The organism is Streptomyces sp. NPDC048523 (assembly GCF_043199815.1).
Taxonomy (GTDB): Bacteria; Actinomycetota; Actinomycetes; order Streptomycetales; family Streptomycetaceae; genus Streptomyces.
Genome location: NZ_JBICWQ010000008.1, coordinates 1 through 57,671 on the forward strand (window position 1 = coordinate 1; position 57,671 = coordinate 57,671).

Below are 57,671 nucleotides of genomic sequence, written 5' to 3' on the forward strand. Positions count from 1 at the left end.
CGCCGGCTGTGCCTGGCCGACTTCTTCCGCCCCGAGGAGTCGGGACAGACCGACGTGGTCGGCCTCCAGGTCGTCACCGTCGGCTCCCGCATCGGTGAGCAGACCGCCAGGCTCTTCGAGGCCAACGCCTACCGCGACTACCTCGAACTGCACGGCCTGTCCGTCCAGCTGGCCGAGGCACTCGCCGAGTACTGGCACGCACGCGTGCGTTCGGAACTCGGCTTCGCGGGCGAGGACCCCAGCGACGTCGAGGACATGTTCGCGCTGAAGTACCGGGGCGCCCGCTTCTCTCTCGGCTACGGCGCCTGCCCCAACCTGGAGGACCGGGCCAAGATCGCCGACCTGCTGCGCCCCGAGCGCATCGGCGTCCAGCTGAGCGAGGAGTTCCAGCTGCACCCCGAGCAGTCCACCGACGCGATCGTCATCCACCACCCGGAGGCGAAGTACTTCAACGCCCGCTGAGCCGCCGAGATCCGGATCACCGAGCACACTGATCGGATAAGTCGTACACTGGTCGGTCCACCGCAGGCCGGTTCCTTTCGTGGGAACCGGCCTGCTCGTCCCCCCAAGGAGGTACGTGGATGACCAGTACGGTCCCCGCGCCGATCACCCGTACGGCAGACGGCTCCGCCCTCCAGGCCGTCCTCCTCGACATGGACGGCACCCTGGTGGACACCGAGGGCTTCTGGTGGGACGTCGAGGTGGAGGTCTTCGCCCGCCTCGGCCACACCCTCGACGACTCCTGGCGCCATGTCGTGGTCGGCGGCCCCATGACCCGCAGCGCCGGTTTCCTGATCGAGGCCACCGGCGCCGACATCACCCTTCCCGAGCTCAGCGTCCTGCTCAACCAGGGCTTCGAGGAACGGATCGGCCACGCCCTGCCCCTGATGCCCGGCGCCACCCGGCTGCTGGCCGAACTGTCCGCGCACCGGATCCCGACCGCCCTGGTCTCCGCCTCGCACCGGCGCATCATCGACCGGGTCCTCGACGCCCTCGGTCACCGGCACTTCGCCCTCACGGTCGCCGGCGACGAGGTGCCGCGCACCAAGCCGCACCCGGACCCGTATCTGTTCGCCGCCGCCGGTCTCGACGCGGACCCCGCCCGATGCGCGGTCGTCGAGGACACCGCGACCGGTGTCGCCGCCGCCGAGGCGGCCGGCTGCCAGGTCGTGGCCGTGCCCTCCGTGGCCCCCATCCTCCCGGCCCCCGGACGCACGGTCGTCGGCTCGCTCGAAGACGTCGACCTGGCATTTCTGCGCGGCCTGATCACCCTTCGATGACGGAAATGCCTCGGGTGTTCACCCAGCGTGCAGCACGGATAGCCCGGTAATTCCCCAGAGTCCTGCCGCAGGAATTCGCAGCGCCCCGGAGGCCCGAATTCCAGCCTGCCACACCCCCCTACGGGTGTGAGGTTCCCCACTCGACGGGCCCTCGACAGGCGATCGAGGCTGTGCCGGACACCCCCCATCGAGGGGCGCGGACGCGCCCATGTGTCCCGATTGGTGAAACCCTGCACCAATCCTTCCCCTGGCGGGCTTTCGGTGCGTCCACACCCGGTTTCACTCTGTGATGGACGCTCAACTCCGGTGGCTGCGAACCCTCCTGCAGGTGCGGACTAATCTCCTGGTGAGAACATCGCCCTAACCCCGTGATCCGCCGCGCCAACCCCTGCATGCCGGGTACACGGACTGAACAGCTGTGGAGAAACCCGAGCATGAACCGCAAGACTTTGGTGCTGCCGGCCGTCATCGGTCTGCTCGCGCCGGTGCTCGCCGCCTGCGGCGGCTCCGACAGCGGCAGCGGCGGGGACGACGCGATCGGCGTCGGCACCACGGACCGGTTCACCGCCACGAAGGAAGCTCCCGCCCCGCTCGACCCCGCCTACGCCTACGACGTCGGCACCTGGAACGTCCTGCGCCAGACCGTGCAGACCCTGATGATCCAGCCCAAGGGCGAGGGCGACCCCGTGCCCGAGGCCGCCCAGTCCTGCGGCTTCAGCGACAGCGGCAACGAACGCTACGTCTGCACCCTGCGCGACGGCCTGAAGTTCGCGAACGGCGACTCCATCACCGCGGCCGATGTGAAGTACTCCATCGACCGCGCCCGCGGCATCAAGGCCGACTCCGGCGTCTTCGCCCTGCTGTCCACCATCGACACCGTCGAGACCAAGGGCGACCGCGAGGTCATCTTCCACCTCAAGACCGCGGACGCCACCTTCCCGTACAAGCTGTCGACCCCGGTCGCCGGCATCGTCAACCCCGACGACTACGCGAAGAGCAAGCTCCGCGACGGCTTCGACGTCGACGGCTCCGGCCCCTACACCATGAAGGCCGACGTCAAGAACGACGAGCTCGTCGACGCCGTGTTCACCAAGAACCCCCACTACAAGGGGGCGTTGACGGTGAACAACGACAAGGTCGTCCTGCGTTCCTACGCGGACGCCGACGCCATGGGCACCGCCCTCGAAAAGGGCGACATCGACCTCATCACCCGCACCATGTCGCCCCAGCAGATCCAGAAGCTGTCGAACGAGTCCGGCGGCGACGTCGACCTCGTCGAGATGGCCGGCCTGGAGATCCGCTACCTCGCCTTCAACACCAAGGCCCCGGTCGTGAAGTCCCGCGCCGTGCGCCAGGCGATGGCCCAGCTCATCAACCGCAGCGAACTCGTCTCCAAGGTCTACGGCACCCAGGCCGAGCCGCTCTTCTCGCTGGTCCCGGCCAGCATCACCGGCCACTCCAACTCCTTCTTCAACAAGTACGGCGACCCGAGCGTCACCAAGGCCAAGTCCCTGCTGACCCAGGCCGGCGTCACCACCCCGGTGAAGCTGACCCTCCACTACACGACGGACCACTACGGTCCGGGCACCAAGGAGGAGTTCGAGGACCTCCAGAAGCAGCTCAACGCCAGCGGGCTCTTCGACGTCGGCATCAAGGGCGCACCCTGGTCCACCTTCCGCCCGGCGGAGCAGAAGGGCGAGTACGACGTCTACGGCATGGGCTGGTTCCCGGACTTCCCCGACGCCGACAACTACCTCGCCCCCTTCCTCGACAAGGACAACTTCCTCGGCTCGCCCTACGCCAACAGCGAGATCCGCAACACCCTCATCCCGGACTCCCGTCGCGAGGCCGACCGTCTCGCCGCGTCCGGAAGCCTGACCGAGATCCAGGACATCGTCGCCAAGGACGTCCCCGTGCTGCCGCTGTGGCAGGGCAAGCAGTACGTCGCCGCGCGCGACGACGTCACGGGCACCGCCTACGCGCTCAACTCCTCGTCGACGCTGCAGCTGTGGGAACTCGGCAAGGGCGTGAGCGGCTGACCGGCCGACGCCTCCTTCACCCGGGCCCAGGCGGACGGTGCCCGGGATTCCACAAGAATCGACGACAAGGCACTCGCACGTGAACAAGCGCATCCAGTGGCAGGTCCTGCCGATCGTGGCGGGGCTCGCCTCCGGTCTGCTGACCGGCTGCGGCACGGAGTCGGGGGACTCCGGTTCCGGCGGCTCCTCCGTGGTCATGGGGATGTCCGACGACGTCCTCGCCACCGACCCTGCCTCCGGCTACGACCCCGGCTCCTGGCTGTTGTTCAACAACGTCTTCCAGTCTCTGCTCAGCTTCCCCAAGGGCGGCACGGAGCCGGAGCCGGACGCGGCCAAGAGCTGCGAGTTCACGGACACCAGGACCCAGGTGTACGAGTGCACCCTCAGGTCCGGCCTCAAGTTCAGCAACGGTGACCCGCTCACCTCCGAGGACGTCAAGTTCTCCTTCGACCGGATGCTGAAGATCAACGACGACGCCGGTCCCGCGATCATGTTCCCGATGCTCGACAAGGTCGAGACTCCGGACGAGGAGACCGTCGTCTTCAGGCTGAACACCCCCGACGCGACCTTCCCGAGCAAGATCGCCTCCGGTGCCGGCTCCATCGTCGACCACACGCAGTACGACGCCGACGGCCTGCGCAAGGACAGCAAGGCGGTCGGCTCCGGCCCCTACCAGCTCGACTCGTTCGACGACGACCAGGCCGTGTTCTCCGTCAACGAGAACTACAAGGGCACCGCCGAGCCCCAGAACTCCGGCGTCACGCTGAAGTTCTTCCACGGCGACCAGGCAGCCCTGAAGACCGCCCTGACCGACAAGAAGGTCGACCTCGCCTACCGCGGTCTGAGCGCCGGCGACATCACCGACATCGAGAACGCCTCGCCCGACTCCGGCGTCGAGGTCGTCGAGGGCACCAGCGCCGAGGTCCAGCACCTCGTCTTCAACATGGACGACCCGGTCACGGGAAAGCTCGGCGTCCGCAAGGCGATCGCCTACCTCCTCGACCGCGAAGCCCTCATCCACGACGTCTACCAGGGCACCGCGACCGCGCTCTACTCGATCATCCCGGCCGGTATCGCGGGCCACAACACGGCCTTCTTCGACACCTACGGCGCCCAGCCCTCCCGGTCCAAGGCCGCGGCCGCCCTCGCCGGCGAGGGCATCACCGGCAAGGTGAAGCTGACTCTGTGGTCGACCCCGTCGCGCTACGGCCCCGCCACCGACCAGGAACTCAAGACGATCGCCCAGCAGCTCAACGCCAGCGGCCTGTTCGACGCCGACGTGAAGTCCGTGGCCTTCGACCAGTACGAGAAGGACATCGCGGCCGGCAAGTACGGCGTGTACGTCAAGGGCTGGGTGCCCGACTACCCCGACGCCGACAACTTCACGGCCCCCTTCTTCGGCAAGGGCAACGTGCTGGACAACAACTACAGCAACAACAAGATCACCGGCTCGCTCATCCCCGAGACCGCCGCCCAGCCGGACCGTGCCGCGACGGACGACCCCTTCGGCACGCTCCAGAACCTCGTCGCCGAGGACGTCCCCGTCCTGCCGGTCTGGCAGGCCAAGCAGTACGCCGTCGTGCGCGACAACGTCTACGGCCTGGAGTACTGCCTCGACGCCTCCACGGTGTTCCGCTTCTGGGAGCTCAGCAAGGGCTGACCGGGCGGCGCGCGCTGCTCCCCGGCGGCGCGCGCTGATCCGGTGGCCGCACATACGAAGAGGGCGCCCCCAGCCAGGCGGGGGCGCCCTCTTCGCTGTTCAGCCGATCGGTCTACTGCGCGCCGGGACGCACCAGACCGCTCTCGTACGCGTACACCGCGGCCTGCACGCGGTCCCGCAGCCCCAGCTTGGTCAGCACATGACCCACATGTGTCTTCACGGTGGTCTCGCTGACGAACAGATCCGCGGCGATCTCCGCGTTGGACAGCCCGCGCGCCACCAGCTTCAGCACCTCGACCTCGCGCTCGGTGAGCGTGTGCAGCGTGTCCGGCACCGGCTCGTCACCGGACGGCAGATGCGTGGCGTACTTGTCGAGCAGCCGGCGCGTGATGCTCGGCGCGAGCATCGCCTCACCCGCGGCCACCACCCGGATCGCCTGCACGAGCTCGTTGGCCGGGGCGTCCTTGAGCAGGAAGCCGCTGGCCCCCGCCCGCAGCGCCTCCACCACGTACTCGTCGAGGTCGAAGGTGGTCAGCACCAGCACCTTGGCCGGGCCGTCCCGCCCGGGACCGGTGATCTGCCGAGTCGCCTCCACACCGTCCATCCGCGGCATACGGATGTCCATCAGGACCACGTCGGGCTGCAGCGCCCGCACCTGGTCGATGGCCTGAAGGCCGTCTCCGGCCTCGCCCACGACCGCGAGATCCTGCTCGGCCTCCAGAATCATCCGGAACCCGGTACGCAGCAGCGGCTGGTCGTCGACGAGTAGGACGCGGATGGCCACGTGAGTCTCCTTCGCTAGTCCGGCCCCATTCTGCCCTGCTCGCCGGTCGCGGACGTCACCGGTAGCGGGTAGGGCGGGGGAGTGCCGCCGAACTCCGGGCAGTGCGCCTGGTGGTCGCACCAGCCGCACAACTTGGTCGGCCGCGGTCGCCAGTCGCCCGTCTGCGTGGCCTGCCGGATCGCCTCCCACAGCGCCAGCAGCTTGCGCTCGACACGCTCCAGGTCGGCGAGTACCGGGTCGTACGTCAGGACGTCACCGCTGCCGAGATAGACGAGCTGGAGGCGGCGCGGGATCACGTTCTTCAGCCGCCACACCACCAGGGCGTAGAACTTCATCTGGAACAGCGCGCCCTCGGCGTACTCGGGCCGGGGCGCCTTGCCGGTCTTGTAGTCGACGATCCGCACCTCGCCGGTCGGCGCCACGTCGACCCGGTCGATGATCCCGCGCAGCCGCAGCCCCGAGTCCAGCTCCGCCTCGACGAACAACTCCCGCTCGGCGGGCTCCAGACGCGTCGGGTCCTCCAGCGTGAACCACCGATCGACCAGCTGCTCCGCCTCGGCGAGCCATGTCGCGAGCCGCTCGCCCTCCGGATCGTCGGCGAACAGCTCCACCACCTCCGGCCGGCTCTCCCGGAGCCGGTCCCACTGACTGGGGATCAGCGACTTGGCCGCGGGCGCGGTCCGCTCCCCGGCCGGGGCGTCGAAGAGCCGCTCCAGCACCGAGTGCACCAGGGTCCCCCGGGTCGCCGCCGCGCTCGGCTTCTCCGGCAGCCGGTCGATCACCCGGAACCGGTACAGCAACGGACACTGCATGAAGTCATTGGCACGAGAAGGGGACAGGGAGGCGGGCGCGACCGGCATCACACCGACGGACCGGCCCACCACACCGACGTCCGTCCCAAGGGCCACCCCCGCAACCGGCGCTACCCCACCATCGCGTCCGGCCACGACCACCGCCGGCACGGCCCCGGCCCCCGCCGCGACCGGCCCCCCGCCCGTAGCGGGTCCGGGGAAGGCCGGTTCCCCGCCGACCTCGGACCGTGCGGCAGCCGGTTCCCCGCTTGCCGCAGGTTCGGCGGCGGCCGGTTCCGCGCCCGTCCCGGGCCGTGCCGTGGCCTGTTCTTCGGTCGTCCCGGCCTCCGCCGTGACCGCTGCCACCGGCGTCTCCGCCGTGACCGCCGCGTGCGGCGTTCCCGGGTCATGGACGGCGGCCTCGGCCTCGCCCTCCGTGCTCGTCTCCATGACCACAGACCATACGGCCCGCCACTGACAGTGACCCACTCGCCGCCGTGACCGCTGCGGCCCCCGAGGAAACACGGGGGTGCCGGGGCCGGGCGCGTCGTGACCGCCGCATACCATCGACCCGAGACCTTCCGCACGGCAGGCGCGGAAGACGCTTCGAACGAGGGGACATCGTGGACGAGAGCGGCGGGAGCGGGCAGCCGCGGTCCGGCACGGACCGGCCGGCCAAGCCCCACGCAGGGCCCACGGCCCAGACCACCGACCCCACGACCCCCGACCCGCACGAGAACCAGACCCCGTCCACCAGCGCCCCCACCGAGGGCGCAACCGACGGCACCGCTCACCGGCCGGCCGCGGACGACGATGCCGTCCAGGCCCCGCCCACCCCCGCGCCCACCGACGTCGCGGCCTCCGGGAGCGAGACCGGCACCGGGGACGGTGAGCACCCGCCCGCCCCCGACGCGACGCACCAGGCACCCGCCGACCTGCGCAAACCCGAAGCGCCCCGCGAACCCGACACCACCGACGACCACCGCACCCTCGCCCACTCCGGCGCCCCCAAGAGCCCCCCGCCCCCGTCCCCCCAGCCGCGCGGCGGACTCCTGATGGGCCGCCCCTTCGGTGTGCCCGTCTACGTCGCCCCCAGCTGGTTCCTCGTCGCCGCGCTCATCACCTGGGTGTTCGGCGGCCAACTGGACCGCGTGCTGCCGGAACTCGGCGCCGCCCGCTACCTCGTCTCCCTCTTCTTCGCGGTCGCCTTCTACGCCTCCGTCCTGGTCCACGAACTGGCCCACACCGTCGCGGCCCTGCGCTTCAAGCTCCCCGTCCGCCGCATCCAGCTCCAGTTCTTCGGCGGCGTCTCCGAGATCGAGAAGGAGGCCGAGACCCCCGGCCGGGAGTTCGTGCTCGCCTTCGTCGGCCCGCTGCTCTCCCTGATCCTCGCCGGCCTCTTCTACCTCGCCATGCAGCCCGTCGAACCCGGCACCGTCCCTGGCGTCCTGCTCGCCGGCCTGATGGTCTCCAACCTCATCGTGGCCGCCTTCAACCTCCTGCCCGGCCTCCCCCTCGACGGCGGCCGCATGCTCCGCGCCGTCGTCTGGAAGATCACCGGAAGGCCCATGACCGGCACCGTCGCCGCCGCCTGGGTCGGCCGCGCCCTCGCCGTCTGCGTCCTCATCGGCCTCCCGCTGCTCACCCAGTCCGGAGCCCTCGGCTCCTCCGCCGAGGACAACGTCGGCATGGACACCGTCATGGACGCCCTGCTCGCCGCGATCCTCGCCGCGATCATCTGGACCGGCGCCGGCAACAGCCTGCGCATGGCCCGCCTGCGCGAACACCTCCCCGACCTGCGCGCCCGCACCCTCACCCGCCGCGCGGTCCCCGTCGAGACCCACACGCCCCTCTCCGAGGCCCTGCGCCGCGCCAACGACGCCGGCGCCCGCGCCCTGGTCGTCGTCGACGCCGACGGCACCCCCCTCTCCCTCGTCCGCGAGGCCGCCATCGTCGGCGTACCGGAACACCGCCGCCCCTGGGTCGCCGTCAGCGGCCTCGCCCAGGACCTCACCGACGGCATGCGCGTCTCCGCCGAACTCGCCGGGGAGGACCTGCTGGACACCCTCCGCGCGACCCCCGCCACCGAATACCTCGTCGTCGAGGACACCGGCGAGATCTACGGCGTCCTGTCCGCGGCCGACGTGGAACGCGCCTTCGTGAAGGCCATGGCCAGACCCTCCTAGTGGTCGGCGGCCCCTCCGGGGACCGGTAGGCTGTTCACATGTCCGAACCGACCGGTGCCGCCCGCAGGCGCGGGCCCTTCAAGGTCGGGGACCAGGTTCAGCTGACCGACCCCAAGGGCCGCCACTACACGTTCACGCTCGAAGAGGGAAAGAACTTCCACACCCACAAGGGTTCCTTCCCGCACGACGAGCTGATCGGCGCACCCGAGGGCAGCGTTGTCCGCACCACCGGTAACGTCGCCTACCTCGCGCTGCGCCCCCTGCTCCCCGACTACGTCCTGTCCATGCCCCGCGGCGCCGCCGTGGTCTACCCCAAGGACGCGGGGCAGATCCTCGCCTTCGCCGACATCTTCCCCGGCGCCCGCGTCGTGGAGGCCGGTGTCGGCTCCGGCTCGCTCAGCAGCTTCCTGCTGCGCGCCATCGGCGACCAGGGCATGCTGCACAGCTACGAGCGCCGCGAGGACTTCGCCGACATCGCCCGGCAGAACGTGGAGCGCTACTTCGGCGGCCCGCACCCCGCCTGGCAGCTCACCGTCGGCGACCTCCAGGACAACCTCTCCGACGCCGACGTGGACCGCGTCATCCTCGACATGCTCGCCCCCTGGGAATGCCTGGAGGCCGTCTCCAAGGCACTCGTGCCCGGCGGCATCCTGTGCTGCTACGTGGCCACCACCACCCAGCTCGCCCGGACCGTCGAGTCCATCCGCGAGATCGGCTCCTTCAACGAGCCGACCTCCTGGGAGACGATGATCCGCAACTGGCACGTCGAAGGCCTGGCCGTGCGCCCGGACCACCGCATGATCGGCCACACCGGCTTCCTCCTCACCGCCCGCCGCCTCGCCGACGGCGTCGAGCCCCCCATGCGCCGCCGCCGCCCCGCAAAGGGCGCCTACGGCGAGGACTACACCGGCCCCAACGCCGACGGAGGCTCCGGCCGCTAAGGCGGCCCCGTGCCGCATTCAACGTACAGGCGTCGGGGAGGAGTTCCCGCAGACCAGCAGAACTCCACTCCGGCGTCTTCGTGTTGAGGGAGCGGCAGAAACCGCCACAGAGCAACCAGGACACGTACCCACCCCGCCGTTCCCCAGGCCTGTGACGTGTGGCACCATGCTGGCCACCCCCCCACCGGCACAGCCCTCACAGGAGACGCTCCTAGTGCAGCAATCCGCCGTCCCGGAACTGGCACACACGCACACCCGCCCGATCCACTGGGTCGCCACCGCCACCGCCGTGGCGGCAGTCGTGGCCCTCTCCTCGGTCCTGCAGCCCAACCCCGCCACCGCGGCACAGGCGGCCGGCCCCGAGGCCAGACCCGCCCCGGTGGTCACGACGGCGCCCGACCCCGCGGACGTCCACTTCCCGATCGACTGCGGCCCGGTCAAGGCAAAAGTGCAGAAACGGGTCTCCGGAGACCTCGACGGCGACGGACGGCCGGAAACAGTCGTCGTGGTGCACTGCGACGCCCCCATGGGCACCCCGCCCGACGCCGTCTACGTCATCACACACGCGAAGGACACCGGTGAACCCCGGGTCGTCGCCACGCTGCTGAGCCCGAAGACCCGCAACACCGTCACCGACTTCACACTGAGCGACGGCGCCGTCCTCGCGACCCTGCTCGGCTACTCCACGTCCGACGTACCCAGTTGCTGCCCGGACGTGACGGACAAGGCGAAATGGCAGTGGAAGGACGGGGCATTCATCCGCTCGACCCCCGCGGGCACGCACACCGTCTGACCGAAGCGATCACATCTGTGAGAAATCAGACAGCCGTCACGCAGGGTGGCTTTCCGGTCGCTCTGCGTCCGGTCCATAGATCTCGACGCTGTCCGAAACCCGACGTACATGGATGCACGCGCCCGGACACTCCTTCGCCGAGTCGACCACATCGGTGAGAAGCGGCAGCGGTACGGGCGTTGTGGCGCCCTTGTCCTGCAGCAGCTCGTCGTCCGAGCCCTTCACATAGGCCAGACCGTCGATGTCCAGCTCGAACACCTCCGGCGCGTACTGGACGCAGATGCCGTCACCGGTACAGAGGTCCTGATCGATCCAGACCTCCAGGGTCTCGCCGCCGGCCCCGACCTCCTGCTGCACTCTCATCTCTCCTGCCGTTTATGCGTCCGGCTGAACGGGAATCCGGCCAGCTCTGACGGGTGTTGAACACTTCGACCCTACCTTCGGCAGCTTTCCAATCTTGTTCGGTGGGTATTCCCCTGGCGTGAGGGAGAGCGCAAGGGTGAAGATCGGACACACCTCGACAGTCTTTGTGATCTAGGGGTTTCAATCGACACCCACCCAGGTAGGGTCTGGAAGCGTCCAGCTCCCCTTGGAGGAGGTGAGGACCGTGGCAGCCCACGACGACGACATGAACCGCGGCATCCGCCCGGGACGAGGGTCCGACGACCCGTCCGGGCAGATTGCCTACCTTGAGCAGGAGATCGCCGTCCTGCGACGCAAGCTCGCCGACTCTCCGCGACACACGAGGATTCTCGAAGAGCGGATCGTCGAGCTGCAGACCAACTTGGCCGGCGTGTCCGCCCAGAACGAGCGACTCGCCAACACACTCCGTGAGGCCCGCGACCAGATCGTGGCCCTCAAGGAGGAGGTCGACCGGCTCGCACAGCCCCCGGCCGGCTTCGGTGTCTTCCTCGAAGCGAACGAGGACGGCACCGCCGACATCTTCACCGGCGGCCGCAAACTGCGGGTGAACGTCAGCCCCAGCGTCGAACTCGAAGAGCTCCGGCGCGGCCAGGAAGTGATGCTCAACGAAGCTCTCAACGTGGTCGAGGCCATGGAGTACGAGAGCGTCGGCGACATCGTCACCCTCAAGGAGATCCTCGAGGACGGCCAGCGCGCCCTCGTGCAGGGGCACACCGACGAGGAACGGGTGGTCCGGCTCGCCGAGCCACTGATGGACGTCACCATCCGCCCCGGCGACGCCCTGCTCCTCGAACCCCGCTCCGGCTACGTCTACGAGGTCGTGCCCAAGAGCGAGGTCGAGGAACTCGTCCTCGAAGAAGTCCCCGACATCGGCTACGAACAGATCGGCGGACTCGGCGGCCAGATCGAGGCCATCCGAGACGCCGTCGAGCTCCCCTACCTCTACCCGGACCTGTTCAAGGAGCACGAACTGCGCCCGCCCAAGGGCGTCCTGCTCTACGGGCCCCCCGGATGCGGAAAGACGCTCATCGCCAAGGCCGTCGCCAACTCGCTGGCCAAAAAGGTCGCCGAAGTCACCGGCCAGGCCACCGGCAAGAGCTTCTTCCTCAACATCAAGGGCCCCGAGCTCCTCAACAAGTACGTCGGCGAGACCGAGCGGCAGATCCGCCTCGTCTTCCAGCGTGCTCGCGAGAAGGCCAGCGAGGGCACCCCCGTCATCGTCTTCTTCGACGAGATGGAATCCCTCTTCCGCACCCGCGGCTCCGGTGTCAGCTCGGACGTGGAGAACACCATCGTTCCCCAGCTGCTCGCCGAGATCGACGGCGTGGAAGGCCTGCAGAACGTGGTCGTCATCGGCGCCTCCAACCGTGAGGACATGATCGACCCCGCCATCCTGCGCCCCGGCCGCCTGGACGTGAAGATCAAGATCGAGCGTCCCGACGCCGAGGCCGCCAAGGACATCTTCGCCAAGTACCTCACCGAGCGCCTCCCGCTGCACTCCGACGACGTCGGCGAGCACGGCGGCAGCAAGGCCACCACCGTCCAGAGCATGATCCAGACGGCCGTGGAACACATGTACGCGGAATCCGAGGAAAACCGCTTCCTGGAAGTCACCTACGCCAACGGCGACAAGGAAGTCCTCTACTTCAAGGACTTCAACTCCGGCGCCATGATCGAGAACATCGTGGGCCGCGCCAAGAAGATGGCGATCAAGGACTTCCTCGATCACAACGCCAAGGGTCTCCGCGTCTCCCACCTCCTCCAGGCCTGCGTGGACGAGTTCAAGGAGAACGAAGACCTGCCCAACACCACCAACCCGGACGACTGGGCCCGCATCTCCGGCAAGAAGGGCGAGCGGATCGTCTACATCCGCACGCTCATCACCGGCAAGCAGGGCGCCGACACCGGACGCTCCATCGACACGGTGGCCAACACCGGTCAGTACCTGTAAGGACAGGGCGGCTGCGGGTGCCCTCACCGGGGTACCCGCAGCCGACTGTTTTTCAGGCAACTAACCGGACCAAAGGCGAGCAAGGCAATGACGCAAATGATCTCCCCACCAGCGCAGAGGCGTTCTAGGCTCTTCGGTACCGCCGAGTCGCGCAGTGCGGGGACGGGCACCGCACACGCACCGGAGCGCCAGCGGTACTTGAGCGCCGCCCCCGACCGAGGGCGCCGCCGGGCAAGGAGGGCCGCATGACCGTACGGCGAGTAATGGGCATCGAGACGGAGTACGGGATCTCCGTCCCCGGCCACCCCAACGCCAATGCCATGCTCACCTCATCCCAGATCGTCAACGCCTACGCGGCGGCGATGCACCGGGCCCGCCGGGCCCGCTGGGACTTCGAGGAGGAGAATCCGCTGCGGGACGCGCGGGGCTTCGACCTCGCCCGCGAAGCCGCCGACTCCAGCCAGCTCACCGACGAGGACATCGGCCTCGCCAACGTCATCCTCACCAACGGCGCACGGCTCTACGTCGACCACGCACACCCCGAATACAGCAGCCCCGAGGTCACCAACCCCTGGGACGCCGTCCTGTGGGACAAAGCCGGCGAGCGGATCATGGCCGAGGCCGCCGAGCGTGCCGCCCAGCTCCCGGGCGCACAACCGATCCACCTCTACAAGAACAACACCGACAACAAGGGCGCCTCCTACGGCACGCACGAGAACTACCTGATGAAGCGGGAAACCCCCTTCTCGGACATCGTGCGCCACCTCACGCCCTTCTTCGTCTCCCGCCAGGTCTTCGCAGGCGCCGGCCGCGTCGGCATCGGCCAGGACGGCCACGAACACGGCTTCCAGCTCAGCCAGCGCGCGGACTACTTCGAGGTCGAAGTAGGCCTCGAGACGACCTTGAAGCGCCCCATCATCAACACCCGCGACGAGCCCCACGCCGACGCCGAGAAATACCGCCGCCTCCACGTGATCATCGGCGACGCGAACCTCTCGGAGATCTCGACCTACCTGAAGCTCGGCACCACGGCCCTCGTCCTGTCGATGATCGAGGACGGCTTCATCGCGGTGGACCTGGCCGTGGACCAGCCGGTCCGCACCCTCCACCAGGTCTCCCACGACCCGACGCTCCAGCGCCTGGTCACCCTGCGCAGCGGCCGCACGCTCACCGCGGTCCAGCTCCAGATGGAGTACTACGAGCTGTCCCGCAAGTACGTCGAAGAACGCTTCGGCTCCGACGCGGACGACCAGACCAAGGACATCCTGGCCCGCTGGGAGGACACCCTCAACCGCCTGGAGAACAACCCCATGAGCCTCGCCGGCGAGCTCGACTGGGTCGCCAAGCGAGAACTCATGGAGGGCTACCGGCGCCGCGACGACCTCGACTGGGACGCCGCGAAACTCCACCTCCTGGACCTCCAGTACGCCGACGTACGCGCCGACAAGGGCCTCTACAACCGGCTCGCGGCCCGCGGCCGCATCAAGCGCCTCCTGGACGAGAACGAGGTCGAGCGAGCCCGTACCAAGCCCCCTGAGGACACCCGCGCGTACTTCCGCGGCCGCTGCCTGGAGCAGTACGCCGACGACGTCGCCGCGGCCTCCTGGGACTCCGTGATCTTCGACCTCCCGGGCCGGGACTCGCTCCAGCGGGTCCCAACCCTCGAACCGCTTCGCGGAACGCGAAATCACGTCAAGGAGCTCCTGGACCGCTGTCGCACGGCAGAAGACCTGGTCAGGGTCCTGTCGGGCAACTGAACCGATACCCGGGCCGGGTCGTCCCGCAGGGTGGAAAACCCGGCCAGAGGGAATCATCGAGATGGCCCCCGTACGTTGTAGGAACTACGGGGCCGATGTCAGACCCTGCTTGTAGGGTCTGATCAAGAACGTCGAACCGAGCGGGGTGAGGGGTTATGGCGACCAAGGACACCGGCGGCGGACAGCAGAAGGCCACGCGCAACACCGAGGAGGTCGAGGAGCAGACTGCGGAGACGCAGGGTTCCGAGGACCTGAAGGAGCGCCAGGAGAAGCTGAGCGACGACGTCGACTCGGTTCTGGACGAAATCGATGATGTGCTCGAAGAGAATGCGGAGGACTTCGTGAGGTCATTTGTCCAGAAGGGTGGGGAGTAGCGGTAAATGTCCGAATTGGGTGCCGAGAAGCGATGCTCGGCATGCAAGCGGACTCTCCCTACCAGCGCGTTCGCGGCTAACAGGTCGAAGCTCGACAGGCTTCAGGACCGTTGCCGCGAATGCGGGGCAGATGCCTACCGCCGTGGTCGGGAGGCTCAGGGCAAGAAGGTCCGTCGAGTGGATGTGCCCGAAGGGTACAAACACTGCCTGGGGTGCGACGAAGTCAAACAGTGGAGTGAGTGGCACAGGAACGCGTCGGCCTCAGACGGCTTGTCGACGCGCTGCAAGACGTGCCGAGCTGTCGCCGGGCGTGAGCGGCACCTGAAGCGCCACTACGGCCTCACCGAAGCCGAGCGTGACGAGATGGTCGCCTCTCAGATGGGGCTCTGCGTGATCTGTCTGAAGGCTCCGGCCGTGCATGTGGATCACTGCCACAAGACGGGTAGGGTCCGAGGCGTACTGTGCTTCAACTGTAATTCGGCCATCGGCAAGTTGGGAGATGATCCCGACGCCGTCCGTCGGGCCGCCGCTTACCTGGAAGGAAACGCGTGGAAGCCAACACTCGTAGCACCGGGCGTCTACCAGCTGCCTTCCTGACGCCTGGGTCGTCGTCCTTCATGGACTTCCTGTCCGAGCACCAGCCGGAGATGCTGCCGGGCAACCGGCAGCTGCCGCCCATGCAGGGTGTGATCGAGGCGCCGCACGGCACCACGATCGTGGCGGTCACCTTCCCCGGTGGTGTCGTGCTCGCCGGTGACCGGCGCGCCACGATGGGCAACGTCATCGCCCAGCGGGACATCGAGAAGGTGTTCCCGGCCGACGAGTACTCGGCCGTCGGGATCGCCGGCACCGCCGGTCTCGCCGTGGAGATGGTGAAGCTGTTCCAGTTGGAGCTGGAGCACTTCGAGAAGGTCGAGGGCGCCCAGCTGTCGCTGGAGGGCAAGGCGAACCGGCTGTCCACCATGATCCGTTCCAACCTCGGCATGGCGATGCAGGGGCTGGCCGTGGTGCCGCTGTTCGCGGGGTACGACGTGGACCGGGAGAGGGGGCGGATCTTCTCCTACGACGTCACCGGCGGCCGTTCCGAGGAGCACAACTTCGCCGCCACCGGCTCGGGCTCGATCTTCGCGCGCGGTGCCATGAAGAAGTTCTTCCACGACTCCCTGAGCGAGGCCGAGGCCACGATGCTCGTGGTGCAGGCCCTGTACGACGCGGCCGACGACGACTCGGCGACCGGTGGTCCCGATGTCGCCCGCCGGATCTACCCGATCGTCACCGTGATCACCGAGGACGGCTTCCGCCGGCTCACCGACGACGAGTCCTCCGAGATCGCTCGTTCGATTCTCGAGCGGCGGCTGGAGCAGCCCGACGGCCCGCGGGCCGCGCTGCTGTAGGCGCCACCCGTCTTGTTCAAGGTGATCGCAGTGACTTCCACAGAAAGGGACGGATAACCGGTGTCGACGCCGTTCTATGTCTCCCCCCAGCAGGCGATGGCCGACCGGGCGGAGTACGCCCGCAAGGGCATCGCCCGTGGTCGCAGCCTGGTCGTGCTGCAGTATGCCGACGGCATCGTGTTCGTCGGCGAGAATCCGTCCCGTGCGCTGCACAAGTTCAGCGAGATCTATGACCGGATCGGCTTCGCGGCCGCCGGCAAGTACAACGAGTACGAGAACCTGCGGATCGGTGGTGTGCGGTATGCCGATCTTCGTGGTTACACCTATGACCGTGACGATGTGACCGCTCGTGGTCTGGCCAACGTCTATGCCCAGACGTTGGGCACGATCTTCTCGTCGGCCGGTGAGAAGCCGTACGAGGTGGAGCTGGTCGTGGCGGAGGTCGGTGAGACTCCGGACGGTGACCAGATCTACCGGCTGCCGCACGACGGTTCCATCGTGGACGAGCACGGCTCGGTGGCGGTGGGCGGCAACGCGGAGACGATCAGCAGTTATCTGGATCAGCGTCACCAGGACGGTATGAGTCTGGCGGAGGCGCTGAAGCTTGCCGTGCAGGCGTTGTCCCGTGACACGAACGGCAGTGAGCGGGAGATTCCGGCGGAGCGGCTGGAGGTCGCGGTGCTGGACCGTACGCGTCCGCAGAAGCGCAAGTTCAAGCGCATTGTCGGGCGTCAGCTGGGCCGGTTGCTGGAGGCCGGTGGCGCGTCCACCGAGGCGGAGAGTTCGGACGAGGCGGAGGGTGCCGAGGACGAGTAGTCCCGGCGGGCTCCACCCGACGATCACCCTTTCTGTGCCCCGGCCGATCACTCGGCCGGGGCGCAGGGCGTTCAGGGGGTGCTGGGGGTGCTGGGGGGCGCTGTGGAGCCTCGTACGACCAGTTCGACGGGGATGTCGCCACCGGGTGGTGTACGGCCTTCCAGGACGGCCAGGAGGGCTTCCATGCCGCGTTCGCCGAACAGTTCGGCGTCCAGTCGCACGGTCGTGAGTTCGGGGTCGATGGCGGTGGCGAGGGCGAGGTCGTCGAGGCCGGTGACGGAGATGTCGTCGGGGACGCGCAGTCCGAGTCGGCGTACGGCCTTGTAGGCGCCGGCGGCGAGTTTGTCGTCGTCGCAGACCAGGGCGGTGGGCCGGGGGCCGGGTGCGGCGAGGGCGGCCTCGGCGGCGGTCAGGGCGTCGTCGATGGAGATGGGGGCGTGGGCGGTGCGGAGGGTGGTGCCGGGGACCGTGTCGAGTCGGGCGGCCAGTTCGCGGGCTCGGATTTCGAAGGTCCAGGAGGGGATGTCGGCGGCGAGGTGCAGGAAGCGGCGGTGGCCGAGGTCCAGGAGGTGGGTGGCGACCTGGCGGATGCCGTCGGCGATGTCGAGGTTGACGGTGGCGGCGCCGAGGCTGCCGGAGGGGTCGCTGTCGAGCATGACGAGGGGGAGCTGGTCGCCGCGGATGGCGGTGAGGGCGTCGGCGGCCATGGAGGAGGCGATGACGCCGTCGAGGGCGGCCTGGGAGGAGGCGAAGGGGTCGCGGGCGGGGCCGATGCCTTCGGGGGAGGGGTAGAGGACGACGCCGAAGCCGTGGTCGGCGGCGACGCGTGCGGCGCCGGTGTAGACGCCGGCGAAGAACTCGGTCGTGAGGGCGGGGACGACGAGGAGGACCGTGCGGGTGTGGCCGAGGCGGAGGTTGCGGGCGGCGAGGTTGGGGCGGTAGCCGAGGTCGCGGGCGGCTTCCCGGACGCGTTCGGCGGTGGTCTCGGAGACCCGGCCGCGCCATTTGTCGCCGAGGACGAGGGAGACGGCGGCCTGGGACACTCCGGCCGCGTGTGCGACGTCGCGGCTGGTCGGTCGCGTGCTGCTGCGTGCCACCGTGGGTCCGCTCCTTCGTCTGGACGTCCGAACAGCGCACATGGTACGTATGGGAGTCGACGTTATACGTATGACTTGGAGGCGGGACATGGCCGCGGGATACCTGGAGATCCTCAGGGCGAGGCACGCGGCGCGCCTGCTGACGGGGACGCTGGTGGGCCGGCTGCCGAACGCCACCGCGGCGATCGCGATCGTGCTGTTCGTCCGGGCGCAGGGCGGTACGTACAGCCTCGCCGGGGCTCTCGCGGCCGTGTACGGGGTCGCCAACGCCGTGGGGCAGCCGGTGCTCGGGCGGCTGGTCGATCTGCACGGCCAGCCTCGTGTGCAGCTTCCGTCCGCCGTGCTGTCGGCCCTCGCGATGGCCGTGTTCGCCTTCACCGGCACCGATCCGCTCCCGCTCGCCTATGTGGCCGTGGCGGCCGCGGGGCTCTTCACGCCGCCGCTGGAGGGCGGGCTGCGGGCGCTGTGGCCGAGCGTGCTGCGCCGGGAGGACCAGGTGCACACGGCGTACGCCATGGACGCGGTGGCGCAGGAAGTCATGTTCACCGTGGGGCCGTTGCTGGTGACGCTGTGCGTGTCGCTGTGGTCGGCGCAGGTGGCGCTGGTGGTGCTGAACGTCATCGGGGTCCTCGGGGCGCTCTCGGTCGTGGTGTCGCCGCCCTCGCGCGCGTGGCGCTCCGGTCCGCGTGAGGCGCACTGGCTCGGCGCGTTGCGCTCGCCCGGACTCTTGGTGCTGCTCGGCGCGTTCCTGTTCGTGGGGATCGCGCTCGGGTCCATCACGGTCGCCTCCGTGCCGTACGCGGACGAGCACGGCGGGGATGCGGTGTACGGCTGGCTGATGGCCGGGATCGGTCTGGGGGCCCTGGTGGGCGGCACGGTGTACGGGGCGCGGCAGTGGGCCGGTGAGCCCGCGCGGCGACTGCGGGTCCTGGTGGGCCTGCTGGCGGTGTGTTACCTGCCGCTGACGCTGATGCCGGGGGCGGTCGCCATGACGCTGCTGATGGTCCTGGCGGGGGTGTTCCTGGCGCCTGTGATCGCGTGCGCGTTCGTCCTGGTCGACCGGCACGCGCCGGCCGGGACGGTGACCGAGGCCTTCTCCTGGATCGTGACGACGTTCACCGTGGGCGCCTCGGTCGGAACGGGGCTGGCGGGCCCGGTCGTCGAGGGTGGCGGGGCCCTGTGGGGCTTCGCCGTGCCGGGGGTCGCGGGGGGTGTGTCGCTGCTGGTTCTGCTGGTCACGGGAGGCGTCCTCGCGGCTCCCGTGGGAGGGGCGGTGGTTGCGTCTTCATCGGAAAATGATCCAAACCGTGCTGCCGAACCCCGTTTCAGCTCGGGGGATCGGGCGTAATGTTCACTCATGGACCGCCGCATTTTCGGGCTGGAGAACGAGTACGGCGTCACGTGTACGTTCAGGGGACAGCGACGCCTGTCTCCCGACGAGGTGGCGCGGTACCTCTTCCGCCGTGTCGTGTCATGGGGCCGCAGCAGCAATGTCTTTCTGCGAAACGGCGCACGCCTCTATCTCGACGTGGGCTCACATCCGGAATACGCGACACCCGAATGTGACAACGTGACCGAACTGGTCACCCACGACAAAGCGGGCGAGCGCATTCTCGAAGGACTCCTGGTGGACGCCGAACGACGCCTGCACGAGGAAGGAATCGCGGGCGACGTCTACCTCTTCAAGAACAACACGGACTCGGCCGGCAACTCCTACGGCTGTCACGAGAACTATCTCGTGGCCCGCCACGGGGAGTTCTCCCGGCTCGCGGACATTCTCATTCCGTTCCTGGTCACCAGGCAGCTTCTCTGTGGTGCCGGCAAGGTGCTGCAGACCCCGCGGGGCGCGGTGTACTGCGTCAGCCAGCGGGCCGAGCACATCTGGGAGGGCGTCTCCTCGGCGACGACCCGTTCCCGGCCGATCATCAACACCCGCGACGAACCGCACGCCGACGCCGAGCGCTACCGCCGCCTGCACGTGATCGTGGGCGACTCGAACATGTCCGAGACGACCATGCTGCTGAAGGTCGGTGCGACCGACCTGGTGCTGCGCATGATCGAGGCGGGCACCGTGATGCGTGATCTGACCCTGGAGAACCCGATCCGGGCGATCCGCGAGGTCAGCCATGACATCACCGGCCGGCGCAAGGTGCGTCTGGCCAGTGGCCGGGAGGCCTCCGCGCTGGAGGTGCAGCGCGAGTACTACGACAAGGCCGTGGACTTCGTCGAGCGGCGCGGGATCCGCACCGGCACGGTCGACCAGGTCCTGGAGCTGTGGGGCCGCACGCTGGACGCGATCGAGGCGGAGGACCTCGACCGGATCGGCACCGAGATCGACTGGGTCATGAAGTACAAGCTCATCGAGCGGTACCGGGCCAAGCACAACATGACCATGTCCCACCCGCGGGTCGCGCAGATAGACCTCGCGTATCACGACATCCACCGCCGTCGTGGGCTGTACTACCTTCTGGAGAGGAAGGGGCAAGCCGCCCGTATCTGCAACGACTTGAAGATCTTCGAGGGCAAGTCCGTTCCCCCGCAGACCACTCGGGCCCGGCTGCGCGGCGACTTCATCCGCAGGGCCCAGGAACAGCGCCGGGACTTCACCGTCGACTGGGTCCACCTCAAGCTCAATGACCAGGCGCAGCGCACGGTGTTGTGCAAGGACCCGTTCCGATCGGTCGACGACCGGGTGGAGAAACTGATCGCCGGAATGTGAGCAAAGCGTTCCGCATCACTGCCGGAACGCAACACGGGCGCCGTACGTTTCCCGTACGGCGCCCTTCTCACGCCGTAGAGTTGCGCGCACGCCATCAACAAGATCGACCGATTACGAGGCTCTCACCGTGCGCCGACGCTCCCTTCTCATTGCCGTTCCCGCAGGACTGGCCACACTCGCCGCATGCGGTGACGACAAGTCCGACTCGAGCAAGGCGAGCGACAGCACGTCACCCTCGCCGTCGTCCTCGGCCTCCCCGCCACCGGCGCCGAAGATCGTCGACGGTCCGCTGCCGGCGGTCACGGCGGGCGCGAAGTTCGGTGAGAAGCCGACGGTCGCCAAGGGCACCGGCGATCCGTCGAAGGATCTCGCGGTCAAGACGCTCATCGCGGGCGGCGGCACCACCATCGCCGAGGGCGACTACATCCAGGCCCACTACCTGGGCCAGATCTGGAACACCGCCAAGGTCTTCGACAACTCCTACGACCGCAAGACGGCGCTGGTCATCCAGCTCGCGCAGAACAGCATCATCGACGGCTGGCGGTACGCCCTGGCGGGCAAGAAGGCCGGCAGCCGGGTCGAGTTCTCGGTCCCGCCGACCTGGGGGTACGGCAAGCAGGGCAACGCGCAGGCGGGCATCAAGGGCACCGACACGCTGGTGTTCGTCGTCGATGTGCAGGCCGCCTTCAACGGGAAGAGCTCCGCCAAGGGCACGAAGGTCGCGCAGGGTGACGCCGCTCTGCCCAAGGTCGGCACCAACACCGACGGCAAGGCGCCGTCGATCGAGATCCCCAAGGCGGACGCGCCGACCAAGCTGGTGGCGGAGTACGTCATCGAGGGCGACGGCGACAAGGTGACGGCCGAGAACTCGCTGCTCGTCCAGTACAAGGGCGTGGTGTGGGACACCGGCAAGGAGTTCGACTCGACGTACAAGCGGGGGCAGCTGGCGTCGTTCTCGCTGCAGCAGGTCGTCAAGGGCTGGGCGCAGGGGCTGACCGGCAAGAAGGTGGGCAGCCGGGTGCTGATCTCCATTCCGCCGAAGCTGGGTTACGGCGACAACCCGCCCGCCGGCAGCGGGATCGAGAAGGACTCCACGCTGGTCTTCACCGTGGACATCCTCGCCAAGATGTGACGCACGGGGGACATGCGCACAGGTCCCTGCGACAGGGATGTAAGACTGGTCCCTGTTGCCTTTCCGTGAACAAGCAGGAGCGAGTGACGTGAGCATCGACAAGCCCGAGATCGACTTCCCCGGCGGCGAGCCCCCGGCGGACCTGGAGATCAAGGACATCTGGGAGGGCGACGGCGAGGTTGCGCAGGCCGGCCAGACCGTCACCGTCCACTACGTGGGCGTGGCCTTCAGCACCGGTGAGGAGTTCGACGCCAGCTGGAACCGTGGTCAGCCGTTCCGCTTCCCGCTGGGTGGCGGCCGGGTCATCAAGGGCTGGGACCAGGGCGTGCAGGGCATGAAGGTCGGCGGCCGTCGCCAGCTGACCATCCCGGCCCACCTGGCCTACGGCAACCAGAGCCCCACCCCGGCGATCAAGCCCGGTGAGACCCTGATCTTCGTGGTCGACCTGCTCGGCGTCTGATCGTCGTACGACGTCCGACCGGACCTGATCGACCAGGGCCCATGCCCGTCCGGGCATGGGCCCTCGGCTTTTGCCTTGCTCCTTCGGGGCGGTACGGTCATCGTCCGTAAGCACCATAGGGAGGCGAAGGGCGTCGATGGCCATTGCCAAGGCCGAGCGGCTGATGAACCTGGCGCTGTGTCTGCTCGGGACGCGACGGCCGCTGAGCAAGCGTGAGCTCAGGGAGTCCATCGAGGCCTACCTGGAAGCCAATTCCGACGACTCCTTCAACCGGATGTTCGAGCGCGACAAGGATGATCTGCGCGAACTCGGGCTCGTGATCGAGACCGTTGAGAACCTGGACGGCGAAGTCGGCTATCTCGCCCGCCGGGACAGCAACCGGCTGCCGCCCATCACCCTCGACGCCGAGGAGGCCGCCGCCCTGGGCCTGGCCGCCAAGGTGTGGCAGCAGGCCCGGCTCGCCGGCGCGGCCAGCGGCGCGCTGCAGAAACTGCGCGCGGCGGGGCTGCCCGAGGACGTCGACCCGTACGAGTCGCACGGTGCCCTGGAGCCGCGCATCCCGGTGCACGAGGCCTCCTTCGAACCGCTGATGCTCGCCTGCCGCGACCGCCGCCCGGTCCTCTTCGACTACCGCAAGGCCACCGCCGCCCGCCCCGAGCCGCGCCATGTCGAGCCGTGGGCGCTGGAGTGCTGGCGCGGCCACTGGTACCTGGCCGGATTCGACCGGGACCGGGGTGCCGAGCGGGTGTTCCGGCTCTCCCGGATCACCGGCAAGGTCCGCTCGCGCGGCACCCGGTTCACGGCCCCGGTGCCCGACGTCGTCACCGTCCGCGAGACCGTGGCGAGCTGGGCGGGGGAGACCGCCGACCGCAGCGCGCGGATCCGGCTGCGCACGGGCGCCGGGTACCCCCTGCGGGCGAAGGCCACCTCGGTGCGGGAACTGGGCGACGGCTGGGACGAGTTGGAGATCCCGTACGGCCACGGCCTGGACGCCTGGCTGGTGGAGTTCGGTCCCGACGTGGTGGTCCTGGAGCCCGCCGAGTTGCGGGCCGACGTGGTGGACCGGCTGCGCGCCGTGGCCAAGGGCTGAGGGGGAACGGAAGAGAACTGTGGCAGGCAAACCGGTCAGGCCCACGAACGCCATCGACCAGACCCGGCGGATGCTCTCGCTGGTGACCTATCTGAAGGAGCGTCCCGGAGCGCGGGTCGAGGACGTGGCCCGCGCCTTCGGGATCACCGAGGACGAGCTGGTCTCCGACCTCGATGTGCTGCCCATGTGCGGCACCAGCTTCCGCGGCGGCGATCTGCTCGACATCGACACCGACGGCGAGCGGATCTGGTGGCACAATCCCGCCGCCCTCGGCGAGGAGACGGCCGAGCCGCTGCGGCTCGCCGCCGACGAGGCGACCGCGCTGCTGGTGGCCGCCCGCGCGGTCTCCACGCTGCCCGGTCTCCGGGAGAGCGACCGGCAGGCACTGCTGCGGGCCACCGCCAAGGTGGAGACGGCGGCCGGTGAGACCGCCGGTGCCAGCGCGCGTCTTTCGGTGACCTTCGAGTCGGAGGGCGGGGTCTTCGCGGACGTCGACCGGGCCATCTCCGAGCGCCGGCGCCTGTGGATCCGCTACTACTCGCCCGCCCGGGACGAGCTCACCGAGCGGGAGATCGACCCGATCCGCCTGGTCAGCGTCGGACACACCTATGTCGAGGCCTGGTGCCGCCGCTCCGAGGCGCGGCGTACCTTCCGGCTCGACCGGGTCGCCGAGATCAAGATCCTCGACGAGCCGTCCGCGCCGCCCGAGGTCGAACTCAGGGACCTGTCGGAGGGGCTCGTGCAGCCCGCGGCCGAGGACCCCGAGGTGGTCGTCGAGGTCGGCCCCGGCGGACGCTGGGTCGCCGAGTACTACCCGCACGACAGCGCCGATGAGCTTTCCGACGGCGGGCTGCGTATTACCCTCCGCACCCCGGACCCGGCATCCCTGCGCAGACTGGCGCTCCGGCTCGGCCGTGACGGCCGGATCGTCTCGCCGCGTGACCTCGCCGACAGCGCCCGTGAGGCGGCCCGCGAGGCCCTGGCGGCCTACGACGGGGTCGAGGCGGGCAGGACCCCGGGGGCGCGGGTGCACGACGGTGGGTACGACAGGCAGGAGCAGGGGCTTTGAGCGAGTCGGCGACGTCTGGTGCGGGCATGACGGTGGCTGCCGCCTTCGCGGGGATGAGAAGCGCGGCGCCGGCGACCTTCAGGGCGAGCTGCCCGGACTGCCGGGAGCGGTTCGAGCTGGCCGCCGCCGCCCTGCGCCTCGCCATCGGAGCGACCAGCCGCGCCACGTTCTACTCCTTCACCTGCCCCGAGTGCGGCGCGGCCGTCCGCAAGCCCGCCGGTGAGCGGATTGTCGAGCTGCTGACCGGCGGCGGGGTCCGCACGCTGCGGCTGCACTCCACCCTCTAGGCTCGGTGCCATGTTCTGGCCGATGTTCGCGGTAGCTGTGGGGTTCGTGGGTCTCGCCGTTCTCGGTGTGCTCGCCGTCCGGGTCTTCGTGGAGGCGCAGCGTCTGGGGCGCCAGGTCACCGACTCGGCGCGGCGCATCAACCGGGCCGCGGAGGATCTGGAGCGGGCGGCGGTGAGCACGGCCCGTTCTGTGGACTCACGGTGAGTGCTGCTGAGAGTCGGGTGTGAGTCGCGCGCCGGATGCGTTTTGGGCCACTTCGCCCTGTCACCGGGGCGGGGTCGCCAGGTACGCTGCTGGTCGCGGTCCGGATAACGAGGCTCGGCCGCGAACCGGGAGTACGCACAGGGATTGCCAGGCGTTCACCCCTGGGCGTTACGATCGCTGCCAGCACGGCTGATCGGACACATGTCCGACCGGTCGGACAGCACCCCACAAGCCGCCTCGGTGAGAAGGTAAAGACTTATGTTCGGAAGGCTCGGCGCCCCCGAGATCATTCTCATCCTCGTCGTCATCATCCTGCTGTTCGGCGCGAAGAAGCTTCCCGACATGGCGCGCTCGCTCGGCAAGTCCGCTCGCATTCTCAAGAGCGAGGCCAAGGCGATGAAGGAAGAGGGCGGCAGCACGGCCACTCCGGCCGGTCCGCCCACCACCGACGAGCAGAGCCCGTCCCAGCGCACCATCCAGGCCGCCCCCGGCGACGTGACCAGCTCGCGCCCGGTCAGCGAGCCGACGGACACGACCAAGCGCTGACGCGGGGCCGGTGACCTCCGGCCCGCCCGCACGAGATGGGAACGTGGGTTGCTGAAGTCTGCCCGCAAAGAGGAGAGGGATCCCGAGGGGCGGATGCCTCTCGCGGATCACCTTCGTGAGCTCCGCAACCGGCTCGCGAAGGCCCTGCTGGCCATCGTCCTCGTGACGATCGTCGCTGCCTTCTTCTACAACGACATCATCAACTTCCTGACGAAGCCGATCCTCGACTCGATCGGTTGTCAGCAGAGCTTCGCGGAGCTCGCCAAGTCGTCCTCGGCCGACGCGACTCACAAGTGCGCCCGGATCACCATCAACGGCCTGCTCGCGCCCTTCACGCTGGCCCTCCAGGTCTCGTTGACGGCGGGTGTCGTCCTGGCCTCGCCGATCTGGCTGTACCAGCTGTGGGCGTTCATCGCCCCGGGTCTGCACCGGCACGAGAAGAAGTACGCGTACGCGTTCGTCTTCACCGGCGCCCCCCTGTTCATGGGCGGTGCCTACTTCGCGTACTCGGTGCTTCCCACCACCGCGAAGGTGCTGATCGACTTCACGCCGAGCGGCAGCATCGACAACCTGCTGCCCCTCGACGACCTGCTGCAGCTCGTCACGCGCATGGTGATCGTCTTCGGTCTCTCCTTCGAACTGCCGCTGCTGCTGGTCTTCCTCAACCTCACCGGCATGATCACCGGCAAGCGGATGCTCGGCTGGTGGCGGGGCATGATCATGGGCATCACCGTGTTCGCCGCCGTGGCGACGCCGAGCACGGACCCGCTGAGCATGCTCGCGCTGGCCGGCCCGATCTGGGTGCTGTACTTCTTCGCGGTGGCCTTCTCCCTGGTCAATGACAGGCGTCGGCGCCGCCGGGAGGCCGCGGGCCCCGACGACGACGAGGCCTCCGACCTGGATCTCACTCCCGAGGACATCGGCGAGATCGAGACCGTCGCCGCGAGCCGGGCACTGCCCGAGCCCTCCGGCACGGACCGGGTCAACGGTTATGACGACGTGACCTGACGACCGGGAAGCGGCTCGTAAGGTCACTTCCGTGACCAGCGAGATCACCCTCTTCGTCAACCCCACCGCGGGCCGCGGCCGGGGCGCCCACGCGGCGCAGCCGGCCGCTTCCGCGTTGCGGGCGGCAGGCTTCGCCGTGCGGACCGTGCTCGGCGAGGACGCCGCCGACGCCCTCGCACGCGCGCGTGCCGCCGTCACGGACGGCACCGGCGCCCTGATCGCCGTCGGCGGCGACGGCATGGCCAACCTCGCCCTGCAGGCCGTGGCCGGCACCGCCACCCCCTTCGGGCTGGTCGCCGTCGGCACCGGCAACGACTTCGCCCGCGCACTGGGGCTGCCGGTGCGCGATCCCGCCGCCGCGGGCCGGCTGATCGCCGGGGCACTCAAGGAGGGCCGCCTCCACGACATCGACCTCGGCCAGGTCGGTGACCACTGGTTCGCCACCGTCCTCGCCTCCGGCTTCGACTCCCGCGTCAACGACCGCGGCAACCGCATGAGATGGCCCGCGGGCCGCCTCAAGTACGACCTCGCGATGCTCGCCGAACTGGCCGCCTTCCGGCCCGTGCCGTACCGGATCACGCTCGACGACGGCCGGGTCCGCGAGGTCGAGGCGACGCTGGTGGCCGTCGGCAACGGATCGTCGTACGGCGGCGGCATGCGGATCTGCCCGGGCGCGGACCTCACCGACGGGCTGTTCGACCTCACCGTGGTCGGCGACTGCAGCCGCAGGACCCTGCTGCGGGTCTTCCCGAGCGTGTACCGGGGCACCCACGTCGACCATCCCAAGGTCACCGTGGTGCGGGCCGCGCAGGTGGAGATCGCCGCCGAGGGCGTCACGGGGTACGCCGACGGCGAGCCGCTCGGGCCCCTGCCGCTGACGGCGCGCTGCATCCGTGGAGCGGTGTCCGTGGTGGGCCCTTGAACTGCGTGAAGGGCAGGTTTCGCGGGCTCCGATCCGGATAATGATCGTCCTGTTGTCAGTGGTGCCGGGTACGCTCGAAAGCACGATGACAGAGGACCTCTCACCGGCCGAGCGGTACGCGGCAGCCCGCCTGCGGGCAGCCGAGCAGGCCACCGCGCTCGCGGGCTTCCGCGAGATGTACGACTTCGGTCTCGACCCCTTCCAGATCGAGGCCTGCAAGGCTCTCGAAGCCGGGAAGGGCGTGCTGGTGGCCGCCCCCACCGGCTCCGGCAAGACGATCGTCGGCGAGTTCGCCGTCCACCTCGCCCTCCAGCAGGGCAAGAAGTGTTTCTACACAACCCCCATCAAGGCGCTGTCCAACCAGAAGTACGCCGACCTGAGCCGCCGTTACGGCGCCGACAAGGTCGGTCTGCTCACCGGCGACAACAGCGTCAACTCCGACGCCCCCGTGGTCGTGATGACCACCGAGGTCCTGCGGAACATGCTGTACGCGGGCTCGCAGACCCTCCTGGGCCTCGGCTATGTGGTCATGGACGAGGTGCACTACCTCTCCGACCGCTTCCGGGGCGCCGTATGGGAAGAGGTGATCATCCACCTCCCCGAGTCGGTGACCCTGGTGTCGCTGTCGGCGACCGTGTCCAATGCCGAGGAGTTCGGCGACTGGCTCGACACCGTCCGCGGCGACACCCAGGTGATCGTCTCCGAGCACCGGCCCGTGCCGCTGTTCCAGCACGTGCTCGCCGGGCGGCGGATGTACGACCTGTTCGAGGAGGGCGAGGGCAACAAGAAGGCCGTCAACCCCGATCTCGCGCGACTGGCCCGCATGGAGGCCCAGCGGCCGTCGTACCAGGACCGCCGACGCGGCCGGGCGATGCGCGAGGCCGACCGGGAACGCGAGCGGCGGCAGCGGTCGAAGGTGTGGACGCCGAGCCGGCCCGAGGTCATCGAGCGCCTCGACGCCGAGGGACTGCTGCCCGCCATCACGTTCATCTTCAGCCGCGCCGCGTGCGAGGCGGCCGTACAGCAGTGCCTGTACGCGGGGCTGCGACTGAACGACGACGAGGCGCGGGGCAGGGTGCGCGCCCTCGTCGAGGAGCGCACCGCGTCCATTCCGCACGAGGACCTGCACGTCCTCGGGTACTACGAGTGGCTGGAGGGCCTGGAGCGCGGTATCGCGGCCCACCACGCGGGCATGCTGCCGACCTTCAAGGAGGTCGTCGAGGAGCTGTTCGTCCGGGGCCTGGTCAAGGCCGTGTTCGCGACCGAGACGCTCGCGCTGGGCATCAACATGCCCGCGCGTTCCGTGGTGCTGGAGAAGCTCGTCAAGTGGAACGGCGAGCAGCACGCCGACATCACGCCCGGCGAGTACACCCAGCTGACGGGACGTGCGGGGCGGCGCGGCATCGACGTCGAGGGCCACGCGGTGGTGCTGTGGCAGCGCGGGAGCAGCCCCGAGCACCTGGCGGGACTCGCCGGCACGCGCACGTATCCGCTGCGCTCCAGCTTCAAACCGTCGTACAACATGGCGGTCAACCTGGTCGAGCAGTTCGGCCGGCACCGCTCGCGTGAGCTCCTGGAGACGTCGTTCGCGCAGTTCCAGGCCGACAAATCGGTCGTCGGGATCTCCCGGCAGGTGCAGCGCAACGAGGAGGGGCTCGACGGCTACAAGGCCTCCATGACCTGCCACCTCGGCGACTTCGAGGAGTACGCGCGGCTGCGCCGCGAGCTCAAGGACCGGGAGACGGAGCTGGCCCGGCAGGGGGTCTCCCAGCGGCGGGCCGAGGCGGCCGTGGCGCTGGAGAAGCTCAAGCCGGGCGATGTCATCCATGTGCCGACGGGCAAGTACGCCGGTCTCGCGCTGGTGCTGGACCCGGGCCTGCCCGCCGGGCGGTCCAACGGCCACCGCGGTTTCGAGCACCACGACGGCCCGCGGCCGCTGGTGCTGACCGCCGAGCGGCAGGTCAAGCGCCTCGCGTCGATGGACTTCCCGGTGCCGGTCGAGCCGTTGGACCGGATGCGGATCCCGAAGTCCTTCAACGCGCGCTCGCCGCAGTCCCGTCGGGACCTGGCCTCCGCGCTGCGCACCAAGGCCGGGCACATCCCACCGGAGCGGGCCCGTAAGCAGCGCTCCCAGGCCGCGGACGACCGCGAGATCGCCCGGCTGCGGACGGCGATCCGGGCACATCCCTGCCACGGGTGCAACGACCGTGAGGATCACGCCCGTTGGGCCGAGCGCTATCACCGGCTGCTGCGCGACACCTCGCAGCTGGAGCGGCGCATCGAGGGACGTACGAACACCATCGCGCGGACCTTCGACCGGATCGTGGCCCTGCTGACCGAGATGGACTATCTGCGCGGCGACGAGGTCACCGAGCACGGCAAGCGGCTGGCCCGGCTGTACGGCGAGCTCGATCTGCTGGCCAGCGAATGCCTGCGGGAGGGCGTCTGGGAGGGGCTCGCCCCTGGCGAACTGGCCGCCTGTGTGTCGGCGTTGGTGTACGAGTCCCGGGCGGGCGACGACGCCATGGCGCCCAAGGTGCCGTCCGGCAAGGCGAAGGCCGCGCTGGGGGAGATGGTGCGGATCTGGGGACGGCTGGACGCCCTGGAGGAGGACTTCCGGATCAACCAGACCGAGGGCGTGGGGCAGCGTGAGCCCGACCTCGGCTTCGCCTGGGCCGCCTACATGTGGGCTTCCGGCAAGGGGCTGGACGAGGTGCTGCGGGAGGCGGAGATGCCCGCCGGGGACTTCGTGCGCTGGTGCAAGCAGGTGATCGACGTGCTGGGGCAGATCTCGGCTGCGGCGCCGGTTTCCGGGGGCGAGGGGTCCACGGTCGCGAAGAACGCGCGCAAGGCTGTCGATCTGCTGCTGCGGGGGGTTGTGGCCTACTCGTCGGTGGGGTGATCCTGCGTCGGCGGGCGCGGGTGGTCTGTGGCTGGTCGCGCAGTTCCCCGCGCCCCTGGGTGGGTGGTGCTACTCGGCGTTCACATAGGGCCGCCAGCCTCCGTACTCCGTGATGTCCTCGGCGTTCTTCAGAGCGCCGGGTTCGCAGAGAAAGCCGGGGACGGCGGTGCCGTCGGCCAGTTGCACGCTGCCCAGCGTCATCGGGCGGGGGAGTGCTGTCAGGAGGCGGCCGAGGCCCTCCGCCGGCAGGCGCCACACTTCCGTCTCGATCGCCGCACCGCCTTCGCCGACATGCACCAGACCCGGCTTCGGCGGTGTCGTCCGCAGGGCGTGCAGGCGGTACACCGGCGCGGTGGTGGTCGTACGGTCCAGGCGGGCGCCCAGGGCGAGGAGTTGGGGGTTCAGCGGCTGCCCCGTCAGGTGGGCGCCGACCACCGCGAGGCGGGTCTCCGGCCGGAGCAGGCGCGCGATGCTCGCCAAGCGTTCATCGGTGTGCGCCGGGCCGATCAGCATCACGCCGAACGGAAGGCCGGTCACCTCGCCCGCCGGGACGGCCGCGGCCGCCAGGTCGAAGAGGTTCGTGGAGTTGGTGAAGCGGCCCAGGCGGGCGTTGGCGCCCAGCGGGTCGGCGGCGACCTCGGCGAGGGTGGGGTGACCGGGGGCGGTGGGCAGGAGAAGGGCGTCCGCGTCGGCCAGTTCGGCCAGGGCCCGGGTGCGGAGCGTGGCCAGGCGGTCCAGGTCGGCGTAGAGCTGGTGGGCCGGCAGGTCGCGGGCCCGGGTGATGATGGCGGCGACCGTGGGATCGAGGGAGTCGTCGTTCGCTTCCATCGCCTTGTCGACAAAAGCCCCCACCGCTGTGTAGCGCTCGGCCACGAACGCACCCTCGTAGAGCATCGCCGCCGCCTGTGTGAAGGGCGTGAGGTCGAGCTCGCGCACCGAGGCGCCGGCCCTGATCAGTTGACCCACTGCCTCCTCGTACGCCGCTGCCCACCCCTCGTCCAGTTCGCCGAGCTGCTCGCGCGGGGGGACCGCGATCCGCCAGGGGCCGGGGAGGCGTCCGGGCAGGGATGGGGCGGTGCCCGTGATCATGTGGGACAGCGCCTGCTCGGCCTCCGGGAGGGTGCGGGCGAAGACGGTCACGCAGTCGATCGAGGCGCAGGCCGGGACGACCCCGGCCGTGGGGACCAGGCCGCGGGTGGGCTTGAGGCCGACGATGCCGTTGAAGGCGGCCGGGACCCGGCCCGAGCCCGCCGTGTCGGTGCCCAGGGCGAAGTCGACGATGCCCAGCGCCACCGCGACCGCCGAGCCGGAGCTGGAACCCCCGCTCACCCTCAGGGGATCGTAGGCGTTGCGGACCGCGCCGTACGGGGAGCGGGTGCCGACCAGGCCCGTCGCGAACTGGTCCAGGTTCGTGGTGCCGAGCACGATCGCGCCCGCCGCGCGGAGACGCGCGACCACCGGGGCATCGGCCTCGGGACGGTAGGCGTACGACGGACAGCCCGCGGTGGTGGGCAGGCCGGCCACGTCGATGTTGCCCTTGGCGGCGAACAGCCGGCCCGCGAGGGGCAGTCGCTCACCTCGCGCGAGCCGTTCGTCGATCGACCGGGCCTCTCGCTCGACGTCCTCCCGCGGACGCAGGTCGATCCAGATCTCGGGGCGGTCCACGGCCTCGACGCGGTCGTAGGCGGCACGGACCCGGGTGACGGTGCTGGACATGGCTCGCTCCTCTTTCACTGTGCGGCCGGGTTTCACTGTGCGGGCGGGGCCAGGACGAGCAGTGCCGTCCCCGCCTCCACCTGGTCGCCCGGCCTGGCCAGGATCTCCGCGACCACGCCGGCCGTCGGCGCGTGCACCCTGGACTCCATCTTCATCGCCTCCAGGGCGAGCAGCGGCTGCCCCGCCGTCACCACGTCACCCGGCTCTACGTTCAACTGCCATACGGATGCGGCGAACTCGGCCTCGATCAGGCGGCCGCCCGCAGGGACCGAGATGTCTGCGGGGGCGGCTGCCGGTGCGGACACCGACTCGGCCCGCGCGAACTCGCCCGCCGCCTCCCACGCGTCCCGCTCCGCCGAGAAGGCCGTCTGTTGGCGCTCCCTGAACTCCGCGATGGAATCGGAGTGTTCGGCGAGGAAGGTCTGGTACTCGGCGAGCGAGAAGGTGCCCTCCTCGATACGGGGCACGAAGCGGCCGGACGTGATGTCGGCGCGCAGCTCCAGGAGTTCGTCCGCGTCCACCGGATACCACTTGATGCGGTCGAAGAAGCGCAGCAGCCAGGGCGAGCCGGGCTCGAACGCGCCGCGCTGCTGCCAGGGCGACCACACCTGGGTCGTACGGCCCACGAACTGGTAGCCGCCGGGGCCCTCCATGCCGTAGATGCACAGATACGCGCCGCCGATGCCGACCGAGTTCTCGGCCGTCCAGGTGCGCGCCGGGTTGTACTTCGTGGTCACCAGGCGGTGGCGCGGGTCGAGGGGGGTGGCCACCGGGGCGCCGAGGTAGACGTCGCCCAGGCCCAGGACGAGGTACTCCGCGTCGAAGACCGTGCGGTAGACGTCGTCCACCGAGTCCAGGCCGTTGACGCGGCGGATGAACTCGATGTTCCACGGGCACCAGGGCGCGTCGTCGCGGACGCCCGCCATGTAGCGGGCGATCGCCTCGCGGGTGGCCGGGTCGTCCCAGGAGAGCGGGAGGTGGACCGTGCGGGAGGGGACGACCAGTTGGTCGGACGGGGGCAGGGACGCGGTGATCTCTCGTACGGCGGCGAGGAGTTCGTGCTGGGGCAGCCGGTTCGGGTCGGTCCGGATCTGGAGGGAGCGGATGCCGGGGGTGAGGTCGGTGATGCCGTCCGGGCCCTGTTCGGCGACCGACTCCATCAGCGCGTGGACGCGCATGCGCAGCGCCAGGTCCAGCTGCATGGGCCCGAACTCGACCAGCAGGTTGTCGTCGCCGCTGCGGCGGTAGGTCACATCGCCGTCGCGGGCGAGGATGCCGCCGTCCACGATCGCCGGGCGCGCCGAGCCGTCCGTGGTCACCGGGACGAAGCGGACCGTGTCACCGGGGCGCAGCTGGCCCAGCTTCCAGCGCTCGGTGCTGATGATGGTCGCCGGGCACACGAACCCGCCGAGGGAGGGCCCGTCCGGGCCCAGCAGCACCGGCATGTCACCCGTGTAGTCGACCGCGCCGACCGAGTAGGGCGTGTCATGGATGTTGGAAGGGTGCAGGCCGGCCTCGCCGCCGTCGGTGCGGGCCCAGCGGGGCTTGGGGCCGACCAGACGGACACCGGTGCGGGCCGAGTTGAAGTGGACCTTCCAGTCGGCTGCGTAGAAGTCGCGGATGTCGTCCTCGGTGAAGAACTCCGGGGCGGCGTGCGGGCCTTCGGCGGCGGCGATGTGCCAGGTGGAGGTGAAGGAGGGGCGCGTGGAGGTGGAGGAGGGGCTGGTGGAGGTGGAGGAGGGGCGGTCCTCAGCGGGCGTGCCGTCGGCCAGGACCGACCCGTGCAGTACGTCGCCCGTCCGCAGGGCCCGTCCGCCGTGTCCGCCGAAGCGGCCCAGCGTGAAGGTGCTCGCGCTGCCGAGGAAGGCCGGCACGTCGAGGCCGCCCGTGAACAGGACGTACGTCCGCAGGCCGTGTTCGGCGGGTGCGCCGATCTCCAGGACCGAGCCCGCGGGCACGGTCACCGGCTCCCACTGCGCCACGGGTGTGCCGTCGACGGTGACCGGGGCCGGAGCGCCCGTCACACAGACGGTCGTGGGGTGGGTGAACCTCAACGACGGTCCCTGCAAGGTGCATTCGAGGCCGGGGGCCGCTTCCGAGTTGCCCAGCGCCCGGTTGCCGAGCCGGAAGGAGAGGTCGTCCATCGGGCCGGACGGCGGCACGCCGACCTGCCAGTAGCCGGTACGGCCCGGCCAGTCCTGGACCGTGGTGAGGGTGCCGGCCGCGACGACCTCGATGCGCGGGGTCGGGTCCTGAATCCCCGAGAGGGTCGCCGTGGAGTGCGCGGCCGCCCTGAAGTCGGTGTCGGCCAGCGCCGCCCGGACCAGGCCCAGGTTGGTCTCGATGCCGTCGACGCGGGTGCGTGCCAGGGCCTCGTCCAGCCGTTGGAGCGCGTGGGCACGGTCCGGGCCGTACGCGATGATCTTCGCGAGCATCGGGTCGTACGACGTCGTCACCTCGGTGCCGGTCTCCACCCAGCCGTCGACGCGGACCCCGCTGGGGAACTCGACCCGGGTCAACAGGCCCGCGCTGGGCCGGTGTTCACGGGAGGGGTCCTCGGCATAGACGCGGGCCTCGACGGCGTGGCCGCGCGGGGGCCCCGGTTCCCGTACGACGTCCCGCTCGCCCCGGGCCAGGCGGAGCATCCAGGCGACCAGGTCGACACCGTAGATCTCCTCGGTGACCGGATGCTCCACCTGGAGACGGGTGTTGACCTCCAGGAAGTAGGCCTCCTCGCGGGCGGCGTCGTAGACGAACTCGACGGTTCCCGCGGAGCGGTAGCCGACGGAGGCGCACAACTCGCGGGCGCTGACCGCGAGTTGTGCGCGGACGTGGGCGGGAAGGCCCGGTGCCGGAGCCTCCTCAAGGACCTTCTGGTTGCGGCGTTGGAGGGAGCAGTCGCGGTCGCCGAGGGTGACGACCTTGCCCTCGCCGTCGCCGAAGACCTGCACCTCGACATGGCGGGCGCGCTCGACGAGCCGTTCCAGGAAGACGCCGGCCGAGGAGAAGGAGGCGGCGGCGACGCGCTGCACCCGGTCCCAGGCGTCGGTCAGTTCGTCGGCGGAGTGACATGCCGACATACCGATGCCGCCCCCACCGCCGGTGGCCTTGAGCATGACGGGATAGCCGATGGCTCCGGCCGCTTCGAGGGCTTCGCCGAGAGAGGGCAGCAGGCCCGTTCCCGGCGCCAGCCGCACTCCCGCCGCCTCGGCCGCGGCCCGTGCCGTGTGCTTCGCGCCGAACAGCTCCAGCTGCTCGGGCGCCGGGCCCACGAACACGATTCCCGCTTCCTCGCAGCGGCGGGCGAAGACGGCGTCCTCGGACAGGAATCCGTAACCGGGGTGGATCGCGCCCGCGCCCGAGTCCTTGGCCGCCTTCAGCACCAGGTCGGCGTCGAGATACGACTCCTTCGCGGGCGCCGGGCCGAGACGTACGGCCTCGTCGGCGAGCCGGACGTGGGGTGCGGCCCGGTCGGCGTCGGAGTACACCGCGACGGTCCGCAGGCCCAGTTCGCGGGCCGTGCGGATGATCCGGACCGCTATCTCGCCCCGGTTGGCGACGAGGAGGGTGTCGAAGGTCATGCGCCGGCCCCGATCGTCGCGTCCACAGACCCGATCGTCATTTCCACGGGTGTCGGGTCGAAGCCGTTGCAGGGGTTGTTGATCTGGGGGCAGTTGGAGACCAGGACGAGTACGTCGCGCTCGGCGCGCAGGGTCAGGGAGAGACCCGGGGCGGAGATGCCGTCGACGATGCCTAGGGTGCCGTCCTTCTCGACCGGGACGTTCATGTACCAGTTGATGTTGGAGACGAGGTCGCGCTTGCCGAGGCCGTACTTCGCGCCCTCGGCGAGGAAGTTGTCCACGCACGCGTGCTGCGACCAGGTGTGGTGGCCGTAGCGCAGCGTGTTCGACTCCTTGGAGCAGGCGCCGCCGACCGTGTCGTGGCGGCCCACGTCGTCGGCGGTGACCGTCATCAGCGGGGTGTGCTCGTTGGACATCAGCACGCTGCCCGTGGTGAGGAAGATGCCGCCCTGCGCCTGGACGGTGTCGGGGGCGCTGTAGCGGACCGCCGTGTCGTGGGCGTCGTAGACGAGGAAGTCGACGGCCTGGTTGCCGTGCAGGTCGGTGATGGTGAGCGTCTCGCCCTCGCGGATGACGGAGGACCAGGCGGACCGGGCCGGAACGACCGCCTTGGTATGCGTCCCGTCGAGCGTATGCGTCCCTTCGAGCTTCATGCGCGTCCCTTCGAGGCGAGGAAGTCGGCGGTGTTGAGGAAGGCGCGGCGGCCTTCGGGAGTGGCGTCCCAGAGGGGGTCGCCGGCGCGGGTGGGCTCGGCGCGCCAGGCGAGGACCTCCAGCGGGGTGCTGACGTAGGCGGGCCGGGGGTCGGCGGGGTGCGGGACGTTGGCGATCAGCACCGTCACGTCCTGTTCGGCGCGAAGGGTCACGGCGGCGCCGGGACCCGCCGAGCCGGTGAAGTCGAGGGTGCCGTCCTCGCGGATCCGGACGCCCTGGAAGAAGGAGAGGGAGGGCGGCAGATCGCGCGGTTCGAGACCGTTCTTCGCGGCCGCCAGCTTGAAGAGCTCGCGGCCGGCGGGGGAGGGACTCTGGGGGGTGCCGTCGCCGTAGCGCTCGGTGTTGCGGGCCAGGGTGGAGGTGCCGCACAGGGCGTCGTGGCGGCCGGAGGTGTCGGCGACGACGCTCGCGAGGACGCGGCCCTGGTCGGACAGGAGCAGTTGGCCCTCACCGAGGTAGGCGTTCCACTGGACCTTGACCGTGTCGGCGACGTTCAGGCGCTCCCAGGGGCGGCCCTCCGCGTACAGCAGCAGGTGGGCGCAGGCGTCTCCGTGGAGGTCGGTGAGGCGCAGTTCGGTGCCGCGGGCGAGGACGCGGTGCGTGTAGTTGCCGCCCGCGACGGTCTCCGCCCACACCAGGGGGCCCGCCGCGGAGGGCGGCTCCGGCCAGTCGCCGGCCGGCACGACGGGCATGGCCTCGGCACGGGTGCCCTCCTGGGCGCGGGCGTGTGCTCGGGCTCCGTATGTGGTCTCTGTGGCCATGGCGGACCTCCGGCTCCGGGGGGTGTTTCTGTCGCTTGACAGAAATTAAGGGCGGGGTAGGTCGGGGGGATTGCCCGGGTGTTGCGGGGGAGTTACCGGGGGCTCACGGGGGTGGGGCGGGGGGCGTTGTCGTTGTCGGGGGGTGGGTGGTGTGTGTCGTCGGGGGTGGTGCGGCAGGTTCCGCGCGTTGTCGGGCGCGGGGCGATGGATGCGGTGCGTTGGCGGGTGCTGGGCGGGGGGTGCGGTGCGTGGGCGGGGGCGGGGCGGGGGGTGCGGTGCGTTGGCGGGTGCGGGGCGGTGGGGGCTGGTCGCGCAGTTCCCCGCGCCCCTGGGGGGTGGTGTGTGCGTGTCGTTCGGCGGCGGGGGTGCGTCCGGTGATCCTCGGTGGGCGCTCCTGGAGCCCGGGTGTGGTCGTCCCGGGGGCGCCCGAAGATCACCCGGCGATCACCCCCCGCCCTGTGTGCGAGGATCGAACGCATGGGTACGACAGGTGGGGCGGCGGAGTCCGGGCGGCGGGTCGGCAGGCCCCGGGCCGATCGGCGGCCGGACAGCGGGCTGGCGCCACGCGATGAACTCCTCGTCGCCGCAGCCGAGTTGTTCACCTCCCTGGGGTATGCCGCCACCAGCACCCGGGCCGTCGCCGAGCGCGCGGGCATGCGGCAGGCGTCCATGTACCACTACGTCTCCGGCAAGGAGGAACTCCTCGCCCAGCTCCTGGAGTCCACCGTCACGCCCTCGCTGGCGTACGCCCGTGAGCTGCTGGCGGACGACAAGACCCCGGCGGAGGGCAGGCTGTGGGAGCTGTGCCGCGCGGACGTCGAGGTGCTGTGCGGCGGCCCGTACAACCTCGGCGGGCTCTATCTGCTGCCCGAGGTGCGCGCCGAGCGGTTCGCCGGCTTCCATGCCGTGCGCGCCGAACTCAAGGACACCTACCGGCAGTTGCTCGCCGCGACGGCCGCGGGCGGCGCCCTCGCCAAGAGTGAGCTCGAGCTCCGCACAGACCTGCTGTTCGGCCTGATCGAGGGCGTGATCCTGGTCCACCGCTCCGACCCCGAGCGGCCCGTCTCCGTCTTCGCGGAGGCCACCGCGGACGCGGCCCTGCGCATCGCCGGAATCCAGGACGGGCACCCGGCCGAGAGCTGATCTTCACTCACCGCGGTGAGTGGGTTTCGTGCGCCCGTACGCCATGACTCGGGGTGTTCGATTGATCTCGGAGCGTGTAAATGAACCGAGGCTACTCCAGTCGCAATGCCCGTTTCAGGCGCTTGCTGAATATGACACGGCGATGATCCGGTCGGACTAAGCTCGCCCGCAGCGCACCGAGTTGATGTGTATTCGTGCGCTTGTTCCCTATATGTGCGACTCCCCGTCGATACGTCTCAGAGGGCCCACATGGTGAGTGTTCAATCCCCCCCAGGACGCCGTGAACTGCCGTATGCGCGCGTGCTGTTGCTCCCCGCCATAGTCATGGCCGCGGCGACCGGGGCCGGTGTCGCGCTGGTGCAGCAGCCCGCCAGGGCCGCTGTCGGCTGGTGCGGTGCCATCGCCACGCTGCTGGTGATCGCGGTGGCGGCCGAGGCCGTACGGCGCGGTCGTGAACTGCGTGACCAGAGAATCGAGCACATCCAGCACACGGCTCATCTGAAGCAGCGGATCGCCGACCACGACCAGGACATGATCCGGTTCGCGAAGGAGATCGCGCCCGCCGCGCTGGACTGGCTGCGCCGCGGAAGTTCCCCCGGAGAGGTGATTCGCCGACTCGGCGAGTTCAACTCCGCGTGGGCGAACCTGCCCGAAGCGCAGGTCCGGTTGCTCAAGACGGTGCTCACCATCGTCGACACCGAGGAGATCATGCGTGACGCCGCGCAGCGCTCCTTCGTGAACATCGCCCGGCGCGTGCAGGCCATCGTCCACCAGCAGGCCAACGAACTGCGGGAGATGGAGGAGGACCACGGCCGCAACCCCGAGGTCTTCGACGACCTCCTGCGCATCGACCACGGCACCGCGCTGATCGGCCGGCTCGCCGACTCCATCTCCGTCCTCGGCGGTGGCCGCCCCGGCCGGCAGTGGCCCGAGCCCGTCGCGCTGTACAGCGTGCTGCGCGGCGCCATGTCCCGGATCCTGGAGTACCGGCGCATCGACCTCTCCTCGATCGCCAAGGTCAACGTCAAGGGCACCGCCGTAGAGCCGGTCATCCACGCCGCGGCCGAACTCCTCGACAACGCCACGCGCTACTCGCCGCCCCAGAGCAAGGTGCACGTCACCGCCACCGAGGTGCAGACCGGCGTCTGCATCGAGATCGAGGACGCCGGCGTCAGCCTCAGCGAGGAGGCCCGGCTGCGGGCCGAGGGCATGCTGGAGCGGGCCAAGGCCGGCGTGGACCTCCAGGACCTCGGCGAATCGCCGCGTCTCGGCCTCGCCGTCGTGGGCCGCCTCTGCGCCGCGTACGACATGCAGGTCTCCCTGCGCGCCTCCGCGTACGGCGGTGTCCGCGCCATCCTCGTCGTGCCCAGCGACATGCTCACCGACGAGCCCGGCGTCGGCCTCGCCCACGGCATCGGTGCCACCGCCGTGCCCAAGGCCGAACTCGGCGCCCTGCCCGGCCCCAAGCGCACGATCAAGAAGCGCCGGCCCACCAGCCCCAAGTTCACCACCCCGGTGTCCATGGAGGACGACGTCCCCGAGGTCACCGAGTGGACGGCCAACGGGCTGCCGCAGCGCCGCAGCCGGGTCAAGACCTCGTTCACCCAGCGCTACGCCGAGCAGGCCGAGATCGAACGCGCCGAGCGGGAGGGCCGCCCGACCATCTGGTCGACGGCCAAGCGCGAGCCCGAGCCCGAGCCGAAGCCCGACGACACCCCGCCGGGCCTGTGGGTCCAGGCGTTCATGGACGGCCTCAAGCGGCCCACCTCTTCCGCAGTCACCCAGCCGACCGACGAACCGGCCCGTACCGAGGCCGAAGACGAGGGGAACCTCAAGTGATCCAGCAGCGAGGCAACTTCGACTGGATGCTCCAGGACCTCGCCAAAGGCGTACCGGGCATCCAGATGATCGTGGTGCTCTCCGCCGACGGGCTGCGCATCGCCCGGCACGGCGGGGACCCGGACACCGCCGACCGCGTCGCCGCCGCGTGCGCGGGCCTGCAGAGCCTGGCGGGCGCCGTGGCCGGGGAGATCCCCGGCAGTGACGGCAAGATGAAGATGGTCCTCATCGAGATCCACGGGGGCTACTTCTATCTGATGGCCGCGGGCCCCAACGCCTACCTCGCGGTGCTCTCCGACATCATCACCGAACCCGGCCACATGAGCGCCCGTATGAGCGATCTGGTCGTCCGCATCGGCGCGCACCTGACGAGCCCGCCCCGGCGCAACGGGCAGACCGTATGACTCCTCCGCAACGCCGACGGCGATTCCCCAAGGCCGGCCCGGAACCGACCCCGCCACCCCCGCAGGAGGGCCAGGACCCACCCGAGGGACCGAAGAAGAACCCCGAGCGGCTGTACGTCATCACCGGCCCCGACGGAACCGAGCGCTCGGAACTCGACCTGGTCACCTTAATCGTGGCGCACGCCGACCCGCCGCCCTCCGCCACGCCCGAGCAGGCGGCGCTGCTCAGGCTCTGCACGGCCCCCCTGTCCGTGGCCGAGCTGTCCGCCTATCTCAGCCTGCCGTTCAGCGTGGTGACCGTCCTGCTCACCGAGCTGCTGACGGCCGAACTGGTGACGGCGCGCGCCCCGGTGATCCGCCAGGCGCTGGCCGACCGTTCCCTCCTCGAAGCGGTGATGCATGGACTACAAAGGCTCTGACACCATCCCCGGTCCGCGAACAGAGGACCACCTGCCCCCGACCGCCGAGGCCGCGGTGAAGATCGTCATCGTCGGCGGCTTCGGCGTCGGCAAGACGACCATGGTCGGCTCGGTCAGCGAGATCAAACCGCTGACCACCGAGGAGACCATGACCCAGGCCGGCATCGGGGTCGACGACAACTACGGCTCCGAGACCAAGACGGCCACCACCGTGGCCATGGACTTCGGCCGCATCAGCATCACCGACCAGCTGGTCCTCTACCTCTTCGGCACCCCGGGCCAGGAGCGCTTCTGGTTCCTGTGGAACGGCCTGTTCGAAGGGGCACTCGGCGCGGTGGTCCTGGTGGACACCCGACGCCTCGAGGTCAGCTTCGACGTCATGGACCGCCTGGAGGAACGCGGCGTGCCCTTCGTCGTCGCCGTCAACACCTTCCCCGACGGCCCCCGCCACGCCGTCGAGGACCTGCGCAGTGCGCTCGACCTGAGCGAGGAGATCCCGATCCTCGAATGCGACGCGCGACGGCGGGCGTCGAGCCGGGACGTGCTGATGACGCTGCTGCGGTTCCTGCACTCCCTGACGACGGAGAAGACACCGGTCTGAGCCGTCCCGTCGCATGCCCTCCCGTACGACAGATGAACTTCAGCTTCGGAGCGACCATCGTGACGCCTGAACCCTTTTCCCCGGCCGGTACGGACCACTCCACGGCCGCCCCGCCTCCCGGCTGCCCCGCGCACGGCGTCGGACTCGGCGGGCTGCGCAGACTGTACGGCCCCGGCGCGGAGGACCTGGGGGCCGTGTATGAGGAGCTCCGCTCCGAACACGGCCCCGTGGCTCCCGCGCTGCTGCATGAAGACGTGCCGATCTGGGTCGTGCTGGGTCACAGCGAGAACATGCACATGGTGCGTACGCCCACGCACTTCTGTCGTGACCCGCGTCAGTGGAGTGCTCTGGAGGACGGCACGGTCAAGCCGGATCATCCGCTCATGCCGATCGTCGCCTGGCAGCCCATCTGCTGCCACGCCGAGGGCGACGAGCACCGGCGGCTGCGCGGCGCGGTCACCAGCGCCATGTCGACCATCAACCACCGGGGGATCCGCCGTTACATCAACCGCGCGACGCATGACCTCGTCAACAAGTTCTGCGCGAAGGGCCGGGCGGATCTGGTCAGCCAGTTCGCGGAGCACCTGCCCATGGCGGTGATGTGCGAGATCCTCGGCATGCCCGAGGAGTACAACGACGAGATCGTGCATGCCGCCCGCGATCTGCTCAAGGGCACCGAAACCTCGATCGCGAGCAACGCCTACATCATGGACGCCCTGATGCGGCTCACCGTCCGCCGCCGGGCCGATCCCAAGGACGACTTCACCAGTCACCTGATCAACCACCCGGCGGGGCTCGACGACGACGAGATCGGCCAGCATCTGCGCGTCATCATGATCACCTCGTACGAGGCCACTGCCAACCTGCTCGCCAACGTACTGCGGGTGGTGCTCACCGACCCGGGGTTCCGAGCCCGGCTCAACGGCGGCCAGATGACGGTGCCCCAGGCGGTTGAGCAGTGCCTGTGGGACGAGCCGCCGTTCAGCACCATGCTGGGCTACTTCGCCAAGCAGGACACCGAGCTCGGCGGTCAGCGCATCCGCAAGGGCGACGGCCTCCTCATGGGCATCGCCCCGGGCAACGTCGACCCACGTGTGCGCCCCGACCTCAAGGCCAACATGCAGGGCAACCGTTCCCACCTCGCTTTCAGCGGCGGTCCTCACGAGTGCCCGGGCCAGGACATCGGCCGCGCCATCGCGGACGTGGGCGTCGACGCTCTGCTGAACCGTCTCCCGGACGTTCAACTCGCCTGTGAGGAGGACGAACTGCGCTGGCGGGCGTCCATCATGAACCGACACCTCGTGGAGCTGCCGGTGAGGTTCGAGCCGAAGCCCCAGCAGGACGTCATGCAGTGGTCCTCCACCAACCCGGTGCCGCGGCAACGCCCGACCGACTGGCAGATCAGCACGCCGCAGCCGCAGCCCACAGCTCTGGATCCCACAGCTCCGGTGCCGACCGCGCTGACCGAACCGGCCGGTCGGCCGGGCGTGTTCCGCCGCCTGCTCCGCTGGTGGCGCGGGGACTGAGCCGGCCGGGGCACCGGGCCTACTCGGCCCACTCCTCGTACGACGACCAGGCCTGCAGCACACGCGGGCTGACGAACCGGTGCTCGTGCCCCGTGACCGGATCGGTGAACTCAAGGGCCCGCGCCAGCAGTTGGAGCGGGCGCCGGAAGTCACCGTCCGCCACGGGGGCGGTCACCACGGGATAGAGGGGGTCGCCGAGGATCGGCACTCCCAAGGTGCTCATATGCACCCGGAGCTGGTGCGTCTGCCCAGTGCGGGGGCGGAGCCGGTAGCGAGCCAGACCGTCGTCCCGTCGCTCCAGCAACTCCACGTCACTGACGGCGTTGTACTCGCCCTCGACCTCGCGCGCCGCCATGACCCCGCGCTCCTTGACGATCCGGCTGCGCACGGTGAGCGGCAGGGTGAGTGCGGGGGCGTACCGCGCCACTGCCTCGTATTCCTTGGCGATGAGCCGGTCGCGGAACAGCGACTGGTACGCGCCGCGCTCCGCGGGGCGCACAGTGAACAGGACCAACCCAGCGGTGAGCCGGTCCAGGCGGTGGGCGGCGCCCAGCGTGGGCAGGCCCAGCTCCCGGCGCAGCCGCGCGAGAGCGGTCTCCGTGACATGGCTGCCGCGCGGTGTCGTGGCCAGGAAATGCGGCTTGTCGACGACAACGATGTGCTCGTCCCGGTGCACGACGTCCAGTGCGAAGGGCACCGGCACCTCGTACGGCAGTTCCCGGTGGAACCACACGAACATGCCTGGCACGTACGTCATGTCCCGCGGCACGGCCCGTCCGTCGGCGTCCACGATCAGCCCTGCGTCCAGCATCTCGTCGATCACCTCCGCCTCGGCCGCGAGCCGCTCCACCAGGTGATCGCGCACGGTCGCCCACGCCGTCCCCTGCGGCAGCCTCACCCGCACGGGATCGACCCCGTCGCGCTGCGGCAGGGGAGGCGGGGGGACCGGGCGTCTGCGTCTCATCGCGATCAAGCTTACGAGGGGGCGCTGACAACGGGGCATGAGCCGGTCGCCGTCCTGCGGAACCGTGCGGACCGCCCTCTGGCCCTGAGCCCAGGGGCTCGCCCCGAGCGCGCCGGTGATCCGGTTTCGCCGGCGTCCTCCTCGACTGAAAAGGGGCGCGCACGTCCCGATCGGGCGACTGTCACATGTGAGTGCAACATGTTCATGTCTGAATCAACGGCGGCCACTTCCGGTCTGGACCGAACTGCGATGTGATTAAGGTGTACGGCCGAAGGTGCGGTCTGTTCGCACCGCCGTGGAAGGGGGAGCCCGTGGTGCCACTCGTTCCGTCATCGCCCACCGCGACCATCACTGCCTCGGCCCTCTTGGAGCACGCCCGTGCTCGGGCGCGCCGACAGCGCACACGGATCTGACCTCCGACCGGTGCGTACGCGAGGCCTGGCAGGACAAAGAAGTCCTGCGCGGACTCCTGGGCCTGACTGTCACTCGCAGGGACGTTACGCCCGACCCCTCCGCGCCCCTGCCGCCCGCCCTCTCCTGGCACCGGCTTCCGGATCGAGCGAACCAACCTGCGTTCGCGCTGTGCAACCACCCGACGGAACCGACGGGAGGCATACCCCCACTGAATTGACGACCTCACCCGCTGCCCGGCGTCTGCAGCACCTTGGTGGTTTCACGCCGGCCTGAGGATGCGCCGCCCCGGCCTGTCGAGGCCGAGCTTCGCCGGTCGGCCCCGCTGCGTGCATCGGGGCCGACCGGCGGCGATGTGGCCGGCCACATGCTCTGCCCGTCCGGGAATCCGCTGCGGCTGCTCCTGCACCGCGCCCCGCCTCACCACTGGTTGTCCGGGTTGTCGTGGCGCATTACACCTCGCGGGGAACGAGCCAACCAGAAAGAGGTGCTCAGCATGGACGAGAACGCGATGGGCGTGCGTATACGCCTGGCCGAGAAGGAGGACGTGCGGGGCGGGGGAGAGGAACGCGTTCATGCGCACCTCCGTGGCATTCAGGACAGTCTGACCACACCCTTCGTGGTACGGGATAACGCCTGGGCGCGCGATGTCTTCGCCGCGTCCGTGCAGTGGATGCAGGGGTACAGGCTGTTGACCGGTGAACGACACCAGTGGTTGGAGAAATGTGACATCGGCGCACTGCTGGGCCTCACCAACCCGCACGCGGAGCGCCATCTCCTCCGGCTCGCCGGAGACTGGTACGTATGGCTGTACGCCTTTGACGACGGTGTGTGCGACGAAGCGTTCACGGGTGCCCAGGCATGGGACATGGCCCATCTGACGCTGCGACTCAAGCGATCCGTGTCGGGCTTCGCGCCCGGAGACGAGCCGGAAGAGAACTACGCGCGTGCCCTGTTCGACCTTCGGTGCCGTATCGCCGAACATGCCACGCCCGCCCAACTCGTCCGCTGGACGGAAGCTGTCCGTGACTACCTGAACGGCCAACTCTGGGAAACCATGTACCGCGCCACCGGACACGCTCCCGCTCTGGACGACTACATCACGATGCGTGAATCGGCTTCCGGCTGTCTTTCCTGTTTTGAGCTTTTACCCCTGCTCAACCGCTACCACCTGCCTGAGGAGGTACGCGCCCATCCCGACGTGCAGCAGCTCTCCCGATCCGCCAACCGGATCATCGCCTGGGACAACGACCTGTTCTCCTACCAGAAGGAACAGGGAGACCATTCAGCGATTGCCAACCTCATCACCGCAGTGGCACGGCAGCGTCGATGCGAGACAGCAGCGGCCATCACATACGCCCGAGAGCGGCGAGACGACGAATTGGCCGCCTTCCTGCGCATCGAGAAGCGGATCGTCAGTCATCTCGGCATGGAGGGAAAGTGTTACATAGCCAATCTCAAGAATTGGGTGAGCGGAAGCCTGGAATTCCACAGGACCAGCCGACGCTTCGCCACCGCGCCGCGCGTCGTGCACCTCTGATCCCTCGTAGCCCAGGGAGGAACACATGACGGACCGGGCCGGTATACCTCGGGCTCCAGGATCCTTTCCGCTGATCGGTCACGCGCCATCCCTTCTGCGCGCCCCGCTGCCGTTCCTCAGCTCGCTTGCCGCGCACGGCACCCTGGTAGAGGTCAAGATCGGTCCCATGGCTGCCCTGGTCGTGTGCGACGCGCAGCTGACACGTCAAGTCCTGCTCAACGACAAGGTGTTCGACAAGGGCGGCCTGCTGTACGACCGGGTGAGGGAAGGATTCGGCAACGGGCTTGCCCTGTGCCCGCATGCATCCCACCGACGTCAACGCCGTCTGATCCAACCGGTCTTCAACCGTGGCAGCCTGGGCCAGTACGCCGACACGATGACGGAGACGATCTACTCGACCATTGATCGATGGACGGACGGACAGACCATCGACGTCCTCGCCGAGATGCAGGAGGTGACTGCGCGGACCATCGTCGCCTCGATACTGGGCCAGACCTTCACGGAAGATGAGCTCTCCCGCATGCTCCGGGACTTCGGAACGCTGTCCCGCGGCAGTTACCGGCGAATGTTTCTGCCACCGTCCGTGGGTAAGCTCCCCACTCCCGGCAACCGGAGTTACCGCGCCGCGCGAGCTCGCCTCCGGCGAGCGCTGACTGAAGCCGTCCATGCGCGTCGCGCCGGAGCGACCACCCGCGAGGACCTCCTGACGGCGCTCCTTGAGTCATCGCAAGAGGGAGAGACGCTGACGGACGACGAGGTGGTCGACCAGGCGATGATCTTCTTCTTCGCCGGCATGGAGTCCACCGCGGCAACACTCGCCTGGTCTCTGCACCTCATAGCCGCCCAGCCGGACATCGAAGGCATGCTGCACAAGGAAGTGGACACCGTGCTGGCCGGTATGCCGACTCCTGGCAATCGCCTGAACGAACTTGCGTACACCCGCAACATCATCACGGAGACCCTGCGGCTCTACCCGCCCGGGAGTCTCTTCACTCGTGTGACCACCACCCGTACAGAATTAGGCGGCCACGAGATAGAGAGTGGAACGACGATCATCTGCAGCCCCTACCTCATACATCATCAACCCGAAAGTTTTCCCGCGCCGGACGTATTCGATCCGAATCGCTGGAACGAAACGCCGCGGACCGAAGCGGAGAGGGCTGCATTCATTCCCTTCGGCGGAGGGCCCCGAAAATGCATCGGGGACAATTTCGGCATGATGCAAGGCGTTATAGCCCTCGCCGCCATCGCATCCAGGTGGAAACTCACCCCCGTGCCCGGCGCCAAAGTGCGTGCCGGCGTCCGGACCGTGATCAATCCGCAGGGGCTGCTGATGACTGCGGTATCGCGGTGAGGTGCTGGGTGGGTCCGGAGCGCTGAAGTAGTCGTTCCACGTCCGGTCGAATGGGGACAGCACCGGAGCCGCTGCTCAAGCGCCGGTGCTGTCATCGCCGTTGCGCGTGGTGGGCCCAACGGCGCACCGGCGATCAGCCGGATTCCGACGGCGCTGCCAGCGGTGCCCCGTTCTCCGCGGTGAGCCCGCGCCGTACGCCCCGAAGCCGATACAGCCCCCCAAGCGCCACCGTGACCGTCAGGAACAGCACCGTGAACCACTGGAAGTACCAGTGCCCGCCCGCCGGGTCGTACACCTCGGCGCGGGGCCAGGCCAGGTTGACGGTCATCAGGAGGCCGTACAGGAGGGCCAGGGCGTTGACCGGGATGCCCCAGCGGCCCAGGGAGAACAGGCGGGCGCCTTCCTCGTCGGTGCCTGACGAGGAGAACTCGCCGCGTACCCGGCGGATCAGCAAGGGGCCGGTGACCATCGCGTACGCCAGGTACAGCATCACGATGCAGGTCGTGCCGATCGCCAGGAAGGCCTCCGGCGAGGCGAAGTTGAGGAGGAGCAGCGCGGCGGCCAGGATGCCGACGACCAGAGCGGGGGCGGTGGGCATGCCCGTGCGGTGGTTCACCCGCGCGAGGCGGCCCGCGAAGGGCAGTTGGCCGTCGCGGGCCATGGAGAAGAGCATGCGGCAGGCCGCGGTCTGGATGGCGAGGGTGGCCACCGCGATCGCGACCACCACGTCGGCCAGCAGGGCCTTGCCGACACCGTCGCCGAGGCTGCTGGTGAGGACGTAGCTGAGGCCGTCGACCGACAGATGGCCGTCGGTGAGGCTGGGGGCGGCGAGCAGGCCGGCCAGGACGATCAGGCCGCCGAGCGCGCCGGCCGCGGCGAGCGCGGTGAGGATCGTACGGGGCGCGGTGCGCCGGGGGTTGCGGGTCTCCTCGCTCATCTCGCCGGCGCTGTCGAAGCCGATCATCACGTACGCCGCCGTGAACGAGCCCACCAGCAGTGCCCCGAACAGGCCGTTCTGCGCGGCGCCCGTGGTGTGGAAGGTGATGCTCGGGGTGCGCTCGGAGTGGGTCAGCAGCAGCACGATGATCAGGACCGCGCCGATGATCTCGGCGGTGACGCCGACCCGGTTGATCAGGGACATCACACGGTTGTCCACGACGTTCACGAGTGTCGTCAGGACGAGCAGGATCACGCCGAGGACGGCCGCGTTGGCGGCGCCGTCCGCCGAGGTCGGTGCCGGGTCGGTGCCGACCAGCTGGAAGCCCGACCAGATCGCCGGGAGCACCATCTGCAGGGCCAGTGCCGCCGCGGCGACCACGACGATCTGCCCGATGACCATGATCCAGCCGGCGAACCAGCCGAAGGTCGCGTTGGAGAGGCGGGACGACCACTGGTAGATCGCGCCCGAGAGGGGGTAGCGGGCCGCCAGTTCCGCGAAGCAGGCGGCCACCATCAGCTGCCCGACCAGTACCGCCGGCCAGGCCCAGAAGAAGACGGGGCCGCCGAACGCGTACCCGAAGGCGAAGAACTGGAAGACGGTCGTCAGGACCGAGATGAAGGAGAACCCCGCCGCGAAGGACGCGTACCGGCCCAGGCTGCGGTGCAGTTCCTGGGAGTAGCCGAACTCGGTGAGGGACCGGTCGTCGGGGGAGGGGGAAGGGGAGTGCGGGGGATCGGGACGGACGTCGGAGGGACTGGTCGTCGTCACGGCGGTACCTGCCTTCGGCGGCATGAGGGCGGAAGCACGGAACAGCGGTGCGGCAGCTGAATTCCTGTCGGGTGACAGAAATTAGGGAGAAGCTGTTTCGGGTGCGTGACGCGGCCGTGTCGGCGCGGAGCCCAAGTCCTCACGTGCTTGCGCGGACCGTCGATACGCGATACATCGTGTCTATTGACGGGCTCTCGTAGCTCGCGATATGTTCGGCTACGGATATTCGGACGCGAGGTGAATCATGGGGCGTCGCAAGCTCCGCAACCCCCTGGCGCTCGCCGTGCTGGCGACGCTGTGGCAGAAGCCCATGCATCCCTACGAGATCGCCCAGACCCTGCGCCGCCAGGGCAAGGACTCCAGCACGAAGATCAACTACGGCTCCCTCTACACGGTCGTGCAGAACCTCGAAAAGCACGGATTCGTCGAGGTCACGGACGTGGAGCGGCAGGGCAACCGGCCCGAGCGGACCGTCTACGGCATCACCGCGGCCGGGCGCCAGGAGACCACCGAGTGGATGTCGGACCTGGTCGCCTTCCCGGCCAAGGAGTACCCGATCTTCGAGACCGCGCTCTCACTGCTCGGCGTGCTCCACCCCGACGACGTGGTCACGCTGCTGAAAGAACGGCTCGACGCTCTGGAGGTGCAGATCGCGAGCGGCCGAGGCGCGCTGGAGAAGCTGTACGAGACGCTGCCCCGGCTCTTCCTCGTGGAGAACGAGTACCAGCTCCACATGGTCGAGGCGGAGGCGCAGTGGGTCCGCGGCTTCCTCGACGAGCTCAGAAAGGGCACGCTGCCCGGCATCGAGGAATGGAAGGCGTTCCACGAACCGTGACTGAACGAACCATGACCTGAACGAACCGTGATTCTGAACGAGAACAGGCCCCGGCACGGCTGTTGCAGCAGCCCGCCGGGGCCTCGAACCCCGAACTGAATCCGCCCTGAGGCACATCCAGGCGATCGAGGTGCGGCACACCCAGGATAGCCCGGTGCTCCTTCAGCGGATCAGTCGTCATTCACCAGGAGAGCACCTGTCATGAACACCCGTGCGCCCGCGATCGAGGCGCGTCAACTGATCAAGACGTACGGCGCTGAGGTCACCGCCCTCAACGGCATCGACCTCGTCGTCGAACGGGGCAGCGTCTTCGGTCTGCTCGGCCCGAACGGCGCCGGCAAGTCCACCACCGTCAAGATCCTCACCACCCTGGCCCGCCCCGACTCCGGCTCGGCCACCGTCGCCGGCCACGACGTGCTGCGCCACCCGGACCGGGTCCGGCGGGCCATCGGGGTGGTGGCCCAGGGCTCCGGCGCCGACCCGGTCGCCACCGGCCGCGAGAACCTCCGGCTCCAGGGCAGGCTCTACGGCTTGAGGGGCGCCGCCCTGGACCGGCGGGTGGACGAGCTCCTGGAGCGTTTCACGCTCACCGAGGCCGCCCGGCGTCCGGTCAAGGGCTACTCCGGCGGCATGCGGCGCCGGCTCGACGTCGCCCTCGGTCTGGTGCACCGCCCCGAGGTGCTCTTCCTCGACGAGCCCACCACCGGTCTCGACCCCGAGGCCCGCACCGCGATGTGGGACGAGATCGGCCGGCTCGCGGGGGAGGAGGGGCTGACGATCCTGCTCACCACGCACTATCTCGAAGAGGCCGACCGGCTCGCCGAAAAGGTCGCGGTCGTCGACCGCGGCCGGATCGTCGTCGAGGGCACCCCGGACGCGCTCAAGGGCGAACTCCGCGGCGACGCCGTGCACATGGAGCTGCGCGAACCGCTCGGCGACGCGGGGAGCACGCTGCTGACGGGCGCCCTGCGCGGGGTGCCGGGAGTGCACGAGGTGCTGGCCGACGGACACCGCGTCAGCGTCCGCGCCGACGACGGGGCAGCCGCCGTACCCGCCCTGCTCGCCGCGCTGGAGCGGGCCGGGGTCAAGGTCGCCACCGCTACCGTCGCCCGCCCCTCCCTCGACGACGTCTACCTGCGCTACGCGGGCCGCCGTTACTCCGATGCCGAAGACCTGGTGGGTGCCCGATGAGCATGGCCGTCTCCCAGACCTGGTACATGACGCAGCGTCAGCTCATGGTGTTCGTACGGCAGCCCGCTTTCGCCGTCATCACCCTGGTCCAGCCGGTGATCTGGCTGTTCCTGTTCGGCAGCCTCTTCCGGAAGGTCGTCGAGCTCGGTGGCTTCGGCACCACCTCGTACCTTGACTACCTGGTCCCGGGGGTGGTCGTGATGAGCGCGCTCAGCTCCAACATGTGGGCGGGGATGACCACCCTGGACGAGATCCAGCGCGGCACCCTCAACCGCTTCCTGACCACTCCGGTCAGCCGGGCCGCGCTGATGAACGGCAACGTCGTCAACAACGGCCTGGTCACCGCCTTCCAGTCGGTGGTCATCGTGCTGCTCGGGCTCCTCGGGGGCGCCGACTACCCGGGCGGCATCGCGGGAGTCGCCGTCCTGGTGCTCGCCTCGGTCCTGCTGGGCACCGTCTTCGGGGCGCTGTCCAACGCGCTCGGCATGCTGGTGCGGGAGCGGGAGTCGATCATCGGGATCAACACCTTCCTGCTGCTCCCGCTCACGTTCCTGTCCAGCGCCTTCATGGCGCCCTCGCAGATGCCCTCCTGGATGCGGCACATCGCCGACTTCAACCCGCTGAACTGGGCGATGGTGGCGGGCCGTTCGGCCCTGTCCGCCGATCCCGACTGGGGCGTGGTGCTGGGCCGCGGGGGAGCGCTGCTCGGGCTGGCGGTCGTGGCGGTGTGGCTGTCGATCCGGACGTTCCGGTCGTACCAGCGGTCGGTGTGAACGCGTGAACGGGGCGGCACCTTCGAAGGTGCCGCCCCGTTCACGGCCGAGCCGAAGCGGCCGTACGCCCAAGCGGGACCGCGCTGAAGCGGCCGTACGGGAGAGAGGCCAACCGCCTACGCGGCCGGTGCCGCCCCCTCCTGCTCCGCCTCGATGCGCGCGTTCCAGTCCCGCTTGGAGGCCTGCCAGCCGTCCTCGTTGTGCCCCAGGCGCCAGTAGCCGGAGATCGACAGGTGCTCGCGCGGGACGGCGCGTTCGACCCGCAGCAGATGGCGCAGCTGCTTCACGAAGTGCGCCTCGCCGTGCACGAACGCGCACAGCCGGCCCTCCGGGAACTCCAGCGCGCGAACGGCCTCGACCAGGGCCTCGCCGACGGGGCGGGAGCCGCGGTGCAGCCACACGACCTCCACGTCGGAGTCGATCTTCAGCTCCTCCTCGGGCCCGGAGACCTCGATGAAGGCGTGCGCCCGGGCGCCGTCGGGCAGCGACTCCAGGGAGCGGGCGATCGCGGGCAGCGCGCTCTCGTCACCGACGAGCAGATGCCAGTCGGCCTCCGGGTCCGGGGCATAGGCGCCGCCCGGGCCCATGAAGCGCACGGTCTCGCCGGGCTGGACGCGCATCGCCCAGGGTCCGGCCAGGCCCTCGTCGCCGTGGATCACGAAGTCCAGGCTGAGCTCGCGGTGTTCGGCGTCCCAGTGGCGCACGGTGTACGTGCGGGTCACCGGCCACTGCTCGCGCGGGAACTCCTCGCGGATGCGCTCGATGTCGAAGGGTTCGGGGTAGGTCGCGCCCTCGGCCGGGAAAAGGATCTTGACGTAGTGGTCGGTGCAGGTGTCCGCCCCGAAGTCGGCGAGTCCGTCGCCGCCGAGCACCACGCGCTGCATGTGCGGGGTGAGGCGTTCGGTGCGGACCACCTGTGCGGAGTGGGGCTTCCGCGGCTTGCGTCCCGGTCCTTCTGCCATGGCGGCCTCCCAGTTCCCTACGCTTAGGCTTACCTAAGTTAGCACCCGCCCCCTTGGCGATGGCGTGCCACTCGTGGAAAGCGAGGGCAATATTTACGCGCCGAGCGTCGCCACCAGCCGCTGCAACGATCCTCCCAGCCCCCATCGCTCCGCGAGCTTCTCCAGCGCCGCGGGATCGCGCGGCGCACGCGGAACCGCGGTCTCCACCTGCGGCAGCGGGACGTCGCCGGCCACCCGCACGACCTTCGGTGCCACGGCCAGGTACGGCCGCGACTCGTCCAGCCGCTTGCGCTGCGACGGCGTGAGCTTCGTCTTCGGATCGTCGACCGCGGCCATGATCCCCGCCAGGTCGCCGAACTCGGCGAGCAGCTTGGCCGCTGTCTTCTCGCCGATGCCGGGCACGCCCGGCAGACCGTCGCTCGGGTCACCCCGCAGCAGCGCCAGATCCGCGTACCCCCGGCCGTCGACGCCATACTTCTCGCGCAGCCACGCCTCGTCGGTCAACTGGAGCGTGCCGACGCCCTTGAGCGGATACAGCACCCGGATCCGGCGCTCGTCGTCCACCAGTTGGTACAGGTCGCGGTCGCCGGTGACGATGTCGACGGGGCCCGTCGCCCGAGCGGTGAACGTGCCGATCACGTCGTCCGCCTCGTACCCGGCCACCCCCACGCGCGCGATGCCGAGCGCGTCCAGGACGGCCTCGATGACCGGCACCTGCGGCGACAGGGTGTCCGGCACCTCCTCCTCGTCCGGGCCGCTCTCGCGCTCCTCGGCGACGCGGTGCGCCTTGTAGGAGGGGATGAGGTCGACCCGCCACTGGGGTCGCCAGTCGGCGTCCATGCAGGCCACCAGGAGGTCGGGGTGGTGGTCCTTGACCAGGCGGTCGATGAATTCGAGGAGGCCGCGCACGGCGTTCACCGGGGTGCCGTCGGGAGCCTTCACCGACTCCGGCACGCCGAAATAGGCGCGGAAGTAGAGCGAGGCGGTGTCGAGGAGCATCAGTCGTCCGGTCACGTCTCGCATCATGCCGTACCCCACTGACACCGGCCGTCGACCCTTGACTCGTTCGGCGGTGTGGGCGTCCTGTGAGCCGGGACACGGGGGTGTTTGGCCCAGAGACATATGGGCAGGCGCCGCCCCGGAGCGGGGCAGGTTGCACTTTCAACTGTTCGCGGCCCTTCGTCTCCCCCCAGTGGTCGAAGAGACGAGAGGCACGCGTGTCAGCAAGGCTTGAGGCAGAACACCTGTACAAGGTCTTCGGAAGACGCCCGCACGAGGCGGTCGACAGGCTCCGCGAGGGTGCCGACCGGGAGGGACTGCGCGCCGAGGGCACCACGGCGGCGGTGATCGACGCCTCCTTCACCGTGGACCCGGGCCAGATCTTCGTCGTCATGGGCCTGTCCGGCTCCGGCAAGTCCACGCTGCTGCGGATGCTCAACGGCCTCCTGGAACCGACCGCCGGCCAGGTCCGCTTCGACGGCCAGGACCTCACCGCGCTCACCGACCGCGAGCTGCGCGCCGTACGCGCGAAGAAGATCAGCATGGTCTTCCAGCACTTCGCGCTCTTCCCGCACCGCAGCGTCCTGGAGAACGCCGCCTACGGCCTCGCCGTCCAGGGCGTCCCCAAGGCCGAGCGGATCGAGCGGGCGACGAAGGCCCTGGAGCTCTGCGGCCTGGGCGGCTGGGAGAAGTCCTGGCCCGACGAGCTCTCCGGCGGCATGCAGCAGCGCGTGGGCCTGGCCCGCGCTCTCGCCACCGACGCCGACCTGCTCCTCATGGACGAGTCGTTCAGCGCGCTCGACCCGCTGATCCGCCGGGACATGCAGGACCAGCTCCTGCAGCTCCAGCAGACCCTGAAGAAGACGATCGTCTTCATCACCCACGACCTCAACGAGGCCATGCGGCTCGGCGACCGGATCGCCGTCATGCGCGACGGCCGGATCGTCCAGACCGGCAGCGCGGAGGACATCCTCGTGCGGCCCGCCGACGACTACGTCGCCTCCTTCACCAAGGACGTCGACCGCTCCCGTGTCCTGACCGCGTCCGCCGTCATGGACACGGACGTCAGTGGCGTCGAGGCCGACTGCGGTTGCGCGGGCCACTGCGAGACCGCGACACCCGAGACACCGTTCACCGAGCTCTGCGCGATGAGCGCCCGGTCGACGCACCCGGTGGCCGTCCTCGACGAGCACCGCACCCTCGTCGGCGTGGTCCCGCAGCAGCGACTGGTCGCCTTCATGGGCGACGCGGAGGTGGCCCATGCCTAGGATCCCGCTCGGCGACTGGGTCAACGACACCGTCGACTGGCTGCTCGACCACGTGTCCTGGCTCTTCGACTTCCTCAAGACCGTCTTCACCGACACCTACGAGGGAATCGACGCCGTCCTCCAAGCGCCCCACCCCCTGCTCCTCGCAGGGATCTTCGCCGTGATCGCGTTCTGGCTGCGCGGCACCCTCGCCGGGGTCCTCACCTTGGCGGGATTCGCCTTCGTCGACTCCCTCGAACTGTGGGAGGACGCGATGACGACCCTCTCGCTGGTCCTCGTCGCCACGATCATCGCGCTGGTCATAGCCGTGCCGGTGGGCATCTGGGCGGCCCGCTCCGACCGGGTCAGCTCGATCGTCCGCCCCGTGCTGGACTTCATGCAGACGCTGCCCGCGATGATCTACCTCATTCCGGCGATCCTGTTCTTCGGCACCGGCGCCCCCGCCGGCATGGTCGCCACCCTGATCTTCGCGCTCGCCCCCGGCGTCCGCATGACCGAGCTCGGCATCCGCCAGGTCGACAAGGAGCTCGTCGAGGCCGCCGAGGCGTTCGGCACCACCCCCCGCGACACCCTCCTGCGCGTCCAGCTCCCCCTGGCGCTGCCCACGGTGATGGCCGGCGTCAACCAGGTCATCATGCTCGGCCTGTCGATGGCCGCGATCGCCGGCATGGTCGGCACGGGCGGTCTCGGCGGCGATGTCAACGAGGCCATCGGCCAGCTCAACGTGGGCCTCGGCTCCGAGGCCGGTGTCGCCATCGTGATCCTGGCGATCTACCTCGACCGCATGACCGGCGCGCTCGGCACCCAGGTCTCCCCGCTGGGCCGCCGCGCCGCCGCCAAGGCCCGCGCGACCCAGGGCGGCGTGAAGATCTGGTCCTACCGCCTCCGACCGCAGATCGCCGTGGTCGGTGTCGTCGTCCTCGCCCTCGTCGCGGGCGGCATGGGCATCTTCGGCGGCACCTCGGGCGAGGCCACGGCCGTCTCCGGCGGCAAGGACGTCGGCCAGGGCAAGAAGATCAGCATCGGCTACGTCCCCTGGGACGACGGGGTCGCCTCCACCTTCCTGTGGAAGGAGATCCTGGAGGAACGCGGCTACCAGGTCGACGCCAAGCAGTTCGACGCCGGGCCGCTCTACACCTCCCTCGCCTCCGGCAACGCCGACTTCATGACCGGCGCCTGGCTGCCGACCACCCACGAGCAGTACTGGAAGAAGTACGGCGGCAAGCTCGACGACCTCGGCGCCTGGTACGGCAAGACGTCTCTGGAGCTGAGCGTCCCCTCGTACATGAAGGACATCGACTCCCTGGCCGACCTCAAGGGCAAGGCCTCGCGGTTCGGCGGGAACATCACCGGCATCGAGTCGAGCGCCGGCGAGATGGCCCTGCTCAAGAGCAAGGTCCTGAAGGCGTACGGCCTCGACAAGGAGTACAAGGTCGTCGACAGCTCCACGCCGGCCATGCTGGCCGAGCTGAAGCGGGCGTACGCCAAGAAGGCCCCCGTCGTCGTCACGCTCTGGTCGCCGCACTGGGCGTACAACGACTACGACCTGAAGAAGCTCAAGGACCCCAAGGGCGCCTGGGGCTCGGGCGACGGCATCCACACCGTGGCCCGCAAGGGGTTCACGGACGAAAACCCGGTCGTCGGGCAGTGGCTGAAGAACTTCAAGCTGGACGAGAAGCAGCTCACCGGCCTGGAGGCCGAGATCAACAAGGCGGGCAAGGGCAAGCAGCAGGACGCGGTGCGCACCTGGCTGAAGCAGCACCCCGGCCTGGTCGACAAGCTGGCCCCCGTCCAGAAGACGGCGGCGGAGACGCAGCGCCCGGTGAACGTGGCCTGGTTCCCCTGGGACGAGGACATCGCCGTCACGTATCTCTGGAAGAACGTCCTGGAGAAGCGCGGCTACCGGCTCAACCTCAAGCAGATGGACGTCGGCCCGGTCTACACCGGGCTCGCCTCCGGCGACCTGGACCTCAACTTCGACGCCTGGCTGCCGTACGCCCAGAAGAACTACTGGGACAAGAGCAAGGACAGCCTCGCCGACCTCGGCACCTGGTACGAGCCGACCTCGCTGGAGGTCGCGGTCCCGTCGTACGTCAAGGGCGTGAAGACGTACGAGGACCTCAAGGGCAGGGCCGCGGAGTTCGACGGGAAGATCATCGGCATCGAACCGGGAACCGGCGAGATGAACCTCCTCAAGAACAAGGTTCTGCCGGGCTACGGCCTCGACAAGGAGTACGAGGTCGTCGACGGCTCCACGCCCGCGATGCTGGCCGAACTCAAGCGGGCCTACGCCAGGAAGCAGCCCGTCGCGGTCGTCCTGTGGTCCCCGCACTGGGC

50 protein-coding genes (1 of these 50 running past the window's edge) are annotated in these 57,671 nt (G+C 69.5%); 38 read left to right on the top strand and 12 right to left on the bottom strand.

Going from position 1 to position 57,671, the window contains the following annotated elements; all coding sequences use genetic code 11:
- The 4 genes from ACGFWE_RS34015 to ACGFWE_RS34030 all read left to right on the top strand — a co-directional run.
- Positions 1 to 462: vitamin B12 dependent-methionine synthase activation domain-containing protein (locus tag ACGFWE_RS34015; RefSeq protein ID WP_393603906.1), on the top strand; the 462-nt coding region annotated here is incomplete at its 5' end.
- A 119-nt stretch (positions 463 to 581) separates the two neighbouring features.
- Positions 582 to 1,280 (top strand): HAD family phosphatase, encoded by a 699-nt coding sequence (locus ACGFWE_RS34020; RefSeq protein WP_352390131.1) that lies wholly within the window; start codon positions 582 to 584, stop codon positions 1,278 to 1,280.
- Between the two features lie 434 nt (positions 1,281 to 1,714).
- A complete protein-coding gene (locus ACGFWE_RS34025) occupies positions 1,715 to 3,319 on the top strand; it encodes an ABC transporter substrate-binding protein (RefSeq protein WP_352390130.1) in 1,605 nt (534 codons plus the stop codon).
- 79 nt (positions 3,320 to 3,398) lie between these two features.
- Positions 3,399 to 4,979, top strand: coding sequence for an ABC transporter substrate-binding protein (locus tag ACGFWE_RS34030; protein ID WP_393603909.1), 1,581 nt, complete (start codon positions 3,399 to 3,401; stop codon positions 4,977 to 4,979).
- 112 nt (positions 4,980 to 5,091) lie between these two features.
- On the opposite strand, the gene ACGFWE_RS34035 is transcribed toward ACGFWE_RS34030, so the two are convergent.
- Entirely contained in the window at positions 5,092 to 5,763 is a 672-nt protein-coding gene (locus tag ACGFWE_RS34035) for a response regulator (RefSeq protein WP_393603911.1), read from the bottom strand.
- Positions 5,764 to 5,777: 14 nt separating this feature from the next.
- Positions 5,778 to 6,623, bottom strand: a complete 846-nt coding sequence (locus ACGFWE_RS34040; RefSeq protein ID WP_393604202.1) for a RecB family exonuclease — start codon at positions 6,621 to 6,623, stop codon at positions 5,778 to 5,780.
- Positions 6,624 to 7,177: 554 nt separating this feature from the next.
- On the opposite strand from ACGFWE_RS34040, the gene ACGFWE_RS34045 reads away from it, so the two are divergent.
- The 3 genes from ACGFWE_RS34045 (at position 7,178) to ACGFWE_RS34055 (ending at position 10,474) form a co-directional block, all read left to right on the top strand.
- The gene (locus tag ACGFWE_RS34045) at positions 7,178 to 8,740 is read left to right on the top strand and encodes a site-2 protease family protein (RefSeq protein ID WP_393603913.1); all 1,563 of its coding nucleotides are present in this window, start codon (positions 7,178 to 7,180) and stop codon (positions 8,738 to 8,740) included.
- 38 nt (positions 8,741 to 8,778) lie between these two features.
- Positions 8,779 to 9,681, top strand: a complete 903-nt coding sequence (locus ACGFWE_RS34050; protein ID WP_352390127.1) for a tRNA (adenine-N1)-methyltransferase — start codon at positions 8,779 to 8,781, stop codon at positions 9,679 to 9,681.
- Between the two features lie 214 nt (positions 9,682 to 9,895).
- Positions 9,896 to 10,474 (top strand): hypothetical protein, encoded by a 579-nt coding sequence (locus tag ACGFWE_RS34055; RefSeq protein WP_352390126.1) that lies wholly within the window; start codon positions 9,896 to 9,898, stop codon positions 10,472 to 10,474.
- Between the two features lie 36 nt (positions 10,475 to 10,510).
- Here ACGFWE_RS34055 and ACGFWE_RS34060 read toward each other — a convergent pair whose 3' ends face one another.
- The gene (locus ACGFWE_RS34060; RefSeq protein WP_393603915.1) at positions 10,511 to 10,837 is read right to left on the bottom strand and encodes a ferredoxin; all 327 of its coding nucleotides are present in this window, start codon (positions 10,835 to 10,837) and stop codon (positions 10,511 to 10,513) included.
- 244 nt (positions 10,838 to 11,081) lie between these two features.
- On the opposite strand from ACGFWE_RS34060, the gene arc reads away from it, so the two are divergent.
- The 6 genes from arc to prcA all read left to right on the top strand — a co-directional run bounded on the left by arc (position 11,082) and on the right by prcA (position 17,189).
- A complete protein-coding gene (arc, locus tag ACGFWE_RS34065) occupies positions 11,082 to 12,848 on the top strand; it encodes a proteasome ATPase (protein ID WP_062045307.1) in 1,767 nt (588 codons plus the stop codon).
- A gap of 245 nt (positions 12,849 to 13,093) precedes the next feature.
- A complete protein-coding gene (gene dop, locus ACGFWE_RS34070; RefSeq protein WP_352390124.1) occupies positions 13,094 to 14,605 on the top strand; it encodes a depupylase/deamidase Dop in 1,512 nt (503 codons plus the stop codon).
- A 155-nt stretch (positions 14,606 to 14,760) separates the two neighbouring features.
- Complete coding sequence (locus tag ACGFWE_RS34075; protein WP_007380863.1) at positions 14,761 to 14,979, top strand: ubiquitin-like protein Pup; 219 nt, start codon at positions 14,761 to 14,763, stop codon at positions 14,977 to 14,979.
- Between the two features lie 6 nt (positions 14,980 to 14,985).
- Positions 14,986 to 15,576, top strand: coding sequence for an endonuclease VII domain-containing protein (locus ACGFWE_RS34080; protein ID WP_393603918.1), 591 nt, complete (start codon positions 14,986 to 14,988; stop codon positions 15,574 to 15,576).
- Positions 15,528 to 16,373, top strand: coding sequence for a proteasome subunit beta (gene prcB, locus ACGFWE_RS34085; protein ID WP_352390123.1), 846 nt, complete (start codon positions 15,528 to 15,530; stop codon positions 16,371 to 16,373). Before ACGFWE_RS34080 ends, prcB begins: the two co-directional genes overlap by 49 nt.
- A gap of 60 nt (positions 16,374 to 16,433) precedes the next feature.
- Positions 16,434 to 17,189, top strand: a complete 756-nt coding sequence (gene prcA, locus ACGFWE_RS34090; protein ID WP_393603920.1) for a proteasome subunit alpha — start codon at positions 16,434 to 16,436, stop codon at positions 17,187 to 17,189.
- Positions 17,190 to 17,260: 71 nt separating this feature from the next.
- On the opposite strand, the gene ACGFWE_RS34095 is transcribed toward prcA, so the two are convergent.
- Positions 17,261 to 18,286: a LacI family DNA-binding transcriptional regulator gene (locus ACGFWE_RS34095; RefSeq protein WP_393603922.1), complete on the bottom strand. Its 1,026-nt coding sequence runs from the start codon at positions 18,284 to 18,286 to the stop codon at positions 17,261 to 17,263.
- A gap of 88 nt (positions 18,287 to 18,374) precedes the next feature.
- Here ACGFWE_RS34095 and ACGFWE_RS34100 point away from each other — a divergent pair, with 88 nt between their 5' ends.
- From ACGFWE_RS34100 to ACGFWE_RS34155, 12 genes are all read left to right on the top strand, one after another.
- Positions 18,375 to 19,634 (top strand): MFS transporter, encoded by a 1,260-nt coding sequence (locus ACGFWE_RS34100; protein ID WP_393603924.1) that lies wholly within the window; start codon positions 18,375 to 18,377, stop codon positions 19,632 to 19,634.
- 9 nt (positions 19,635 to 19,643) lie between these two features.
- On the top strand, positions 19,644 to 21,005 hold the full coding sequence (gene pafA / locus ACGFWE_RS34105) for a Pup--protein ligase (RefSeq protein ID WP_007380857.1): 1,362 nt from the start codon (positions 19,644 to 19,646) through the stop codon (positions 21,003 to 21,005).
- 127 nt (positions 21,006 to 21,132) lie between these two features.
- Entirely contained in the window at positions 21,133 to 22,137 is a 1,005-nt protein-coding gene (locus ACGFWE_RS34110) for an FKBP-type peptidyl-prolyl cis-trans isomerase (protein ID WP_352390119.1), read from the top strand.
- Positions 22,138 to 22,225: 88 nt separating this feature from the next.
- Positions 22,226 to 22,597 (top strand): FKBP-type peptidyl-prolyl cis-trans isomerase, encoded by a 372-nt coding sequence (locus ACGFWE_RS34115; RefSeq protein ID WP_020117713.1) that lies wholly within the window; start codon positions 22,226 to 22,228, stop codon positions 22,595 to 22,597.
- Positions 22,598 to 22,733: 136 nt separating this feature from the next.
- Positions 22,734 to 23,687 (top strand): helix-turn-helix transcriptional regulator, encoded by a 954-nt coding sequence (locus ACGFWE_RS34120; RefSeq protein WP_393603927.1) that lies wholly within the window; start codon positions 22,734 to 22,736, stop codon positions 23,685 to 23,687.
- Between the two features lie 19 nt (positions 23,688 to 23,706).
- On the top strand, positions 23,707 to 24,756 hold the full coding sequence (locus ACGFWE_RS34125) for a helix-turn-helix transcriptional regulator (protein WP_393603929.1): 1,050 nt from the start codon (positions 23,707 to 23,709) through the stop codon (positions 24,754 to 24,756).
- Positions 24,753 to 25,043, top strand: coding sequence for a hypothetical protein (locus tag ACGFWE_RS34130; protein WP_352390116.1), 291 nt, complete (start codon positions 24,753 to 24,755; stop codon positions 25,041 to 25,043). The genes ACGFWE_RS34125 and ACGFWE_RS34130 overlap by 4 nt, the downstream gene beginning before the upstream one ends.
- 10 nt (positions 25,044 to 25,053) lie before the next feature.
- On the top strand, positions 25,054 to 25,248 hold the full coding sequence (locus tag ACGFWE_RS34135; protein ID WP_393603931.1) for a hypothetical protein: 195 nt from the start codon (positions 25,054 to 25,056) through the stop codon (positions 25,246 to 25,248).
- 258 nt (positions 25,249 to 25,506) lie between these two features.
- Positions 25,507 to 25,794, top strand: coding sequence for a Sec-independent protein translocase subunit TatA (tatA, locus tag ACGFWE_RS34140; protein WP_352390115.1), 288 nt, complete (start codon positions 25,507 to 25,509; stop codon positions 25,792 to 25,794).
- A gap of 48 nt (positions 25,795 to 25,842) precedes the next feature.
- Positions 25,843 to 26,802 carry a twin-arginine translocase subunit TatC gene (tatC, locus tag ACGFWE_RS34145; protein ID WP_352390114.1) on the top strand — a complete coding sequence of 320 codons (960 nt, stop codon included), beginning with the start codon at positions 25,843 to 25,845 and terminating at the stop codon, positions 26,800 to 26,802.
- A gap of 31 nt (positions 26,803 to 26,833) precedes the next feature.
- Positions 26,834 to 27,724, top strand: coding sequence for a diacylglycerol kinase (locus tag ACGFWE_RS34150; RefSeq protein WP_352390113.1), 891 nt, complete (start codon positions 26,834 to 26,836; stop codon positions 27,722 to 27,724).
- Positions 27,725 to 27,764: 40 nt separating this feature from the next.
- Positions 27,765 to 30,626: a DEAD/DEAH box helicase gene (locus ACGFWE_RS34155; protein ID WP_352390112.1), complete on the top strand. Its 2,862-nt coding sequence runs from the start codon at positions 27,765 to 27,767 to the stop codon at positions 30,624 to 30,626.
- Between the two features lie 69 nt (positions 30,627 to 30,695).
- On the opposite strand, the gene atzF is transcribed toward ACGFWE_RS34155, so the two are convergent.
- The 4 genes from atzF to ACGFWE_RS34175 are packed head-to-tail and all read right to left on the bottom strand — an operon-like array spanning position 30,696 to position 37,397.
- Complete coding sequence (gene atzF, locus ACGFWE_RS34160; RefSeq protein WP_393603934.1) at positions 30,696 to 32,342, bottom strand: allophanate hydrolase; 1,647 nt, start codon at positions 32,340 to 32,342, stop codon at positions 30,696 to 30,698.
- A 32-nt stretch (positions 32,343 to 32,374) separates the two neighbouring features.
- Positions 32,375 to 35,923 (bottom strand): 5-oxoprolinase/urea amidolyase family protein, encoded by a 3,549-nt coding sequence (locus tag ACGFWE_RS34165; RefSeq protein WP_393603936.1) that lies wholly within the window; start codon positions 35,921 to 35,923, stop codon positions 32,375 to 32,377.
- Positions 35,920 to 36,576 (bottom strand): urea amidolyase associated protein UAAP2, encoded by a 657-nt coding sequence (locus ACGFWE_RS34170; protein ID WP_393603938.1) that lies wholly within the window; start codon positions 36,574 to 36,576, stop codon positions 35,920 to 35,922. The genes ACGFWE_RS34165 and ACGFWE_RS34170 overlap by 4 nt, the downstream gene beginning before the upstream one ends.
- Entirely contained in the window at positions 36,573 to 37,397 is an 825-nt protein-coding gene (locus ACGFWE_RS34175; RefSeq protein ID WP_352390108.1) for an urea amidolyase associated protein UAAP1, read from the bottom strand. Before ACGFWE_RS34175 ends, ACGFWE_RS34170 begins: the two co-directional genes overlap by 4 nt.
- A gap of 477 nt (positions 37,398 to 37,874) precedes the next feature.
- Here ACGFWE_RS34175 and ACGFWE_RS34180 point away from each other — a divergent pair, with 477 nt between their 5' ends.
- From ACGFWE_RS34180 to ACGFWE_RS34205, 6 genes are all read left to right on the top strand, one after another.
- Positions 37,875 to 38,540 (top strand): TetR/AcrR family transcriptional regulator, encoded by a 666-nt coding sequence (locus ACGFWE_RS34180; RefSeq protein WP_393603940.1) that lies wholly within the window; start codon positions 37,875 to 37,877, stop codon positions 38,538 to 38,540.
- Positions 38,541 to 38,789: 249 nt separating this feature from the next.
- Positions 38,790 to 40,379: a sensor histidine kinase gene (locus tag ACGFWE_RS34185; protein WP_393603942.1), complete on the top strand. Its 1,590-nt coding sequence runs from the start codon at positions 38,790 to 38,792 to the stop codon at positions 40,377 to 40,379.
- Positions 40,376 to 40,783, top strand: a complete 408-nt coding sequence (locus ACGFWE_RS34190) for a roadblock/LC7 domain-containing protein (protein ID WP_007380839.1) — start codon at positions 40,376 to 40,378, stop codon at positions 40,781 to 40,783. The genes ACGFWE_RS34185 and ACGFWE_RS34190 overlap by 4 nt, the downstream gene beginning before the upstream one ends.
- On the top strand, positions 40,780 to 41,202 hold the full coding sequence (locus ACGFWE_RS34195) for a DUF742 domain-containing protein (RefSeq protein WP_352390105.1): 423 nt from the start codon (positions 40,780 to 40,782) through the stop codon (positions 41,200 to 41,202). Before ACGFWE_RS34190 ends, ACGFWE_RS34195 begins: the two co-directional genes overlap by 4 nt.
- Complete coding sequence (locus ACGFWE_RS34200) at positions 41,183 to 41,803, top strand: ATP/GTP-binding protein (protein WP_352390104.1); 621 nt, start codon at positions 41,183 to 41,185, stop codon at positions 41,801 to 41,803. Before ACGFWE_RS34195 ends, ACGFWE_RS34200 begins: the two co-directional genes overlap by 20 nt.
- A gap of 59 nt (positions 41,804 to 41,862) precedes the next feature.
- Entirely contained in the window at positions 41,863 to 43,329 is a 1,467-nt protein-coding gene (locus tag ACGFWE_RS34205) for a cytochrome P450 (RefSeq protein ID WP_393604204.1), read from the top strand.
- Between the two features lie 19 nt (positions 43,330 to 43,348).
- On the opposite strand, the gene ACGFWE_RS34210 is transcribed toward ACGFWE_RS34205, so the two are convergent.
- Positions 43,349 to 44,293: an RluA family pseudouridine synthase gene (locus ACGFWE_RS34210; protein ID WP_352390103.1), complete on the bottom strand. Its 945-nt coding sequence runs from the start codon at positions 44,291 to 44,293 to the stop codon at positions 43,349 to 43,351.
- Positions 44,294 to 45,200: 907 nt separating this feature from the next.
- On the opposite strand from ACGFWE_RS34210, the gene ACGFWE_RS34215 reads away from it, so the two are divergent.
- On the top strand, positions 45,201 to 46,244 hold the full coding sequence (locus tag ACGFWE_RS34215) for a terpene synthase family protein (protein WP_393603945.1): 1,044 nt from the start codon (positions 45,201 to 45,203) through the stop codon (positions 46,242 to 46,244).
- Positions 46,245 to 46,269: 25 nt separating this feature from the next.
- The gene (locus tag ACGFWE_RS34220) at positions 46,270 to 47,598 is read left to right on the top strand and encodes a cytochrome P450 (protein ID WP_393603947.1); all 1,329 of its coding nucleotides are present in this window, start codon (positions 46,270 to 46,272) and stop codon (positions 47,596 to 47,598) included.
- A 133-nt stretch (positions 47,599 to 47,731) separates the two neighbouring features.
- Here the strand turns inward: ACGFWE_RS34220 and ACGFWE_RS34225 are convergent, their stop codons facing one another.
- Positions 47,732 to 49,306 carry an amino acid permease gene (locus ACGFWE_RS34225; protein WP_393603949.1) on the bottom strand — a complete coding sequence of 525 codons (1,575 nt, stop codon included), beginning with the start codon at positions 49,304 to 49,306 and terminating at the stop codon, positions 47,732 to 47,734.
- Between the two features lie 244 nt (positions 49,307 to 49,550).
- Between ACGFWE_RS34225 and ACGFWE_RS34230 the strand changes: the two genes are divergently transcribed.
- The 3 genes from ACGFWE_RS34230 to ACGFWE_RS34240 all read left to right on the top strand — a co-directional run bounded on the left by ACGFWE_RS34230 (position 49,551) and on the right by ACGFWE_RS34240 (position 52,105).
- Positions 49,551 to 50,141 (top strand): PadR family transcriptional regulator, encoded by a 591-nt coding sequence (locus tag ACGFWE_RS34230; protein WP_352390099.1) that lies wholly within the window; start codon positions 49,551 to 49,553, stop codon positions 50,139 to 50,141.
- 201 nt (positions 50,142 to 50,342) lie between these two features.
- Positions 50,343 to 51,332, top strand: a complete 990-nt coding sequence (locus tag ACGFWE_RS34235) for an ATP-binding cassette domain-containing protein (RefSeq protein ID WP_393603951.1) — start codon at positions 50,343 to 50,345, stop codon at positions 51,330 to 51,332.
- Entirely contained in the window at positions 51,329 to 52,105 is a 777-nt protein-coding gene (locus tag ACGFWE_RS34240; protein WP_352390097.1) for an ABC transporter permease, read from the top strand. Before ACGFWE_RS34235 ends, ACGFWE_RS34240 begins: the two co-directional genes overlap by 4 nt.
- A gap of 116 nt (positions 52,106 to 52,221) precedes the next feature.
- On the opposite strand, the gene ACGFWE_RS34245 is transcribed toward ACGFWE_RS34240, so the two are convergent.
- Entirely contained in the window at positions 52,222 to 53,067 is an 846-nt protein-coding gene (locus ACGFWE_RS34245) for a siderophore-interacting protein (RefSeq protein ID WP_352390096.1), read from the bottom strand.
- A 93-nt stretch (positions 53,068 to 53,160) separates the two neighbouring features.
- Complete coding sequence (locus tag ACGFWE_RS34250) at positions 53,161 to 54,090, bottom strand: 5'-3' exonuclease (RefSeq protein ID WP_352390147.1); 930 nt, start codon at positions 54,088 to 54,090, stop codon at positions 53,161 to 53,163.
- 194 nt (positions 54,091 to 54,284) lie between these two features.
- Between ACGFWE_RS34250 and ACGFWE_RS34255 the strand changes: the two genes are divergently transcribed.
- Positions 54,285 to 55,334 (top strand): glycine betaine/L-proline ABC transporter ATP-binding protein, encoded by a 1,050-nt coding sequence (locus ACGFWE_RS34255; protein WP_393603954.1) that lies wholly within the window; start codon positions 54,285 to 54,287, stop codon positions 55,332 to 55,334.
- Positions 55,327 to 57,671: the 5' portion of an ABC transporter permease/substrate binding protein gene (locus ACGFWE_RS34260; RefSeq protein ID WP_393603956.1), read on the top strand. 265 nt of this gene lie beyond the right edge of the window; only the first 2,345 of its 2,610 coding nucleotides appear in the window; it begins with the start codon at positions 55,327 to 55,329; its stop codon lies off the right edge, out of view. The genes ACGFWE_RS34255 and ACGFWE_RS34260 overlap by 8 nt, the downstream gene beginning before the upstream one ends.

Bases quoted from the DNA above. Each gene is read 5' to 3' on its own strand.
- ACGFWE_RS34020 (WP_352390131.1), top strand. From the start codon at position 582: ATGACCAGTACGGTCCCCGCGCCGATCACCCGTACGGCAGACGGCTCC.
- ACGFWE_RS34025 (WP_352390130.1), top strand. From the start codon at position 1,715: ATGAACCGCAAGACTTTGGTGCTGCCGGCCGTCATCGGTCTGCTCGCG.
- ACGFWE_RS34040 (WP_393604202.1), bottom strand. From the start codon at position 6,623: ATGCCGGTCGCGCCCGCCTCCCTGTCCCCTTCTCGTGCCAATGACTTC.
- ACGFWE_RS34050 (WP_352390127.1), top strand. From the start codon at position 8,779: ATGTCCGAACCGACCGGTGCCGCCCGCAGGCGCGGGCCCTTCAAGGTC.
- ACGFWE_RS34060 (WP_393603915.1), bottom strand. From the start codon at position 10,837: ATGAGAGTGCAGCAGGAGGTCGGGGCCGGCGGCGAGACCCTGGAGGTC.
- dop (WP_352390124.1), top strand. From the start codon at position 13,094: ATGACCGTACGGCGAGTAATGGGCATCGAGACGGAGTACGGGATCTCC.
- ACGFWE_RS34075 (WP_007380863.1), top strand. From the start codon at position 14,761: ATGGCGACCAAGGACACCGGCGGCGGACAGCAGAAGGCCACGCGCAAC.
- ACGFWE_RS34080 (WP_393603918.1), top strand. From the start codon at position 14,986: ATGTCCGAATTGGGTGCCGAGAAGCGATGCTCGGCATGCAAGCGGACT.
- ACGFWE_RS34100 (WP_393603924.1), top strand. From the start codon at position 18,375: ATGGCCGCGGGATACCTGGAGATCCTCAGGGCGAGGCACGCGGCGCGC.
- pafA (WP_007380857.1), top strand. From the start codon at position 19,644: ATGGACCGCCGCATTTTCGGGCTGGAGAACGAGTACGGCGTCACGTGT.
- ACGFWE_RS34120 (WP_393603927.1), top strand. From the start codon at position 22,734: ATGGCCATTGCCAAGGCCGAGCGGCTGATGAACCTGGCGCTGTGTCTG.
- ACGFWE_RS34135 (WP_393603931.1), top strand. From the start codon at position 25,054: ATGTTCTGGCCGATGTTCGCGGTAGCTGTGGGGTTCGTGGGTCTCGCC.
- tatA (WP_352390115.1), top strand. From the start codon at position 25,507: ATGTTCGGAAGGCTCGGCGCCCCCGAGATCATTCTCATCCTCGTCGTC.
- ACGFWE_RS34155 (WP_352390112.1), top strand. From the start codon at position 27,765: ATGATCGTCCTGTTGTCAGTGGTGCCGGGTACGCTCGAAAGCACGATG.
- atzF (WP_393603934.1), bottom strand. From the start codon at position 32,342: ATGTCCAGCACCGTCACCCGGGTCCGTGCCGCCTACGACCGCGTCGAG.
- ACGFWE_RS34165 (WP_393603936.1), bottom strand. From the start codon at position 35,923: ATGACCTTCGACACCCTCCTCGTCGCCAACCGGGGCGAGATAGCGGTC.
- ACGFWE_RS34170 (WP_393603938.1), bottom strand. From the start codon at position 36,576: ATGAAGCTCGAAGGGACGCATACGCTCGACGGGACGCATACCAAGGCG.
- ACGFWE_RS34175 (WP_352390108.1), bottom strand. From the start codon at position 37,397: ATGGCCACAGAGACCACATACGGAGCCCGAGCACACGCCCGCGCCCAG.
- ACGFWE_RS34180 (WP_393603940.1), top strand. From the start codon at position 37,875: ATGGGTACGACAGGTGGGGCGGCGGAGTCCGGGCGGCGGGTCGGCAGG.
- ACGFWE_RS34185 (WP_393603942.1), top strand. From the start codon at position 38,790: ATGGTGAGTGTTCAATCCCCCCCAGGACGCCGTGAACTGCCGTATGCG.
- ACGFWE_RS34195 (WP_352390105.1), top strand. From the start codon at position 40,780: ATGACTCCTCCGCAACGCCGACGGCGATTCCCCAAGGCCGGCCCGGAA.
- ACGFWE_RS34200 (WP_352390104.1), top strand. From the start codon at position 41,183: ATGGACTACAAAGGCTCTGACACCATCCCCGGTCCGCGAACAGAGGAC.
- ACGFWE_RS34210 (WP_352390103.1), bottom strand. From the start codon at position 44,293: ATGAGACGCAGACGCCCGGTCCCCCCGCCTCCCCTGCCGCAGCGCGAC.
- ACGFWE_RS34215 (WP_393603945.1), top strand. From the start codon at position 45,201: ATGGACGAGAACGCGATGGGCGTGCGTATACGCCTGGCCGAGAAGGAG.
- ACGFWE_RS34220 (WP_393603947.1), top strand. From the start codon at position 46,270: ATGACGGACCGGGCCGGTATACCTCGGGCTCCAGGATCCTTTCCGCTG.
- ACGFWE_RS34230 (WP_352390099.1), top strand. From the start codon at position 49,551: ATGGGGCGTCGCAAGCTCCGCAACCCCCTGGCGCTCGCCGTGCTGGCG.
- ACGFWE_RS34235 (WP_393603951.1), top strand. From the start codon at position 50,343: ATGAACACCCGTGCGCCCGCGATCGAGGCGCGTCAACTGATCAAGACG.
- ACGFWE_RS34240 (WP_352390097.1), top strand. From the start codon at position 51,329: ATGAGCATGGCCGTCTCCCAGACCTGGTACATGACGCAGCGTCAGCTC.
- ACGFWE_RS34245 (WP_352390096.1), bottom strand. From the start codon at position 53,067: ATGGCAGAAGGACCGGGACGCAAGCCGCGGAAGCCCCACTCCGCACAG.
- ACGFWE_RS34250 (WP_352390147.1), bottom strand. From the start codon at position 54,090: ATGCGAGACGTGACCGGACGACTGATGCTCCTCGACACCGCCTCGCTC.